Below are 57,671 nucleotides of genomic sequence, written 5' to 3'. Positions count from 1 at the left end.
TGCCCAAGCCCTTCGCCTTCAGCGAGCTGACGGCGCGGGTGCGCGCCCTGGGACGCCGCACCACGGTCGCGCTGCCGCCCGTGCTGGAGCGGGCCGGCATCAAGCTCGACCCCAACCGCCGCGAGGTCTTCCGGGACGAGCAGGAGATCCAGCTCGCCCCGAAGGAGTTCGCCGTCCTGGAGGTCCTGATGCGCAGCGAGGGCGCGGTCGTCTCGGCCGAGCAGCTGCTGGAGAAGGCGTGGGACGAGAACACCGACCCGTTCACCAACGTGGTGCGGGTGACGGTCATGACCCTGCGCCGCAAGCTCGGCGAGCCGCCCGTCATCGTCACCGTCCCCGGCTCCGGATACCGGATCTGAGGGCGTGATGGCAGCTTCACCGGCCCCCATGAAGGCACCCCCCAAGCCGACCTGGGAACCCAAGGCGCAGGAGTCCCCGTACCCCTGGCTCAGGCCGACCATCCGGATACGGCTCACGCTGCTGTACGGCGGCATGTTCCTGATCGCGGGCATCCTCCTGCTGTCGATCATCTACATGCTGGCGGCGCAGGCCCTGCACGACGCCGGCGGCCCGGCCTTCCAGGTCTCCGGCACCAACGTCCAGATCTCCAGCGACACCTGTCCGCAGCTCGGCTCGGCCCAGAACAACGGCCAGCTCAACGAGGCGATCAAGAACTGCACCGCGGCCCAGCGCCAGCACGCCCTCGACTCCCTGCTGAACAGGGCGCTGCTGGCCCTCGTGGGCCTCAGCATCATCGCCTTCGCCTTCGGCTACGCCATGGCAGGCCGTGTCCTGTCCCCGCTGGGCCGGATCACCCGCACCGCCCGCCGGGTGGCGGGGACGGACCTCTCCCGCCGGATCGAGCTGGACGGCCCCGACGACGAGCTGAAGGAGCTCGCGGACACCTTCGACGAGATGCTGGACCGTCTGGAGCGGGCCTTCACCGCCCAGCAGCGGTTCGTGGGGAACGCCTCGCACGAGCTGCGTACGCCCCTCGCGATCAACCGCACGCTCCTGGAGGTCCATCTCTCCGATCCGGAGGCATCAGCGGAGCTCCATCAGCTGGGCAAGACGCTCCTGGCCACCAACGAGCGCAGCGAACAACTGGTCGAAGGGCTGCTGCTGCTCGCCCGCAGCGACAACCAGATCGTCGAGCGCAAGCCCGTGGACCTGGCCGAGGTCGCCGACCGCGCCATCGACCAGACCAGGGCCGAAGCGGCGGCCAAGGGGGTCGAGGTCCGCGGCGAGCGGGCCCAGGCCGTCGTCCAGGGCAACGGTGTGCTCCTGGAACGGATCGCCCTGAACCTCGTGCAGAACGCCGTGCGCTACAACGTGGCGGAGGGCGGCTGGGTGGAGACCACCACCGAGCTCAGCCACGGACAGGCGCTCCTGACGGTCTCGAACACCGGACCCGTGGTGCCCGCCTACGAGATCGACAACCTCTTCGAGCCGTTCAGGCGGCTGCGCACCGAGCGCACGGGCAGCGACAAGGGGGTGGGGCTCGGCCTGTCGATCGCGCGATCCGTCGCGCGGGCGCACGGAGGCCGTATCATCGCGGAGCCCCGCGAGGGCGGCGGTCTCGTGATGCGCGTCACCCTGCCCGTCTGAGAGGCTTCACGGTGTGAACCCGCATTGGATCGCTCTGTTCGCTTTGGGCGGAATTTTCGGACCCTGTTTCCGCTCTGTCCCTGTGTGATCGATCACAGGGGCGCTTTCCGGCCCCTCTACTCTCCGTGACCACAACTATGTCCGAAAGCCTGGAAACGTCCGGGTTTCCGGGGGTCGGTATCACGGGAAGTACACGGGGTGGCGCCCGTGAACTGCAGCAATCGGACCGTGTACGGTCCCCATCGCCACCCAAGCTGATCGCTCACGAGGGATCCGGTTGGGTGTCGATTGAGTAACAGACCTTGATGTGAGGCAAAATCTCCGCCTCAGGTCGGGCACAAGTCCGGCCTCTCACGCGTTACGTGCGCTGAGACACCGCAGACACCCATGAGGGGGAGAGCGACATGGCAACGGATTACGACACCCCACGCAAGACCGACGACGACGTGGACCAGGACAGCCTCGAAGAGCTCAAGGCTCGTCGGAGCGACAAGACGGCATCCGCCGTCGACGTGGACGAGTTCGACGCGGCAGAGGGACTGGAGCTGCCCGGCGCAGACCTGTCCAACGAAGAGCTGGCCGTGCGGGTTCTGCCCAAGCAGGCCGATGAGTTCACCTGCATGAGCTGTTTCCTCGTGCACCACCGGAGCCAGCTGGCACGCGAGAAGAACGGCCAGCCCATCTGCCGCGACTGCGACTGAGGCCGGCCGGCCGTGGCAGGCGACACACCGTTCCGGAAGCGGCGCTTGCGGCGCACGAAGTCGTCGGAGGCACATCAGGGCGGCACAGGCCCGGCAGAGGGCGAGAACCCCGCTGCCGAGCACCAGGCCGCCCTGCCTGCCTCTCCCGGCACACCACCTGACGACGAGCGGGGCCGTCCGGCCTCGCTCGAAGCGGTAAGGGCGACGGAGCCGTCACCCGGGCCCGGGCAGGACGGACCGGGGGAGACCCCGAAGGGTTCCGGCCCCCTGCACACACTGAAACGAGGCGTTCGCAAGAGCCGGGAGAGCGCCACGGCAGCGGTCGGCATGGTGGCCGACCGCATCATCGACACGGCTCCCCGGGTCCCCGTGCGGGACCTCGCCACCCTGCGCAGACAGTTCCCGGGACTCGGTCCGGAACAGCTCGCCGACAAGCTCGTCGCGGGCGCCTGCAACGCGACGGCGACCGTCGGCGCGGGCATCGGGGCGGCGGCGATGATGCCCGTACCCCCCGCCATGCTCGCCGAACTGGCGGCGGAGATCACGGGCGTGGCCGCCATCGAGATGAAGCTGGTCGCCGAGCTCCACGAGGTCTACGGCCGGCGCCCGCCGGGCAATATCGGCCAGCGCAGCACCGCGTACCTGACGGCCTGGACGGAAGAGCGCGGCATCGACGTCTCACGCCCCACCACGCTCAACGCGGCGCTGGGCGGGCAGATGAAGCGCGAACTCCGCCAGCAGATCATGAAGCGCACCGTGCGCGACCTGCCGAACCTCATCCCGTTCATGATCGGCGCCGCCGTCGGCGCCCTGATGAACCGGCGGGACACCAGAAGGCTCGCCGACCGGGTCAGGAACGACCTGCGGCGCGGACAGATCCCCTGGGACCGTCTCCCGGAGCTCCCCCCGCTGGAACAGCCCGCGGAGCCCGCCCCGGAGCTGCCCGAGGGCCTGGACGACCCCGGACGCTGACCGCTCAGGCGGGTACGGGCGCGAGGGCCGTCACCAGCGCCTGCGGCTCCCGGGTCGACAGATAGAGATACGGCGTCGGGTCGTCCGGATCCGTGACCTTCACCCGCACCGCCGTCGGGACGTAGCTGCGCAGCAGCATGAACGCCCGGGGATCCGCCTTGTACGAGCGCCAGGCGCGCGCCTCGTCCCCGTCCAGCACCTCGGCGTCGCCGAGTGCTTCGAGGGGGATCCGGGCATCACCGGCGACGAGGGCGCCCGCCACGACCCGGATGCGCGCGGAACCGTACGAGCTCACGCCCACGCAGGCCGCGGCCGTGCCGGCGACCAGACCGCCGAGCATCGGCAGGACGCCGATGGGCAGGAGTACCAGCGCACAGGCGACGCCGATCCCGAAGGCGATGAGCCACCACGAACGGGGTGCGGTGAGACGTTCGTCGAAGGGGGGTGCGGAAGGCTGCATGAAAGCAAGCTTGGCACGGCGCGACCCGCGGCCGGCCGCGCGGGTAAGGTCTGCGGCTGTGAGTGGAACATCTGCACGTCTGACGCCCCCGGCCGGAGCGGTGAAGCCTGTCCGCCATCCCGATGCTCCCGAGCCCGGCGAGCTCCTCGGGTCCCACTACGAACACTGTTTCGGCTGTGGCGGCGGACAGCCGCACGGACTGCATCTCCAGGCGACGGCCGGAGAGGGCGTGAGCGTCACCGCCGAGTTCACCGTGAAGCCCGCCCATCAGGGCGCTCCGGGGCTGGCGCACGGCGGTGTCCTGGCCACGGCGATGGACGAGACGCTCGGCGCGCTGAGCTGGCTGCTGCGGGTCATCGCGGTGACCGGCCGGCTGGAGACCGACTACGTCCTGCCGGTGCCCGTCGGCACGGTGCTCTTCCTGGAGGCCGAAGTCACCGCGGTGCACGGCCGGAAGATCTACTGCCGCGCGACGGGTCGGACCGGCGGCCCCGAAGGGCCTGTCGCGGTCCGCGCGGAAGCCCTCTTCATCGAGGTGAAGGTGGACCACTTCATCGACAACGGGCGGCCGGAGGAGATCCAGGCCGCGATGTCCGATCCGAACCAGGTCAGGCGCGCCCGCGCCTTCGAGGTGAACCCCTGATGCGCCACCCCGTCGACGTACTCATCCGCAGGGTCGACCCGGACGTGCCGATTCCCGGCTACGGACACCCGGGTGACGCCGGTGCCGACCTGGTCACCACGGAGGCGGCCGAGCTCGCCCCGGGCGAGCGGGCGGTGCTCCCCACCGGGGTGTCGATCGCCCTGCCCGACGGCTACGCCGCCTTCGTCCACCCCCGCTCCGGCCTCGCCGCCCGCTGCGGAGTGGCCCTCGTGAACGCCCCAGGGACGGTCGATGCCGGGTACCGTGGAGAGATCAAGGTCATCGTGGTCAATCTCGACCCACGCGAGACCGTGAGGTTCGAACGGTTCGACCGGATTGCCCAACTGGTCGTCCAGCAGGTCGAGAAGGTGCGCTTCCACGAGGTGACGGAACTTCCCGGCTCGGCGCGGGCCGAGGGGGGCTTCGGATCCACCGGCGGTCACGCCGCCGTGGACGGCGTCACGGGCGGTAACACCCAGGGTGGGAACAGCTACGCTTCGGTCGTATCCGACCGGGAAGGACGTTGACGTGTTCGGACGTCGCAAGAACAGTGGTTCCGCCAAGGACACGGCGGACGAAGCGCGCGAGGCCGAGCAGGTCGCCGACGAGCTCGACGACACCGCTGACGGCGGTTCGCGCCGCACCAACCTTCCGCCGGCCCCCCGCCCCAACGGGCCGTGGGACATCTCCGAGGTCTCCCAGCCCGGCGAGGGCCGGGTGGACCTGGGCGGCATCTTCGTGCCCGGGGTCGAGGGCATGGAGCTCCGCGTGGAGGTCGCCGGTGACGCGATCGTCGCGGCGACCGTCGTGCTGCGCGACAGCGCGGTCCAGCTGCAGGCTTTCGCCGCTCCCAAGAAGGAGGGCATCTGGGGCGAGGTGCGCGAGGAGATCGCCTCGGGCATCACCCAGCAGGGCGGGGTCATCGACGAGGTCGAGGGCCCGCTGGGCTGGGAACTGCGCGCCCAGGTCCCCGTGCAGCTTCCGGACGGGAAGAACGGCGTACAGCTGGTGCGCTTCATCGGCGTCGACGGACCGCGCTGGTTCCTGCGCGGGGTGATCTCCGGCCAGGGCGCCGTCCAGCCGGAGGCCGCCGGGCTCCTGGAGACGATCTTCCAGGACACCGTCGTCGTGCGTGGTGACGGTCCGATGGCGCCGCGTGACCCGATCGTCCTGAAGCTTCCCAACGACGCCCAGATGGTGCCCGAGGGCGTGCAGCAGGAGGACCAGGAGAACTCGAAGTTCTCCGGCGGCATGGGACAGCTCCAGCGCGGCCCCGAGATCACCGAGGTGCGCTGACCGCACCCCAGTTCGTTCCGGCCGGTGGGCCGTGCCCCGGGGAGGGGGCGCGGCCCACCGGCCTTTCCATTGCCTCACCGGCTGCCTCATGCACATACTGGCGGCTGCCTGAGGAGAGCGGTACACACGGCGGCGTACGCACGGGGGAGAGCGATGACACGGAGCACCGACGGACGGACCGGCACGGCCCTGGCCGAGAGCCCGGCCGACGGCCCCATGGTGAGGGTCGAGGACCTGCACCGTTCGTACGGGAGCGGCGCTGCCGCCGTACACGCCCTGCGGGGGGTCTCCTTCGAGATCCCCCGCGGAGAGCTCGTCGCGCTCAAGGGCCGGTCGGGATCGGGCAAGACCACCCTGCTCAACCTCGTCGGCGGGCTCGACGCACCCGACAGCGGCCGCATCACCGTCGGAGGCACGGACCTCTCCGGGCTGGGCGAGGACGGGCTGCTGGAGCTCCGCCGGGACAGGATCGGCTTCATCTTCCAGTCGTTCGGCCTGATCCCGATCCTGACCGCTGCGGAGAACGTCGGCGTACCCATGCGCCTGCGCAGGACCGACCCGCACGAGCGCGAGGAGCGCGTGGCGCTGCTGCTGTCCCTGGTGGGACTCGGTGACCACGCCCAGCAGCGGCCCGGGGAGCTCTCCGGCGGCCAGCAGCAGCGTGTGGCGATCGCCCGCGCGCTCGCCAACCGGCCCGCCCTCCTGATCGCCGACGAGCCCACCGGGCAGCTCGACGCGGAGACAGGGCTCGCGGTCATGCAGCTGCTGCGGGCGGTCGTGCGCAGCGAGGGCGTCACCGTCCTGGTCGCCACGCACGATCCGCAGCTGCTCGGCTTCGCCGACCGGGTCCTGGAGATCGGTGACGGAGACATCATCGAGCACGTCTGACCTGCTGAGCCCCGTCAGAATCGCGTCAATACGGACCCCCGGCGCACCCCTGAGGGCCCTGGGCGGGAGATTCCCGGGGTAGCTTCGGATCCGGCTCCCCGTATCTGCGGTGGCCGGTTCAGGGAAGACAATGGGGCCATGGGACGCGGCAAGCTACGGATCTACCTGGGTGCGGCACCCGGCGTCGGCAAGACCTACGCGATGCTGTCCGAAGCCCACCGACGGGTGGAGCGGGGCACGGACTGCGTCGTCGCGTTCATCGAGCACCACGACCGTCCGCGCACCGAGGTGCTGCTGCACGGCCTGGAGCAGATCCGGCGCCGTGACATCGAATACCGCTCCGCGGTCTTCGCCGAGATGGACGTCGACGCGGTGCTGGAAAGGGCGCCGGCCGTCGCCCTCGTGGACGAGCTCGCCCACACCAACGTGCCCGGCTCCCGCAACGCCAAGCGCTGGCAGGACGTCGAGGAACTCCTCAAGGCCGGCATCGACGTGGTGTCCACCGTCAACATCCAGCACCTGGAGTCCCTCGGCGACGTCGTGGAGTCGATAACAGGGGTGCGGCAGCAGGAGACCATTCCCGACGAGGTCGCCCGGCGGGCCGATCAGATCGAGCTTGTCGACATGTCGCCCCAGGCGCTGCGCCGGCGCATGGCCCACGGCAACATCTACCAGTCGGACAAGGTCGACGCCGCCCTGTCCAACTACTTCCGCCCCGGCAACCTGACCGCCCTGCGCGAGCTGGCGCTCCTCTGGGTCGCCGACCGGGTCGACGAGTACCTTCAGCAGTACCGCGGCGAACACGACATCAGCGCCCCCTGGCAGGCCCGTGAGCGCATCGTCGTCGGACTGACCGGCGGACCGGAGGGCCGTACGCTCATCCGCCGCGCCTCCCGGATGGCCGCGAAGGGCTCCGGCAGCGAGATCCTCGCGGTGTACATCGCCCGCAGCGACGGGCTGACCTCCGCGTCGCCCAAGGAGCTCGCCGTCCAGCGCACCCTCGTGGAGGACCTCGGGGGCACCTTCCACCACGTCATAGGCGACGACATACCCTCGGCGCTCCTCGCGTTCGCCCGGGGCGTCAACGCCACCCAGATCGTCCTCGGCTCCAGCCGGCGCAAGACCTGGCAGTACATCTACGGCCCCGGGGTCGGCGCCACGGTCGCCCGCGAGTCGGGACCCGACCTCGACGTGCACATCGTCACGCACGAGGAGGTCGCCAAGGGGCGCGGGCTGCCGATCGCGCGCGGGGTCCGGCTCAGCCGCACCCGCATCCTCTCCGGCTGGCTCGTCGGCGTCGGCGGGCCGTCCCTCCTGACCCTGCTCCTGCACGGAATGGAGAACGGGCCGGGACTCGCCAACGACGTCCTGCTCTTCCTCTTCCTGACCGTCGCCGCCGCGCTGCTCGGGGGCCTGGCCCCCGCGCTCGCCTCCGCCGCGGCGGGCTCCCTGCTGCTGAACTACTGGTTCACACCGCCCACCCACACCCTGACCGTCCAGGACCCGGAGAACTTCGTCGCCATCGTGATCTTCTTCGCGGTGGCGGTGGCGGTCGCCTCGGTGGTCGACCTGGCGGCCCGGCGCACCCACCAGGCCGCACGGCTGCGCGCCGAGTCGGAGATCCTCTCCACCCTCGCCGGCAGCGTCCTGCGGGGCGAGACCGCCCTGGACGCCCTGCTCGACCGGGTCCGTGAGACCTTCGGCATGGAATCCGTCGCCCTCCTGGAGCGGCAGAACGACGTCGAGCCCTGGACCTGCGCCGGATCCGTCGGGCCCGCGCCGGTGGCCCGGCCCGACGACGCGGATGTGGACATGCCCGTCGGCGACCACATGGCGCTGGCGCTCTCCGGCCGCGTGCTGCCCGCGGAGGACCGCCGGGTCCTCGGCGCCTTCGCCGCGCAGGCCGCGGTGGTGCTCGACCGGCAGCGTCTGGTGGGGGAGGCGGAGGCCGCCAGACGGCTCGCCGAGGGCAACCGGATCAGGACCGCGCTGCTCGCCGCCGTCAGCCACGACCTGCGTACCCCGCTGGCCGCCATCAAGGCAGCCGTGAGCTCCCTGCGCTCCGACGACGTCGCCTGGTCCGACGCGGACGAGGCGGAGCTCCTCGCGGCCATCGAGGACGGCGCCGACCGCCTGGATCACCTGGTCGGCAATCTGCTCGACATGTCCCGCCTGCAGACCGGGACGGTGACTCCGCTGATCCGTGAGCTCGACCTCGACGAGGTCGTCCCGATGGCCCTCGGCGGAGTACCCGAGGGCAGCGTCGAGCTGGACATCCCCGAAACGCTGCCCATGGTCGCCGTGGATCCCGGACTCCTGGAGCGGGCGGTCGCCAACATCGTCGAGAACGCCGTCAAGTACAGCCCCGGCCGGGAGCGCGTCACCGTCGCCGCCAGCTCCCTGGGCGAACGCGTCGAGCTGCGGGTGGCCGACCGGGGCCGCGGAGTCCCGGACGAGGCCAAGGAACGCATATTCGAGCCGTTCCAGCGTTACGGTGACGCCCCGCGCGGCGCCGGGGTCGGCCTCGGGCTCGCCGTCGCCCGGGGCTTCGTGGAGTCCATGGGCGGCACGCTGGACGCCGAGGACACCCCGGGCGGCGGCCTCACCATGGTCCTCACGCTCACGGCCGCGCCGGGACAGGTGCGGGCCGGTCCCGTCCCGCCCGTGCGCGTCGCCTCGTGAGATCGCCGCGGCGCGCCCCCGTCCCGTACACGTTCCAAGGAAAGGCAGGTCCACGATGACCCGGGTGCTCGTGGTCGACGACGAGCCGCAGATCGTGCGCGCCCTCGTGATCAATCTGAAGGCGCGCAGGTACGAGGTGGACGCGGCGCCCGACGGGGCGACCGCCCTCCAGCTCGCGGCGGCACGCCACCCCGACGTCGTCGTCCTCGACCTCGGGCTGCCGGACATGGACGGCGTCGAGGTGATCAGGGGCCTGCGCGGCTGGACCCGCGTGCCGATCCTCGTCCTCTCCGCACGCCACACCTCCGACGAGAAGGTCGAGGCCCTGGACGCCGGTGCCGACGACTACGTCACCAAGCCGTTCGGCATGGACGAACTGCTGGCACGGCTGCGCGCCGCCGTGCGCCGGGCCGAACCCGTCGGCCAGGACGTCGGCGACGACCTGGTGATCGTCGAGACCGAGGGTTTCACCGTCGACCTGTCGGCCAAGAAGGTGCACCGTGAAGGCCGCGACGTGCGGCTCACGCCCACCGAGTGGCACCTCCTGGAGGTCCTCGTCCGCAACGCCGGGCGGCTCGTCAGCCAGAAGCAGCTGCTCCAGGAGGTCTGGGGCCCCTCGTACGGCACCGAGACCAACTATCTGCGGGTCTACATGGCGCAGCTGCGCCGCAAGCTGGAGGCCGATCCCTCGCACCCCAGGCACTTCGTGACCGAGCCCGGCATGGGCTACCGCTTCGAGCGGGGACGATCCGTCCCGGAGTGACCGGCCTCACTCGTTCGGGTGGCATCCGTACGGGCCCGCCCCTGCCACAGGAGACCGGTACCCTTCGGGTATGAGCGCTGTTCCCCGATCCGAGAAGTCAGGCGGGACCTCGAGGTCCGGCCGCTTCCGACGCATGCTCGACCGGCTGTCCAGCTCCCAGGAGGACCTGGAGTCCGAGGAGCTGCAGGAGGACACGCACGCTTCGGGCTGCACGCGCATCTCCGAGTGCTCGGACCGCCAGATCGTCAAGGTCACTGGTACCTTGCGGACGGTCACCCTGCGGCCGCGTGCCGGAGTGCCCGCCCTGGAGGCGGAGCTCTTCGACGGCACCGCGCCGCTCGACGTGGTCTGGCTGGGCCGGCGTTCCATCGTCGGCATCGAGCCGGGCCGCAAGCTCATCGCGTCGGGCCGCGTGGCCATGAGCCACGGTCGCCGGGTGCTGTTCAACCCCAAATACGAACTCCGACCGCTCGGCAAGGAGTAGCCGGTGACGTCTCTCGACAAGCCGACGTCCGAAACGGACCAGCCCCACCGCACCGACCAGCAGGACACCGACGCGAAGGCGGTCACGGAAGCCGCGCTCTTCGAGGCCTTCGGCGGCGTTCGCGGCATGGTGGAGACAGTCCTGCCCGGGCTGCTCTTCGTCACGATCTACACCGTCAACAAGGACCTGAAGGCCTCGGCCATCGCCGCCCTCGTGGTCTCCCTGGCCCTCGTCGCCGTGCGGCTGATCCGCAAGGACACCGTCAAGCACGCCTTCAGCGGCGTCTTCGGTGTGGGCTTCGGCGTCGTCTTCGCGATGATGACGGGCAATGCCAAGGACTTCTATCTGCCGGGCATGATCTACACGCTCGGACTCGCCCTCGCGTACCTCGTGACCACGGTCGCCGGGGTGCCGCTGATCGGGCTGATCCTCGGCCCGGTCTTCAAGGAGAACCTCTCCTGGCGCACCAGGAACCCCGGCCGCAAGAAGGCGTACGCCAAGGCCAGCTACGCCTGGGGGCTGATCCTGCTCGCCAAGTGCGCGATCCTCTTCCCGCTGTACTGGTGGGCCGACACCGCTCAGCTCGGATGGGTGCTGGTCGCGCTCAAGATCCCGCCGTTCCTGCTCGCGGTGTATCTGACCTGGGTCTTCCTCGCCAAGGCGCCGCCGCCCATCGACGTCTTCGCCGAGATGGAGGCGGAGGAGCAGGCTGAGAAGGACCGCAAGGCGGCCCGGGACGGCCTGGCCACGGGCATGGCCGGCACGGATCACGACGCCGGCCCCGCCAGGCACCGGCGTACGGACTGATCCGGCGGGCCCGGACTCGGTCCGCCGCACGGAAGGGGCCCGGACCGTACGTCGACGACGTACGGTCCGGGCCCCTTCCGTGCGGCGGAACGCTTGCTCCCGGCCCTGCCTCAGTCCTCGGCGGGCTCGCGGCGGACCGACAGCAGGTCCTCCAGCTGTTCCTCGCGGGCCTGGGCGGCCACGAACAGCAGCTCGTCACCGGCCTCCAGAGTCTCCTCGGGGCTCGGCGTCAGCACCCGGGTGCCGCGGATGATCGTGACGAGCGAGGTGTCCTCGGGCCAGGCCACAGCACTCACCCGGATGCCGGCCAGCGCCGACTCCGGGGGCAGTGTGAGCTCGACCAGGTTGGCGTCGCCGTGGCTGAAGCGCAGCAGCCGGACGAGATCGCCGACGCTCACCGCCTCCTCGACCAGGGCGGACATCAGGCGCGGAGTGGAAACCGCGACGTCGACACCCCAGGACTCGTTGAACAGCCACTCGTTCTTCGGGTTGTTCACACGGGCCACCACCCGCGGCACGCCGTACTCGGTCTTCGCGAGCAGCGAGACGACCAGGTTGACCTTGTCGTCACCCGTCGAGGCGATCACGACATTGCACCGCTGGAGCGCCGCCTCGTCGAGCGACGTGATCTCGCAGGCGTCCGCGAGGAGCCACTCGGCCATCGGGACGCGTTCCACCGAGATGGCGGTCGGCGCCTTGTCGATCAGCAGCACCTCGTGCCCGTTCTCCAGGAGCTCGGCCGCGATGGAACGGCCCACCGCACCGGCCCCGGCAATCGCGACGCGCATCAGTGACCGCCCTCCTCGGGACCTTCGGCAAAGGCCTCCTCGACCTTCGCGATCTCGTCCGTACGCATCATCACGTGGACGAGGTCGCCCTCCTGCAGAACCGTCTGCGACGTGGGCAGTATGGCCTCACCCAACCGGGTGAGGAAGGCGACGCGGACGCCCGTCTCCTCCTGCAGTGTGCTGATCTTGTGCCCGATCCAGGACGGCGTGGTGTGCACCTCCGCGAGCTGCACACCGCCGCTCGGGTCGCGCCACAGCGGCTCCGCGCCCGACGGCAGCAGCCGCCGCAGCATCTGGTCCGCCGTCCAGCGGACCGTGGCGACCGTGGGGATGCCCAACCGCTGATAGACCTCGGCACGCCGCGGGTCGTAGATGCGCGCCGCGACGTTCTCGATGCCGAACATCTCGCGGGCCACGCGGGCGGCGATGATGTTGGAGTTGTCGCCGCTGCTGACGGCCGCGAACGCCCCGGCCTCCTCGATACCCGCCTCACGCAGGGTGTCCTGGTCGAAACCGACCCCGCTGACCCGCCTGCCGCCGAAGCCGGAACCGAGCCGGCGGAACGACGTGGGGTCCTGGTCGATCACGGCGACCGTGTGCCCCTGCTGCTCCAGGGTCTGCGCGAGGGCGGCTCCGACGCGCCCGCAGCCCATGATGACGATGTGCACCTCGCGCCTACCTCGCCGTCCTGGTCGTCCGGATGACCTGCGAAAACACCCTGCTCACACTTCTCTCTCAGCTTGCGGGGCAAACAATCGGGCAACCACCTTCGGCGTTGCCCGTGGATGAGCTTATGCGGCGACGCCCGGACCGCCTCATCCGAGTGTGCGTATCGCACGGGCCGATGAGCAAAGCGAGGCGGGCCACCGGGCGGGAGGGGAGCCACCGAGGGCCGACGCCGGTCCGCACCGCAAGGATTTCGTTAAGGATTCCATGGACTTTTGCGGTGAGGGCGGGTAATTATGAAGGTTTTCCGGGCGCAGAGGGGGTGGTGCCTCGGCGGCGTGTCCCCGCAGCGCTTACGATCCTCACCGTGTCCAAACTGACCGACGTGCCCAAACGGATCCTGATCGGCCGGGCGCTGCGCAGCGACAAGCTGGGGGAAACGCTCCTCCCCAAGCGCATCGCGCTCCCCGTCTTCGCATCCGACCCGCTGTCCTCCGTTGCGTACGCACCCGGAGAAGTCCTCCTCGTGCTGTCCATCGCGGGCGTGTCGGCATACCACTTCAGCCCGTGGATCGCGGTCGCGGTCGTGGTCCTGATGTTCACCGTCGTCGCCTCGTACCGGCAGAACGTGCGCGCCTACCCGAGCGGGGGAGGCGACTACGAGGTCGCCAACACCAACCTCGGCCCCAAGGCCGGCCTGACCGTCGCCAGCGCCCTCCTCGTCGACTACGTCCTCACCGTCGCCGTGTCGATCTCCTCGGGCGTGGAGAACCTCGGCTCCGCCATCCCCTTCGTCGTCGAGCACAAGACGTTCTGCGCCATAGGCGCCATCGTGCTCCTGACGCTGATGAACCTCCGGGGTGTCAAGGAGTCCGGCAAGCTCTTCGCCATCCCGACCTACCTGTTCGTGGCCGGGGTCTTCGTGATGATCCTCTGGGGCGCGTTCCGGGGGCTGGCCCTCGGCGACACCATGCACGCGCCCACCTCGGACTACGAGATCAAGCCCGAGCACCAGGGGCTCGCCGGCTTCGCCCTCGTCTTCCTGCTCCTGCGCGCCTTCTCCTCCGGATGCGCGGCCCTCACCGGCGTCGAGGCGATCAGCAACGGCGTACCCGCCTTCCGCAAGCCGAAGAGCAAGAACGCCGCGACCACCCTCGCGGCGATGGGCCTGCTGGCCGTCACCATGTTCTGCGGCATCATCGGCCTGGCCATGGCCACCGACGTGAAGATGGCGGAGAACCCCGCGAAGGACCTGCTCCACAACGGTGTCGCGGTCGGTGCGGATTTCACCCAGGACCCGGTCATCTCCCAGGTCGCCGCGGCGGTCTTCGGTGACGGGACGTTCCTCTTCGTCTTCCTCGCGGCGGCCACCGCCCTCGTGCTCTTCCTCGCGGCGAACACCGCGTACAACGGTTTCCCGCTGCTCGGCTCGATCCTCGCCCAGGACCGCTACCTGCCCCGCCAGCTGCACACCCGCGGTGACCGGCTCGCCTTCTCCAACGGCATCGTGCTCCTCGCCGGGGCCGCGATCCTGCTCGTCTGGATCTACGGGGCCGACTCGACCCGGCTGATCCAGCTCTACATCGTCGGAGTCTTCGTCTCCTTCACGCTCAGCCAGACCGGCATGGTGCGGCACTGGAACCGCCATCTGCGTACCGAGAAGGACCCGGCCGCGCGCCGGCACATGATCCGCTCCCGGGCGATCAACACCTTCGGCGCGTTCTTCACCGGACTGGTCCTGGTCGTCGTCCTGGCCACCAAGTTCACCCACGGCGCCTGGGTCGCGCTGCTCGGCATGGTGATCTTCTTCGGCACGATGACCGCGATCCGCAAGCACTACGACCGGGTCGCCGAGGAGATCGCCGCGTCCGACACCCCGTCCGACGACACCGTGAGGCCCTCGCGGGTCCACTCGATCGTCCTGGTCTCCAAGCTCCACCGGCCCACGCTGCGCGCACTCGCGTACGCCAAGCTGGTGCGCTCGGACCAGCTGGAGGCGCTGTCCATCAGCGTCGACCCGGAGGAGACCAAGGCGCTCAGGAACGACTGGGAGCGGCGCGGCATCGACATCCCGCTGAAGATCCTCGACTCGCCCTACCGCGAGGTGACCCGGCCGGTCATCGACTACGTCAAGAGCCTGCGCAAGGACCGCCCGCGCGACGTGATCAGCGTCTACATCCCCGAGTACGTGGTCGGCCACTGGTACGAGCACCTGCTGCACAACCAGAGCGCGCTGCGGCTCAAGGGCAGGCTCCTCTTCACACCCGGCGTGATGGTGACCTCGGTGCCCTACCAGCTGGAGTCCTCCGAGGCCGCGAAGGTGCGGGCCAGGAGGCGTGCGGACTGGATCGCCCCCGGGTCGGTACGCCGCGGCCCCGTGGAGCGGCGTCACAAGGATCCGAGCCAGAAGGGCTGACTCCGCGCTCCGCCTGTGGTAAGCGGCCGGCTTCCGTCCACGTAGACTGGTGGGCTGTTGTCCGGCCGTTTCGCCGTTTTCCCTCTTCCTGACCTCTGGAGCCACCCCCTCATGCAGAACGAATCCACGTCGCCGCAGACCGGGGAGTCGCAGGCCAAGGAGTCGCAGGTCAAGGAGTCGCAGACCGGGGAGGACCTGGTCGGCCGGGAGTACGAGGTCGAGGTGGGCCCCGTCGCCCACGGCGGCCACTGCATCGCCCGTACGTCCGAGGGCCAGGTGCTCTTCGTTCGCCACACCCTGCCCGGCGAGAAGGTCGTCGCCCGGGTCACCGAGGGCGGGAGCGATTCCCGTTTCCTGCGCGCCGACGCGGTCACGGTCGTCGAGGCGTCCAAGGACCGGGTCGAGGCACCCTGCCCGTACGCCGGGCCCGGTAAGTGCGGCGGCTGCGACTGGCAGCACGCCAAGCCCGGCGCCCAGCGCCGCCTCAAGGGCGAAGTGATCGCCGAGCAGCTCCAGCGCCTCGCGGGCCTCACGCCCGAGGAGGCCGGCTGGGACGGCACGGTCATGCCGGCGGAGGGCGACAAGCTCCCGCCGGGCGAGGTCCCCGCGTGGCGCACCCGTGTCCAGTACGCCGTCGACGCGGACGGCCTGGTCGGACTGCGCAAGCACCGTTCGCACGAGGTCCAGCCCATCGACCACTGCCTGATCGCCGCTCCCGGCGTCTCGGAGCTCGGCATCGAGAAGCAGGACTGGCCGCAGATGGCCACGGTGGAGGCGATCTCCGCCACGGGCTCCCACGACCGCCAGGTCATCCTGACCCCCCGCGAGGGCGGCCGCCTCCCGCTCGTCGAGCTCGACAAGCCCGTCTCCGTGCTCCGCGTCGACGAGAAGGACGGCGGCGTCCACCGGGTCCACGGCCGCGCCTTCGTCCGCGAGCGCGCTGACGACCGTACGTACCGCGTCGGCTCGGGCGGCTTCTGGCAGGTGCACCCGCAGGCGGCCGACACACTGGTCCGCGCCGTCATGCAGGGTCTGCTGCCGCGCAAGAACGACACGGCGCTGGACCTCTACTGCGGCGTCGGCCTGTTCGCCGGCGCCATCGGCCAGCGCATCGGCGAGAAGGGCGCGGTGCTGGGCATCGAGTCCGGCAAGCGCGCCGTCGAGGACGCCCGGCACAACCTGAAGGACCTCGACCGGGTCCGCATCGAACACGGCAAGGTAGACCAGGTGCTGCCGCGCACCGGCATCACGGAATGCGACCTGATCGTCCTGGACCCGCCGCGCGCGGGCGCGGGCAAGGCCACGGTCAAGCACCTGGCGTCGCTGGGCGCTCGCAAGATCGCGTACGTGGCGTGCGACCCGGCGGCGCTGGCACGGGACATCGCGTACTTCCGGGACGGGGGGTACCGGGTGCGGACGCTGCGGGCGTTCGACCTGTTCCCGATGACGCACCATGTGGAATGCGTGGCGATCCTGGAGCCTGCGGACAAGGGTGCCTGACCTGCCGCTTTGTGGTTCGGGTGGTTTGTTCGACCTGTTTCCCCCGGTACACGACGAGGAGTGCGTGCCATTCCGGGCAGACTGCTCTGACCTGCGGTTTCACCCACGACCGCAAGGGATGAGCCAGCTGCGGTGACTTTCTCCGGGGACTGTGCGCGACGGGCTGACGCTCACTTGGCGCCCGTTCTGAATGCGCGTCAGCCAAGGCTCGAGTTCACCGAGCCGCACAGGGCGTCGCGTCCTTGCTGAGGGTGCGATTCGTGGCCTCCTCGTGCCATCCGACTGCGGAGAGCCGCTAGCGATCACGATGCTCTGCGTCCGAGAAATAGACGACCGCGACGGCCAGAGCTGTTGTGGTGTCAGAGATGACTGGCTTACGTTTACTTCGGCGCAGCTGCCTCTGGGTATCACCGATGAGATCGAACCTCCAGGCCCTGCTGTCTCTGCAGGAGGTGAAGCCGCATCGGATGGAAGGGACGGCCTGATCGCGCAAGCGTGTCAGGAGTGACCGAGGGATCGCGCTGGGCGGAGCTGTTCTCGTCGCCCCGTCCACTGTTGATTACGGGTCACCTCCGCCATGCTCCAGAGCGTTGGGCTCGCCGGACGGGGCGGCTGAGTCCCCCTAGGATCTCCTGCTCAAGGGTGGCTCAGCCGTCCGGTGTGTTCATGAAGCGGGCAAACGCATGAGGGGTTCGAGGAACGGGCTCGGACGGCCGTGCCAGAAGATGGCGAGGCTGTCCCGCGAACGGGTGGCCGCGACGAAGAGCAGCGAGCGGGCCCGCTGGAGCTCACGCCGGTAGCGGACGGCATCGTCGCTCCGCAGGCGGGTGACCGCCTCCCGGGGTACGAGTCCGTCCCGAACGCCTGCGATGACCATGCGCTGGTACTCAAGTCCCTTGAAGCGGAACATGGTGCCGATGTGGACGCCTTCGTCTCCACGGGGGCCTTCGGGGCCGATCTCGACGGCCTTGATTCCCTTGTGGGCGAGCAGGGTGTAAGCAAGCTCGCTCGCCATGGCGTTGGTCGGAACGCAGACGGCGATCTGCCCGGGGGGTGTCGGCAGGGCGATCCAGTCGGCGAGGAGTGCGGCGATCGACTCCTGCTCGGACTCCCAGTCCTCGCAACCGTGCAACTGCGGAAGGCTTCCGGTCAGGACGGACCTGTACCCGGCCAGATCCTCGGTACTGCCGTCCAGGTCGTCGAAGCCCTCACCGCTGAGCACCCCGAGAGCGGAGCCGAGGATCTGCCGCGTCGTCCGGTAGCTCAACGTCAGCTTGGCCGAGCGGCCGCGGATATGGACCCCGAGGCTGCCCAGGGTGACCTGGTTGCCGTAGATGCGCTGGTGCGTGTCACCCACGAGGAAGATGTCGTTGGCGGCACGCGGCACCATCGCCCGCAGCAGTTTCCAGTGCGCGGCCCGCAGGTCCTGTGCCTCGTCGACGACGATGTGCTGGAAGCGGTGGTGCAGCCAGCCCGCGGAGCCGGCCTGAAGATGGATGTTGTCGAGACCACCCGCCTCCTCCCGCTGACGTTCGACGGCCTGGATCCGCCGCTCGCGGTCCATCTCCAGCCGCGCCGCGCGCTCCGCGACCTGTTCCCAGGTCTGCCGCCCGAGGCGGTCGAGCCGCTGGGTGAAACGCTCTGCGAGCTGCCAGATCTCGGCGCGCTCGGCCCGTGCGATGTTCTTGCCCCGGCCGGCTCGCCGCGCACGGAAGTATTCGGTGCGGGAGACGACGGCCTGGCCCAGGATGACCTGCGACCACTCGTCGTGCAGGAACTGGGCGTCCCACCCGGTTTCGCCCAGCTCGTCGAGCATGGCACGCCACTCCCGGAGAGCCTGGCTCTCGTCGAGCGTCTGCTTGGCGCTTCCGGGCTCGGCCTCGCGTACGACGCGCAGCGCGAGCTGATCGACGTGGCTGATCTCCACGCGAGCCAGCAGCTCCTCGCCGCCCAGCTGGAGCAGCCGTGACCTGAGGTCGGCGGCAAGATTCTTGTTGTACGTGGTGAGGAGGACGGGCTTGTTGCGGCCGGGAGGGAGCCGGTCCACCAGGTGCTTGACCCGGTGCAGGGCCACGATGGTCTTGCCGGTGCCCGGTCCGCCCCCCACCCGGGCGGGGCCCGAGTACTCGCGCTCGACGAGGCGGGACTGGGTCGGGTGGAGGAATACCTTCCACCGGCCGAAGTCGCCGCCTTCCAGGGCTTCGCGCAGCGCCTCGTCCGTCGTCGTGACCATGGTGGCCGGCCGCTCGGCGGCGGCCCGGAAGTCGTCGGTGTCGACGGGGTCCGGTGCGGAGACGGGACTGGTGATCTGCTCCAGCACCGCGTCGTACGACGCGCCGTCGTGAAGTGCGAGCAGGACTTCGGAAGTGAGCTGCGGGGCGTACTCCGCCAGGCCGAGGAGCTGATCCTCTGTGGTCAGGGTCCGGACGACCGGTACGAGCGGTCCCGCGACGCCGAGGTCGGTGAGCTGCTCGTCGGAGAACGCGGCGAACAGTGGGACGGGAGCGGGCGCCGGGGCAGGCTCGATGGGGGCGGTGGCGGCGGGCGCGGGAGTCGCCGCTCGACGGAGGACGCTCTCCTCGACGATCTCGAGGTCGACGTACTCGATGCCGCCGGTGATCCGGTTGATTCCGTACGAGAGCCGGTCGAGCTTCTCGTACACGTCTTTGCGGTGTTTGACGGAGACGATGAGCCAGTCGGTCTCCGCCAGGCGCAGCAGCAAGGCCCGGTACTCGTCATTGACACGGGCCGACCAGAGCCGGTCGTGGCCCTCCAGCTGCTTCAGCCGAAGGCCCCGGAGCTGCGGGTTCTCCTTGAACTTGTGCTGGAAGTCGTAGATCGCGCCCTTGACCGCACGAGGCAGCCTCAGGATCTCCTTGTCCGCTTTGTCGAGCAGACGCAGGGTCACGCCCGTGGTCGTCATCGCTGCTGGTCTCCGTCGTTCGTGTCCGTGTCTTCGCCCTCTGCCGCGGCAAGGAGGTCCTTGATGTCCCGGGGCGTGCAGGAGACGGCTGTGCTGATCCACCAGCCTGCCGCGGCGAAGGCCTTGTCCCGGTCCTCCGCGTCGTGATCGCGCTCCCCGTCGGCCGGCCGGTGGGCCGTCACCACGGCGATCCGGGCGGAGGGCCACGCGAGTTCGGCCATCCAGCCGTGCTCGTCCAGCTCGTAGCCGGCTTCCGGCGGCACCACGTCCAGCGCGCGCAGCCCTTGGCTGAGGGGGAGCAGACCGGGTTCATCGGGGTCGAGGAACTCCAGCACCTGCTCCCAGCCCGTGTCATGGGCCGTGTCGGAGTGCTGTGCCGGCCGAGAGACGAGGACGACCGGGGCGGGCTCTTCCACGAGGTCTGCGGCGGGGGGCGCCGTGACGGCGGCGGCCGGCCTCTCGGCCCGCTGGGATTCGAGCCAGCCCGAGCCTCCGGCGACGGCGAGGCCGTGGACGGTGAATCCGTCCAGCAGACTGGTCGTCAACTGGACACTGTCACCGCCTCCGTGCTCCAGGAACTGCAGCACATTGCTCCAGTAGAGCCAGCCCTGCCAGCGCCGCTTGTGCCCGGCCTCGTCCGACACAGCCCGGTCGCTGTCGTCGAGCAGGGTCAGCCCGGTCCACATCGGCGGCCGGTGGCGACCGTCCGCGGCGGCGGTGACCACACATCCTGCGGCGTCGACCGCGGTCAGCAGCTGCACCGGTCCCGTGGGCCCCTGCGGGGCGCCGCCCCGCAGCGCGGCGAGGAGCTGTTCGCCGACGGCTTGAGGGTGCAGTGCGGCGATCCGGGCCCCGGCACCCAGCAGCCCCGCGACGGCGGCCTCGGCGCGCTGCTGCCACAAGGAAGCGTCCGGGGCACGCAGATGAGCGATCAGAAGGTCCGCCGGATTCACCCAGAGGTTCGCGGACAGCTCGCCCGGCAGGCCGCCGTGCACGCCCGCGTAGTAGTCACGGGCACGCTTCTGGCCCTGCTCGCCGTACGGAACCCAGACCGGGTTCTCCGGCCCCGTGCTCGCGTACCCCGTGTCACGGACCCGGGTCCGCCAGTCCTTCACGTCGTAGTAGGTGAGCTGGAAGACCCGTATTCCGTCGGCGCGCAGCCTGGTGCGCTTGACGGCGTCGTCGGCGAGCCTGTCCTTGTGCTTCGGCCCGGCGTGGAACTCGTATCCGTCGAGGTAGAGCGCGATCCGCGGACCGGGTGCATCGGTACGTTCGAAGAGGACGTCGGGGCGGGTGCCGTCGAGGACCCGCTGCTGGGAGACCCGCCAGCTGACGGTGGCCCCGTCCACGCCGGTCAGCCGCAGGTCCAGTGAGTACGTCCCGGCCGTGGTCGTGTAGGCGTCCGCACTGGCCTTGGCCGAGGGCTGCTTCGCCCATTCGCCCAGGGTCTCCAGGAACATGACCTCAAGATCGCTCTCGGCCTGCCGCTCCAGAGGGATCTGGTGGGTGGCCGCGACCGGTGAGGTGGCCCAGTCGCCGCCGTCGGCACCCAGCAGCTCGTCGAACATCTGCCGGACCTCGTTGCGGCTGACCTTGTCGTAGTCGCCGGCCGGTACGCGGCGCAGCAGACAGCGGTGGCAGCCGTCGAGGCCCTTCGCGATGCACGGGCAGCTGTCGATCACCTCGCGGGCCCTCAGCAGCACTTCGCGGAAGCCGTCGGAGGTGGCGAGCCGGTGCAGGTAGCCGGTGCCGCCCGGCAGACGGTCGTAGACGACGAGGAAACGACGTGGCCATTCCGGGTCGTTGCCGTCGGGCATGGACGCGGCGGTGATGTCGATGTGGTCCGGGTCGCCGCCGTAGCGTGCGGCGATGCCCACGAACAGTGCGGCGGTGAAGGACGCGAGGCGTTCCCTGACGCGGGCGACCGACGCGGGAAGCAGGATACGGACGGCCTCGGTGGTCAGCTCGTGGGCCAGGAGCAGGGGGACGTCCTCTCCCTTCCCCTGACCTTCCGGCGTGCTCGTACGGACCTTGCGGCGCGGGCACCACAGCTGGTGGTGGGCGCTGGCCCTGGTCGCCGCGGCAAGGGATTCGGTGAGCGCGTCCTGATGGTGGTCCACGACCGGACGCCCCTCGGAGGTGGCGCCGCCGCAGCTTGTGCAGACGTAGAACGGGTTGATCCGTACGTCGGCCCCGGCGAGGGGCACGGTGCTGCTGCCGTCCTGGCGGTCGAGGCCCAGATTCAGAGTGCGCACCACGGCCTGGCGGGTGAAGTCGACGCCGAAGACGGCGGTGTCGTGGCGCCAGGAGCCCGTGGCCAGGTGCAGTGGGTCGACGTCCACGGTGGTCAGGACGGCGTACCTCCTGCTGTCACGCTCGTCCTTGTCGTCGCGGACCCGGGCGTCGTCCCGCTTGTCGCGCGACATGACCCGCTTCGGTTCGAGAACGCGCTGGACACAGCCCGCGTCGGCGATCTCCCGGCCGCCGCACCGGGGACAGGGTGAGGCATCGGCCTGGGCGTTCTCCGTACGGACGTAGCCGCAGGCGGGGCACATGCGCCACACCGACCAGGCACGGCGCTCCGGACTGCCGATGTCCAGGGCCCGGACGACGTGCTTGTAGCCGTTGACGTAGAAGCTGTTTCCCGGCGCCAGTTCGGACAGCGCGGACCGACGGGAGCGCTCGTAGTCCCGGACCTCGCTGTGGTAGGTCTTCTTGGCCCCTTCGGTCTCGGGCTGCTCGGTCCAGGAGAGGGTGGCCTCCAGCTGCGTGGTGGTGTCCGAGAGGGTGTAGTTGGGCAGGAGACCGAGCTCGACGAGAGCGCCGTGGGCACTGGTCTGGTTCAGGTCGCGCAGCAGGTTGCCCGTCGCGTAGCGCTCGGCGCGCAACTCGCGCCATTCGCGCTCCTGCTCGGGATCGCTGCGCACGAGCTGGTCCATCGCCGTGTCGATGGCGTGGAGCCGGCGCCTGAGTTCCTCACCGCGGCCGGTCCATTCCTCCTCGGCTTCCTGGAGCGCGCGCACGATGCCACCGCACGCGTACGCGCGGAGTTCGTCCGCGGCCTGGCCGGAGACCCCGGTGTCCGGCCGGCCCGGGAGTGAGGGGAAGAGGGCCAGGAACGATTCGACGAGCACGGCGCCATGGGCGAGGGCCGCGTCCGCGAGCTCCTGGCACCAGGCGGTGCTGCCGAACAGCGCCGACACCAGGCGAGGCGCGGGTTGCAGTGGCTCACCGTCGCTCGTCGTGAGCCGGCCACGCGCCGCGAGGTCCAGAAGGTGCGCCGTGTACTGGCGGCGCAGGATCTCCACCGCGGAGAGGTAGCAGCCGGGCGGCACGATGTCCCCGGCAATCATCTCCCGAGGCTCGTCGAGGTAGTACAGATCGCGGGCCCGGCGACCACCGAAGGCCACCACCAGGGCGTTGCCCGTCCTGCGGCCCGCACGGCCCGCTCGCTGCACGTAGTTGGCAGGGCCCTTCGGAAGCGAACCCAGCAGGACCGCGGACAGGTCTCCGATGTCGATGCCGAGCTCCAGGGTCGGAGTGCACGACAGCACGTTCGGGTCGGTGTAGTGGGTGCCGTCGCGGAAGGCCCGCTCCACGCGCTCCCGCTGCGGCCGGGTGAGCATGCCGGTGTGCTCGGCCGTGACCACCCGGAAGGTGCCACCCGTCCGGTAGAGGTGCCGGTAGTAGTCATCGCGGTAGTCGCGCGGCCGGGGGCCGCCGAAGCTGGTGGAACCGGAGGACAGCACCGTGGCCTGGCCCGGTTGCGGCGCGGTGATCTGTCCCCGGCACCGGTACCGGGGACAGGGATGGCCGTACCAGCGGGTCCGCCGGGAGGGATGGACCACCTGCTCCCAGCCGCACGCCTCACAGGTGACGAAGGCCTTGTTGACGATGTCGTCCTCAAGGAGCCGCACCTCGACGTGGCCGGGCTGCAGACCGTAGACCTTCGTCGTCCGGTCCTGTGCCGTCCGCACCGCGAGGAGACCCTCGTCGACGAGGACCGGCAGCAGCCTGCGCAGATACTCCGCAGCCCCGGGGGCGTCGAGGCCCAGGCACCGGCGCGCCCAGTCCTGGTACCAGCCGGTGCGGGCTGTCGTCGAGTCGAAGTCGGACCTGCCCTTGTCACCGTCGAGCAGGAAGCGCGGCGCGCCCACACCGTCGGGGAACGCCGGCATGCCGTCGGGCCTGCCGCCCCAGATCTTGAACCGGGTCACCCCGGCGTCCTTCACCCACGGCTCCAGCCACCGGTGCCGGACCCCGCCGCGCAGCCGGACCCGCTCCAGCAGCCCGCGGACGAAGGCCAGATAGCGCTCGGCCGTCGGCAGGCCGGTGCCGAGAAGCTGACCGGGCAGGGCCATGTGCAGGTCGCGGGCGAGCATGGTGATCCGGTGCTGGTCCCCGATGACGACCTCGGCGGCCGCCGTCCGGGTCAGCTCCAGGGTGCGGCCCTGCCGGGAACGGAGCCCGAACTCCATGACGGTGGCGAAGGCGAGCCGCTCTCCGATGAGCTTCCAGGTCCGCAGATCGCCCGTGCCCCGCCCGGAGAGCAGCCGGTCCACGCCCGGCTCGTCGTACAGATCGGGCGGGACGACAGCCGCGAGGGCCTGCGGATCCTCGACGGAGTCGAGCACGTTCCCGATCAGGTCGTTGAGAGCCGACGGCTTGCCGGACTCGTCCAGATTGCGCGCCAGGAGTGAGCGCAGCGAGAACGTGAACGACCGGTTCGCCACGTACCCCGCACGGTGGGCGGCGTCCTGGGTCGAGTCGTTGAACAGGAGGGTCTTGCGCTCCTCCGCTTCGAGCGCGACCTCCTGACCGGTGAACAGCTGGGTGACCGTCGCGGCCGCCAGGGCGGCCGGCCGAGTGCCGAGGAAACGCATCGCGTTGTCGGTGTCGCAGGCGGGGCAGCGCTGATCGACGGCGGCCCGGTCGGCGGACTTCTTCTCGGTGATCGCCAGGACGAAGCAGGCGTCCTGAAGGCTCCCGGCGTCCTGGGCGACCGGTAGCCGGTAGGCCCCCTGAGCACCGTCCAGGATCAGTGCCGGCGGCTGTCCGCCTCCCGTTGCGGGGCGGGACTGGCTGACCGCCGCCAGCGTGTCCTCCTGCTCCGCGGGCGTGGCGGCGATGAAATAGCGGACCCGCCGCTTCTCCCGCCCCACGCTGGCGCGCCAGATCTTGTCGTGAGCCATCACGAGCTGCTGGGGGTCGGCTTCCGGGGAGACGGCAGCCCAGCCGGAGCGGCCGCAGTTGCGGCAGTACACGGCGGGCAGCCTTATGCTCGCCTGCCGTACGGCGGTGTCCGCGCCGATCGCCGACTGCGCGCGATGAGAACGCGCCACGTGCCCGATCTGGCCGGCTTCGGCTTCCTCGTCGCCCTCAGGAGGCGTCGCGAGCAGGGCGGAGCGCCGAGCGCGATCGTCCTCGTACCAGTGGAACTCGGGCTTGCCCGGGCCGACTCCGCGCACGATCCGGCCGACCGGCCGGACCCACAGGTGGGTCTCGACGTGCAGCAGGGGGCGCGGACGGCGCTCGTCCGACTCCGGATCGCGGGCGGCCGACAGCAGGGCGACGAAGCGCGCGAGCGCGGCGAGGGCGAGGCGGGGGTTCTCCTGGGCGGTCCGGCCCCAGGTGTACCCGAACCGGCCGAGGCGGTCACGGAGTTCCCATTCGCTCAGTGGGGCCCCGTCGAGAAGGGACAGCACCCCCTGAGTGAAATCGTGCTGCTTGAGCAGCCGCCCGATCTCGAAGGCGGACAGGCCCTGCTGTCCGAGCATCCGTGCCGCCAGGGCATTGAGATCGAGCGTGTCCGGACGCGACACCACATCGGGGCCGCCCGAGCAGGCGATGACCTCCTCGGGTGAAGGCGGTTCGGGCAGACCGTAGTTCACCGGCCCGGTGAACTGCTCGGGCGTCATCCGCTCCTCGCCCACCAGCGCGTCCGGGGAGAACGGCATGCCGAAGACCTGAGCGGCCACCTCCAGGATGGAGCCCGGGCCGGTCCCGGGCTCGCTCTCACCGAGGGTCGCCGAGGTCGCCACCGGGCAGATCGAACCGAGGGGACGCCCGGGCTCGCTCCGGCCCGTGGCCATCGCCAGCCGGCGCAGCAGCATGGCGACGTCCGTGCCCTGCGCCCCGTCGTAGGTGTGGAACTCGTCCAGCACCACGTACTGGATCCCGGCGTCCTGCCACAGCGCGCGGTCCTCGGTCCGCTGGAGCAGCAGATCGAGCATCTTGTAGTTCGTGACGAGCAGGTCGGGCGGCGACTGCCGCATCTCCTCACGCCGCGTCATCACACGGCGGAAGTCGGTGTCCGGCCGGTCGCCGATGTAGAGCCCCGCGGTCACCTGGGCCAATTCCGGCTGCGCGAGGTACTCACCGATGCGGCCGGCCTGATCGGTGGCGAGCGCGTTCATCGGATAGAGCAGCACGGCCTTGACCCCGCGCCGGCCGAGGGCCTTCTCGCGGCGGCAGTGGTCGAGGACGGGCACGAGGAACGACTCGGTCTTCCCGGAACCCGTCCCCGTCGTGACCAGCGTCGGCAGAGCGGGCCCGTGGAGCGTGCTCAGCCGCTCGTACGCCTTCGCCTGGTGCCGGTACGGGGTGAATCCCGGGTTCCACTCCAGGTGCTTCTCCCAGCCGGCATCGGCCTTGTGGAAGGGGGTCCTGATTCGCAGATAGGGGCCACGGAACATCCCGGTCTCGGGATGTTCGAGGAACCGCTCCAGCGCCCGACGGGTGTCCTCGTCGGTGAGCGCGTACGTCGTCGTGAGGTACTGGGTGAGACTGCCCCGCAGCTGCGCGGCGGCCAGCGTGGGCCTCACGACGTTCTCCTTCGCTTCGTGCCAGGGCGGTGAGCTGCGTCAACGGTATAGGTCGCCTCGGACAGACGGTTCCGCAGTCCGGTGGACGAAGACCGGGACATGGCCGAATAGGAACCGATCCGAGTCTCGAACCTTTCCATTCCGCTGTGGAAGCCAGGGCTTTCACGTAATGGGCGGTCCTGGGCCCTCCGCAAGATCTACCATTCCCGAGCCGATAAGGGGGAGTTTTGGGCTGGCGCGAGGAGATCGCCACGGCGGTCGACGAATGGATCGCCGTGGAAGGGGGAGCAGGTCAGCGCCCGCGGTGGCGAAGGATCGGCCGAGCGGCCCGGGCCGGCGAGCCGGGTCGCTATGCGGTGGATCTGCGAGGCACCGAACTCAACCCCGACCAGCTCGAAAGCCTGCGCCTCGCCGGGCCCGAGGAATCGGGTGTGGAAGCCGGCTTCACCGTCACCGAAACCATGCAGAGCGGTTCGGCGCTGACCGTCGGAGTCGCCGAGTTCGCGGACCCGGTCGACCCCTTCCTCTGGGTTCTGCAACAGCCCCCCACCTTCCTGCTGGAAACCCTGAGAGACGGTATCGCCGGGTTGGGGGACACGCCGCTCGGCAGCCTGCTCGCTTCCGGCAGCCCCGCCGGAGAGCCTGCCCGGACCGAGGTACCGGCCGGCCTCTTCCCCGAGCAGCAGGAGGCGTACCGGGCCTGCCTCGGAACCGGCGTACGCCTCGTGTGGGGGCCACCCGGCACAGGGAAGACGATGGTGCTCACCCTGGCCATCGGCGATCTGATCGCCGCAGGCAAGAGGGTCCTGCTCGTCTCCGCGACCAACATCGCCGTGGACAACGCCCTGAAGGGGGTCCTGAGGGGACACCGCCACAACAGCGGAGACATCGTCCGCGTGGGACCGCCCCAGCTGAAGGAGATCGCCGACGACCCGCACGTGTCCCTGCCTCTCATGGTCCGGGCCCGACTGGCCGACGTCGAGGGCCGGCGAGCCCAGGTGTCGGCGGACTTGCTGGGGATTCGCAGCCGCGCGGAGGATCTGGCGGAGCTGGAAGCGGGCCTCGTACGGTTCGATGCGGAGGCTTACATACAGGCCAGGGGCTTGGTGACCGAGCCGTTCGGCGATGCGGCGTCGCGCGATGTACGGGTGGCGGAACTGAAGAAGGCCGCCCGGGAGGTCGGCCAGAGCCTGGCGGCAGCCGAGCAGGACCTGAACGGGGCGCTGAAGGACCGGGACGACGCCGAGGACTCCCGCCACCTCTGGAAACAGGTCGATGCCCTCCTCGACGAGGCCGACGGGGTGGAACACGCTGCCACGGCAGCCGAGTCCGCCGCTCTTCAGAGCCAGGAGCGGCTGCGCGAGACGCAGCGCGCCCTGCGCGAGGTCGAGAACCGGACAGGGCTCGCCAAGTTGCGCTCACGAGCTGAGCGAACCGACGCCCAGGCCGCGTGCGGTGAGGCGGGAGACCAGTTCCGAGAGGCACACGGCCATGCCCTCAAGGCCCGCGACATCGCGGACCGCCGCCGGGCCCAGATCGGGGTCCAGGCCGAGGAGATGACTAGGGCGATTCCCTTCTCCGACACGGAGATCGACCGACGTGACAAGGCGGCGCGCGCCGCGGCCGCCCGCCACCGCACCCTGACCCGGTCGCTGGGCGAACTTCGCACGGCTCTCGCCACGGCCGAGGACGAAGCCGGGCGAGCGCACCTCGCCGAGACGCTCATCGCCGCCGCCGAGGAACAGGGCTGGCCGGCCCGGCACGGGAAGGCCGAGGCTCTGCGTCCCGTCGTCGCCTCCGAAGCGGCTCGGAAGGGCCCGCTGGAGGAGCGGTACAAGCAGATCCAGGAGGAGTACGAGCGCCTCGCCCGCGACGCACAGGGAGAGATCATCAAGAACGCCCGTCTCGTCGCCACGACCCTGGCCCGCTTCCGCACCAACCGGCATGTCTTCTCCGGTCACTACGACGTGGTTCTCATCGACGAGGTCGGCGCCGCCTCCCTGCCCGAGGTCCTGCTCGCCGTCTCCCACGCCCAGCAGGCGGCCGTGCTCCTCGGTGACTTCATGCAGCTGGGCCCCGTCGTCCCCCGAGCGCTGAAGGACAAGAGGCGCCCTGACATCCAGCGCTGGCTGGTTCCGGACGTGTTCCAGCACTGCGGAATCACCGACCCGGCGGCAGCGCGGACACACCCGGCTTGTACGACTCTGGTGACCCAGAACCGGTTCGGCCGTGCCGTGATGGGCCTCGTGAACGGCCTGGCCTACGGCGGTGTGCTCCAGGCCGGCCCCGTCGTACCGACTTCCAGGAGCTCCGAGGACCCGGAGATCGTCCTCATCGACACCGACGGGCTCCACGAACTCGCCCATGTCCACCTCACGGGCCCGAGCAAGGGCTGGTGGCCCGCGGGCCCACTCATCTCCCGGGCCCTGATCGATCTGCATGGCGGGGACGGCGAGACCACGGGCGTCGTGACCCCGTACGGAGACCAGGCCGAGGCCACGCTGGAGGCGCTTCGCGACATCGAACGGGGTGGTGGTCCGAGCGCCGAGGTCGGCACCGCGCACCGGTTCCAGGGCCGGGAGTTCCCCATCGTCGTCTTCGACACCGTCGAGGGCGAACACAGCAGGCCGCTGTGGATGGCGAAGGCTTCGCGGGCACCGGAGGCGAGCGACTGGATGCGCAGCGGGATCCGGCTGTTCAACGTGGCCATGACCCGTGTCCAGACTCGCGTGTACGTCATCGCGAGCGGCACGCGCATCCAGGAAGTGGCACGGAAGGCACCGGACTCCCCGTTCGGACATCTGCACGCCCTCATCGGCTCGTCAGGAGTGCGGATTCTCCCCGCCAAGTCCCTGATCACGCCGCCCGAGCTGAACGTGCCACGCGGGGAGTTCGGCGACCGTCTGGCGGAGGTCCTCTCACGGCACGTGGAGGTCAGTGACGTCGACGACGAGACGACGTTCTACGCGTCCTTCGTCGCCGCCATCCGAAGCGCGCGGACATCCCTGTGGCTGTGGACCCCCTGGGTGGCCAGGCGCGTCCGGATGATCCTCCCGGAGCTGCGCGCGGCGGTCGACCGGGGTGTACGGGTGACCGTTTTCGTCCGCGACCCCAGTGACCAGCTTCAGAAGAAGCCGGCGAATCTGTCTCTCGTCGAGGACCTGCGTGCGGTCGTCCATACGGTCGTCCCGATGCATGTCATGCACCAGAAGATCGTGGTCGTGGATGAAAAAACCGTGATGCTCGGCAGTCTCAACGCCCTGTCGCAGAGCTGGACCCGCGAGGTGATGGTCACCATGCGCGGTGCCTACTTCGCCCGCAAGATCCTCACTCACGAGCATGCCGAGGTCTTCGCCCGCCCGCCGAAGTGCCCCCGGTGCGGGCAGGACGACATCGAAATCAGGCGCGGTGCGAAGGAGAACTGGTACTGGCGCTGCTACAGCAGTCAATGCCCGACGGGTGGCGGCAACAAGGCATGGAAGAAGGACATCGACCTCTGGCGCCGCCCGGGCAGCGCACAGCGGTAGCTCACCGCGAGCTGCGCGGGACACCCTCCTCCAGGCGCTTCCGGCCGATGTAGCCGATACGTACGCGGCCCTCCTCGGTGACCACCCGTAGGTGGATGCGGCCGGGCCTCGGTCGGAACCGGGTGTGGAGGCTGAACAGCCGCTTCTCCCCGTCCGTGTCGGTGAAGTTGCACAGCCCGAGTCTGATCCGGGTGTCGCTCTCGGGGACCACCTTGATGGGCCAGACAGGTTCCGAGTCGCCGGGCTTCCATGCCTCGGCCGCCGCATTGAGCGAGAGAAGCGCCGCCCGGACCGAGGAGACGGAGATTCCTGGCAGGTTGGTCAGATTGTCCTCCACCCCAGGGGCGAACTGGAGCGAGGCGAAGAGACTCTCGCGTTCCTCCCACAGCTGCGTGCCGGAGGTGACGGCGTTCGCGGCGCTCTCGCGTATCCAGTCGGCGTGTTCCGCGACGTGCTCGGGTGCCGAGGCGTGCCGGACCTCCCCGCTGTCCTCCTGGACGTCGTCCTCGTCGACGAGTACGTACTCGACGCTCAGCCAGGAGGCGTCCCAGGGCCGGGCGGTGGGGAGGCTGACGGCCAGCGTGTCCATGAGATGGGCGGCGGCGAGCCCGAGAACCCGGTCGCCGTCGTGACGGTACTCGACCTCCTGATCCTCGGGAGGGGCCGGCAGCACCGAGGAGTGCGGGGCCTTGCGGTTGAGCAGCCGCATGAACCGCCAGTGGTCCCGGTTCCGGCTCTCGTTCCGCCACTGGGCGAGGTAGTAGCCGGGAGCGATCTCCAGGTCCTCCAGCCGGACCTCGCTGACGAGACTCGCTCCGTTGTCCACCCGTCTGACTGCCTGGCAGACCTTCACAAATTCGCGCATGGCCTGCCCGGCCTCGTCCTGCGAGCAGTCGGAGACGCAGGATCTCTCGTTGAAGAACATGAGCACTATGAAGCGCCCCCCTTGTGGCTTCCGGAACTGACAGGCGGGCGGTCAGCCCAGCAGCTGGTCGAGCGTGTTCTCCGACTCGTCGAAGAAGCCCTCCGGCCATTCGGAGAGCGATCCGTCCTCGGCGACCGTCGGAGAGATGATCTCCGCCCCGGCCCCGTTGCCACGGAAGAAGTGGACCGCGGTGTCCGAGGCCGCAAGCCGCCCCTGCTTGACCGCGAGCCGGGTTCCGTCGAGTACGTGGTCGCTGTGGGTCTCGACGACGAGCTGTGCACCGGCGGACGCTGCGGCGGCGATGAGGGAGGCCATACGGGACTGCCCGCGCGGGTGGAGGTGCGCCTCGGGGTTCTCCAGCAGGATGAGGCTGCCGGGCCCGGCGGTGAGGCAGGCCACGACGATGGGGAGGGCGTACGTGAGACCGAAGCCGACGTTCGTCGGGCGTCGGCGGCGGGTGGAGTTCAGGCCTGCGGTGCCGCCGAACCCGAAGCTGAGACGTACCGAGTCGATCCCGGGAATCTCCGAGGTTTCGAGGTTGACCCCCGGGCAGAGCTCCTGCATCCATGCGACGACATGGTCGAGCAGGGTGTGTCCGCCGGCTCCCGGGTGTCGGAGCGGGTCCCCTTCCGGCACAACGTATTGGGCGTGATGCCGGAGAAAGTTGACGGCATGTTCGCCACGGGATCCGAGAAAGCCACGGCCGATCGCCTGATGGTGGGAACGGGGATAAGTCGTGGCGGGCACAATCCTGTCGGCCTTGAGGTACTGGAAGTGCCGAGAGAAGAGGGGGACGTCACCCCAGTCCGCCTTCCGCGTGGAAATTTCCAGCGGCAGTACGTCCTGTTCGGGCGCGTACCGAGCAGACCAGGTGTACGTCTTCTTGTCGGCAGTCTCGAAGGCGATGGAGATTGCCGGGTCCCTGCCCGGCTGCTCCGTGGTGAAGTCTTCGTGCAGCAGGTCCTGCCCGGTTCCCAGTTCCACGAGGTCACCGTCGAGGAGAAGGCCCCCGTGGATATCGGTGTCCCCGTCGGTGGACATGAGGATGCCCGAGTCGTACGACTGGCGCAGCAACGCCAGGGACTGCAGGACCGTGCTCTTGCCCGAGGAATTGAGTCCGGTGAGGAGAGTGACCGGGGCCAGCCGGATGTCGGCGGACTGGAACGCTTTGAAGTTGGTCAGTGACAATTGTTCGATCACTGGTTGGTGCCCCCGAGGTTCTCCAGGACGGTGCGGAAGAGTTCGCGCACCTTGGCGAAGCGGTCGACCACCTTGACCCGGTCGCCGGTTCCCACGGACACGGCCCGCTCGAAGTTCCGGTCGGTCATGAGCTGCTGGAAGCCCTCGACCACCTGTTCACGGCACGCTACCAAGGCAGACCGTTCACGGTCGGAGAGAGCGGCCAGATTCACGGAAACCGTCTCGAAGATGGCCTTGTTGACCGGGTAGCGCCGGGTCTGGCCGGGGAACAGTTTGCGGAAGGCATGGCCTTCGAAGATCTTCTCGGCCGTGACCATGGCCCGTCGGAAGCCGTGGGCGTGAGCCTCCCGCTCGTCATCGGTGAGCCGGTTGACCTGGCGCATGGTGAGAGCGAGGAACTGGTCGAAGTCCTGACTTCTGAACAGGTTGGGGTCGGTGAGCCGGAAGGCGAGATAGCGCAGCACCATTTCGCGGTCAGCCATCCGCTCGCTGTAGACGCCATAGCTGGTGGCCGAGGCGAACTCCTGCGACTCGGCGAGCGAGGACAGGAGCGTGCGAGCCGGTCCCGGAACGAGTGCGTGCCGGATCTCCTGGCGGGTCAGCGGGAGGCCACCGGTGTTGATACGCGCAAAAATGTTGAACTTGACCTCGTCCGGAGTCCCCGGACGGATGAGGTGAACGACGACCTGGCTCTCGTTGAGACGGATCTGCATGCGCCCCGACAGATCGTCGTACCCCTTGCCCTCGAAGTCCTTCTTGAGGTACTCCAGGCCGCGCAGCTTGAGCGGCCCGGACTTCACCCCCGCCTCCGCCAGTGCTTCGGGTGCGATGAACCGCGCAATCGCGGTGAGGCGCTGGATGCCGTCGACGATCGCCCAGGAACTGTCCTGGGCCCATGAACTGTCGGTCAGTTCGGAGGCGTAGAAGGAGGGGATGGGGATACGCAGGAGCAGGGACTCGATCAGCCGACTCTGCTGCTCGTCCGACCAGATGCCCGCCTTGCGCTGAAAGTCCGGGGCGAGGTCGATCATCCCGTTGACCAGCCGGGAGATCAGCAGGTTGATCGTCGGGTTGAGGGTCTGAATCTCGATCTTGGACGGGTCGTACGGCGCCGTGATCCGCTCGTCCGCGCTGTCCGGCTCCTCGCCGGGCTGCTCCAGCTCGACATCGGTGCTCCGGCCGCCGGCCCCGATCTCCACCAGGAAGCCCCCGCTGTCCTCGGCGGACGCCTCGTCCAGGTAGCGGCCGTACAGGGACAGCTGGTCCTTCGGCTGGGGTGCGCGGTTGCTGCCGCTGTCCTCCGGAGACATGTCTTCGCGTCCGTTCCCTCGTAGGAGTGGCTTCCTACCACCGTGACCGTCACATCGTAGGTCGCTGTACCTTCGGAGCCCGGTGAGAGGGGGAGCTGGTGCTGGGGAAACGCTACGACCAGCGTGTGCTGGTACTCGTCGAGGTACGCGGGGACCAACGCGACTGGGACGAGGCGGAGCGGGTGTTCGACCAGCGGGGCTGGCCGGTCGTGACTGCGTTCGCCCGTGGTGAGGGCCCGTCGCGGGGTGTGCTGTGCGAGGCCGCCTCGGCACGCTTGTACTCCGTCGAGGTGCGCTTCTTCGGAGCCCGTAACCGGCGTACCGAGCGGGCGGCAGCCTGGCGGGTGGAGAAGTTGGCAAGGGTGGCCGGGCTGGAGATGTACGCCCGGCGCTGCGAGCTGGTCGACCGGGACCGGGAGCAGCTGACCGGTTGGCGGGTGCATACCGTGGATCACGGACCACCTCGCGCACCCGCCCCGAGGCCCCTGACACGCATGGCGAGACTGCGCCGCGCGGCCGCAGTGTCCCGTGCGCGCATTTCGGAGAGGTGCGGCTACCACGACACCGGCATGGTGGTCACAGGCACGGCGTCGGAAGCCCGTCGGCTCTCAAGAATAAACCTGCCCGGAGGTGCCGCTCCCACGGCTGCCGTCGATGTACGGCCGTTCCACGGCGGCCGGGAGCGAAGCCATATCGTTCCACGCCGAGAGGAGGACGGGTGGCAACGTGCGTTCCGCACAGTGGCATGGCTGCTCGCGATGGTCTTCTGCGCGGCGGTCGCCCGGCAGCACAGCGGTGTGCGGACATGGGTGTGGGCCGGCATCGCGGTGCTGTGCTTCGTCGGGGGAGCCCGGGTTGCTTATCGCCTGTTCGCTGTCGGCGGCCGCGTGGTGAGTCTCCTCGTGTGCGGTGTGACGGCGGTGCTCCTCCTCGCCCTCTCCTCCGGCGTGGGCACGGAGGACGGCAGGGCCTGGACTCCGGCGCAGATGCTGTCGGCCTTCGCCGTCACGGCGACGGTGGCAGGGATCTGGCTGCTCGTCCGCCAGTGGACGTGGGGCGAATGGCTCGCCTGGGTGGCGCCCCTCGTCTTCGCGGTTGTCGTGTCATGTGTGGTGGCCTCCGGATCGGTGCTGCACGCGCTGTACGCGGACAGTCTCGGCGTGGCACCCGATGACCTCGACGTCCCCGGGCTCTGGCAGGCCACGTCGGCGGTGAAGCTGTTGAGCCTGCTCAGCTACGCGCTGTTCGTCCCGGCGCTCTGGGGCATCGCGAAACATGTGCACGCATCGTTCGTCAGCCCCGTCGAGCGGCTGGGGGTTCCGCTGTACGTGTGTATTCAGTTGACCGTGGTGGCGGTGTGTGGGTTGGAGGCGCTGGACTCGGCTCAGGAGGCGGTGGAGGACTTCCGTACGGCTGCGGTCCGGAAGACGGCGCCACCTTCGTACTTCGGGGTGGAACCGGAGTGGATGTGCGTCGAGCCGACCGTTCCCGCAGCGAAACTCGGCAGCCGGGGTGGCGTTCTGAAACCCGAGCATCCGTACCTGTCGTTCGGGGAGGCCGGAGGAACGGTGTCGCTCTGGGACGAGCCGGCCGGCACGGCGATACAGATGGCCGCCGAACAGGTACGCCTCGTTCCTGCGGCCGACGGCCGGGTCCGGTGCACCTTCTCGTACGGGACTCTGCCGAAGGACGGCTGACCTCTGTCAGCCCGGGTGGCCCTCGTCGGGTTCGAAGAACGACATCTGGTCCCCGAGCAGTGCCGGCTTCGACTTGCCGACCTTCGAGAGAGTGGCGGGGGCACGCTTCTTGGCCTGGCGTTTACCGGCCTTACGGGAGTGGGCGCGCCGTTGTCGCTCCCGTACCGTCTCCCCGGGGTGGCGACCGTCCCCGAGTTCCGCCGCGATGGTGACGGAGTACCCCTCCAAGGCGCGCTCCGACCCCAGGGCGAGTAGTTCCTCCCGGGACGTGCCCACGGTCCCGGCCAGGCCGTGCTTGACGAGCTCGACGAACTGGCTGTTGATCAAGTGCCGGTCGGCGTAGGAGTAGCCGAGGCGTCTGCCGCCGTTCGGTCCCAGGGTGCAGTCGTCCTGGAGGAGCAGGCGTACGTAGGACAACGGTAGGTACATGCCCGCTGCGGGACCACCGGGGTCGGCTTGGCTGTCCTCCGGCCAGTAGGCGAGCTTGAGGAAGCAGGGATCGCTGCCCAGCCGCCAGTCGTGAGGAGCGTGGGGCCGCCGACTGGCCTGCGCCACGGCCTCCAGCCGGTCGAGCTGGTCGCGCAGGCGGTCGTCCACGTACACCCAGCGCTCGGCGGAGGGGAGGCGTTTGTACTGGACCATCACGAAGCTTCCGGTGGCCTCGTGGTAATAGATCAGGTCGCTGCCCAGCCGCCCCTCAACTGGAGTGGCGTTGACGTTGGCGACTTCGATGTACCGCCCTTCGTGTTCGAAGACGTGGATGTCGCAGCGGAAGTCCGGGCCGTCCCAGGGCCGCAGGAGCCGCGGGCCGGGAATGGAGTGGGCGGCATCGTGCTCGATCAGACTCTGTTCGGTGGGTTCGGGGATCAGCCCGGCGAGGTACGTGTCGTGGCGACTCGAAGGACGGAGCCACGCGCTGAGAGGAGCGAGAGGGAACTCGCCGATGGTGAGCGCAAGGCGCGCGGAGTCGTATTGCTCCTGCCAGGAGCGGTCCTCTACGCGGGAACTGTCGAAGGGGGCCTGATTCGCGACGCTGGTCAGACGGTCGAGGAGCTCGGCGAACCGCGGTCCTTGCTCGCGTAGTGCGGCTACGAGGCGCTGACCGAGCTCCTCGGGGAGTACAGCAACTTCGCTGGAGAGCACGGAGGCGAGTTCTGCGGCATCCTCCCGGCACAGCGACGATGTCACTGCGGTCAGCTCCACCCGCGCGGGACTGCGCCACAGCGGTTCCACTCTGATCAGGGCGTCCCTGGTGGCGATCTTTCTGCCCTTGGGGTGTTTCACCACGCCGAGCCAGCGCAGCTGGTAGGCGGGGCCCGCGGTGCCTGACGCGGGGCGGGTACGCGCGAACACGAGCGTGACCTGGGGAGACAGGTCTCGTGGCCGCATGGACGAACCCATGGTCTTGCCCATGAACTGGTCCAGCTGCAACTGCCAGTCGATGTCGTCGAGTTCTGCCGCGGAGAGGGAGATTGCGTAGACCACGGTGAGCAGCGTATGGGATCAGCGGTCCGGCGGGGTGCTGATCTCCGCCCAGACGGTCTTGCCGGGAGCGGCGGTGCGGGGTGTGGTGCCCCAGCGGGTCGCGAGGGCTGCCACGAGGAGCAGGCCGCGGCCGGCTTCGGCGTCCGGCATGGGGGAGGCGAGGACGGGAATCCGCTCGGTGCGGGTGTCGGTGACCTCGATACGGATGGTTGTGGAGCCGGAGTCGGCGTCCGCGTCGATGGTCAGGCGGAGGTGGAAGTCCCGGCCGGGGACATGACCGTGGCGTACGGCGTTCGCGGCGAGCTCGGCGGCGATGAGGGTGACGGTGTCGTTGGCGGTCGTGTCGTACGGGTGGCCCCACTCGTGGAGCCGGTGCGAGACGAGGCGCCGGGCGAGCCGGGCGCCGCGTGGGGTGGATGTGAAACGCATGTCGAACTCCTGGCCGGAAGCGTGGAGTTCGCGCGAGGGCTGGGTGGGGTGAGTTGTGGATTTCATGCCGCCAACGGTGGCGCTGCGTGAGTACCGTTGACCAGGAGTGACGCGCGGACGGGTGCGGGCTGTATGCGTCGGTGCGGAGGGTGTGGGCGGTACGGAGCGTGACCGGTGGGACAGCCGGGGCGTTGGGCGTGGGAGGCACGGATCATGGACGATCGGGAAGTGGAAGCCGGGCACGAGGCCGAGCAGGGGGCTTCGGGCATCCTTCAGGTGTTCGGGCGGCAGCTGAAGCGGTTCCGGGAGTGGGCGGGGCTGGACCGGGCGGAGTTCGGGGCGGGTACGGGGTACTCGGCGTCGACCATCGCGGCGTACGAGCAGGGCAAGCGGATCCCGCCGGGGAAGTTCATCGACCAGGCGGATGAGTTGCTGGGTGCGCGCGGCATCTTGAAGGAGATGAAGGAGGAGGTGGCGCGGGCGCAGTACCCGGCGTTCTTCCGGGGCGCGGCGAAGCTGGAGAAGGAGGCCGTGGAACTGCACGTGTACGCGGTGCAGGCGATTCCTGGGCTGTTGCAGACGGAGGAGTACGCGCGGGCGGTGTTCGGTATGTGGATGCCCCTGCTGAGCGAGGCGGCCATGGAGGAAGGAGTCTCGGCCCGACTGGCCCGCCAGGTGATCCTTTCCCGGACACCCATGCCCACCATCAGCTTCGTGATCGAGGAGTCCGTACTCAGGCGTCCCATTGGTGGGGCAGGAGTGATGTGTGGACAGCTGGAGCAGATCCTGCTCGTCGGCCAGCGGCGCAATGTTGCGGTCCAGGTCATGCCGATTGAGCGTGAGGAACATGCAGGGCTGGCCGGGCCCTTCACCTTGATGGAAACCAAGGATGGGCGGAGGATCTCCTACACCGAGGTGCAAGGTGACAGCCACGTTCACACTGAGCGTGGCAAGGTGCGGGAGCTGGAAGCGGCGTACGGCATCATCCGAGCACAGGCTCTCACCCCGAGGGAGTCGCAAGCACTGATCGAGAAGCTGCTGGGAGAGAGATGAGCAAGGTAGTCGCTGGCCGGGTGGCTCAGGACTTGGACTGGTTCACGAGCAGTTACAGCGCGGGGAACGGCGGCGAGTGCGTGGAGGTGGCGAGCGCCGTTGGTTCGGTACACGTCCGCGACTCGAAGAACAAGGCTGGGGCTGTGCTGAGCTTCGACGCGGAGCAGTGGGCTACGTTCGTTGCCTTCGCGTCGCACTGACCTGTACGACAACGCGGGCCGCGCCAACCTCGGTTGGCGTGGCCCGTTCGTCTTCCTAGGCGTCGGCCTTCGCGGGCGGTGTCCACCTGCCGGCAGCGATCTCCGCGTCGAGGCGAGCGGAGAAGTGCGCGTGCGCGGCCCGCATCTCGGTCTCACGGTCGGCCTTGTAGAAGGGTGCGGTGTAGCCCTCGGGCGGTGGGGTGGTGGCTGGGTTGTCCATGTGATCGAGGAGCGCCGAGTACGTCTCCTTCTTCTGGCCGCGTCCATATACGTAAGGATCCGCTGCGATCCTGCGGCCGTTGGCGTCAAAGTACATCGCATCCTCCCGGTCGGACAGGATGGGGTATCGAGACTTGTAGATTGCCGCGAACTGGTCATTCGTAATACCCAGCCAGACGTCTACGAGTGCATCAATCTCCACCAAAGCGGCGCGGCGCTCGTATTCTGTCCGCAGTGGTGTTTTCACCTCCCATGAGGACGTCAAGTGTGAAGTAAGGGGAGCGGTGTTCGGCCAGTTCACTGCCCAATCTTCGTAATGAGGCCAGGTTGCGTGGAATAGTTCATCCCAGGCGGCTGCGTAGGCGTCTGTGAGGCAGTTCAGGCGAAGAGTGCGGATCAGGAGAGGAGTAGCCAAGGGGTGGTCCGGCACTGCATATGGCATCTTGTGGGCCTCGGCTGCGCGAAGGTGTGAGCGCCCGGTGATCCGCAGCAGATAGTCCAGTGAGATGGAATTCCAGAAGCCCGCATTCAAGAAGGTGAGTCGATTGTTTGAGAGTGCCAGAGATCCGACTGCGTCAACATGTGCTGGCCCCGGGGGGATTACGGCAGAGAAGAGACTGCGCTCATTACTTGGTGGAATCATGACGCGCCAAGCGAGTCGAAAATAGTCGCTGTAGGGGCGGTCGCCCCAATGGTCTTGGGCCGCAATGTATCGGTCGTGATCGCAGGCGCGAGTGTAGTTAGTGGTTGGAACCGCATCTTCGGCGAGGCTCGGCAGGTCCCAGTGGGTGTAGTCCAGGTTGCTGCGACAGGGAATGTTCGGTTGCTTACTCAGAGGGGTTGCAATGCTGAAATGTGGCCCTTGAAGGATTACTTCTGCCAGGCTTTTAGGCGTGCTGGTGGACCAGCGGATAAGGCCTTCCTGCTTGGCTGTTGTCTCGTTATAGCCGACGCTGATTCGGGGCGAATGCGGGCCCAGGCGACCTGTTGTTGAAGCCAGGGCAGAGATGGCGCCTTGCTCGTCAGTGGAAATGGGGTACAGCAGCGCAGCCTGGCTCGGGGGGGACGCGTCTTCCGTGCCTGCGAGACGGTGCCACTGAGTCAGTGTGTCGATGTCAACCTGGATGATCCGTGCGCGATGGGGACGCGCATCCCAGTCATCGTTGAAGCGAGTACCAGGTGCGGCCCCTTGGCCTTCGTGGCTCATAGACTCGGTCAGGGTTGTGGGCTCTACTAGCCAACTGAGATGTGAGAAGGCGGGTTCGCGGGCAGTTCCGTAGATGTGCATTCCAAAATGCTTGTTTCGGTGAACAGGTGGAGGGAAGAAGCGATTTCCCCTATTTACGAAGTCGGCATGTACCCGCAGGTGCCTGTAGGCTGCGCCGCGCAAGGCCTTCTCCTTGACCCCGCCGAAATGTGTATCAGGATGGATCATTCCCGCGGTTCCTGACGATCCGAGATTTACCCAAACTCGACACATGAATGCTCTATACAGATCAGGTCGAGTGCCCAGCAGCAACGGATTGGTTGCGGTGGAACTCAGCATCGCGACCATGCCAGTGTTTGCAGTCATCTCTCCCAGGAAGTAATGAAGTGCGCGGTCGGTAAGGATTTCGCCTTTACGGATCCGCCATTCGCTTACGCTGGGTTTGTCTTCCAGGGTGAACCATGGTTCAAGTTCAGCCAGGACTACGTCCTCCTGCCAATCTGGCCGCACCCACGGCGGGTTCCCCACCTGCAAGTCATACCCGCCCCGCTCAAAGACCTGCGCGTACTCCAACTCCCAATGAAAGAAACCCTGCTGGGTAGCGATGTCCTTCGCCCGAGCCGCCCAAGGGAACCGGGACTCCAGCCAGTAGGACCGGTCCATCCCCATCAAGTCCGGCAGCGCATCCTCATACGGCGTCAGCTCCGTAAGCGACTCGAACTCCGCGATCAGCGACTCCGCCGGCACATCCTGCGTCCCCAGCAGAGACTCCGCGAAGTCCAGCCAGTCGTCCAAGTTCGTCAGCGGGATCACCTCGCGGCGCCGCTCAGTGATTGACTCCTTGCGGCGGCCCATCCGGCGCTTGGCCACGGACTCCTGGGTCAAGGACAGCTGCTTGGCCTCCGTGCCGAAACCGGGGAGCGCCTCCTCCTCCCAGGACATCAGGACACCGGCGCTCTCGTCCTCGTCCTCCGCCCCCGAGACCGCCACCTCATACACGGCCGACTGCTCCGCCAGCTCCGCCGCCTGCCGGTAACGGGGATTCGTGCCATCCAGCAGCGACGCCTCCCGGACCGGCCAGAACCACAGCGCGGACCACGCGTCCATCAGCGTCTTCAGCCGCCAGTACGGCGTGTCCACCGCCTCAAGGTCCGCCAGGACCTCTTCTCGCTGCACTGCCTCCACCGGCTGCCGCAGCCACTCCGGCTCCGCACCCCAGACGTCGATCCTGCGGCTGATGTCCCGCTCGGAGATCTCCAGACGACGCACCACCAGCTGCCACAGGTACTCCGCCCGACGCGCGAGCCCCTGAAGCCGGGCCGTCTGCTTCGCGCTCGGCGACTTCGTGATCGCCTTGCGCCAGGCGCCCAGGGCCTTCGCCTCCTCCGGGGCCAGGGCCTTCGCCTCCTTCTCGGCGGCGACCGCGCCCCACTCCTTCGCCGGGAGCAGGAAGTGGTGGACCGAGCCGGTCGGCAGGCCCGCCGAAGCCTCCGTGAGCGGGAAGCGTTCCGGCGTGGCGCCCAGCCAGCCGCCCTTCTTCAGGCGGTCCGGACCGTAGATCTCCCGCCGGCCGCCGATCAGGGAGTTGCCCCGCCGCAGGTGGAGGCCGAACCACGGCGCCTCCATGCCCGGGTGCATCGTGTTCAGCCACAACGAGACCTCGGCCAGCTCGACCGCCGTCGAGTTGAGGTCCACGCCGTACGAGTTGTGCAGCGCGATGTACGCCTTGGCCTTCTGGAGCTCCACCGGGTACTGCTCGGTGTCGATGGCCCGGCCGGTCTCGTCCTGCCGGCGGCGCAGGTACTCGGCCGCGACCTGGTTGATGGCCTCGTTGAGGAACGCGCCCGAGCCGAGGGCCGGTTCGCAGATCTTCCAGTCCAGGAGTTCCCGGGCCGCCGTGACCGTGTCGTCCTGGTCGAGGCGGTGCTGCAAGGCCAGCTGGACCGTGACCTTCGTCAGGGATTCCGGCGTGTAGTACGAGGCCGAGGTCTGGCGGTCGCGGCCCGAGAGCCGGTAGACGAACGAGCCCGGTCGGTACCGGACCCGGACATCCGCGCCCGTCTCCTCGTCCCGGCGGCGTACGAAGACCGAATCCGCGTACTCGTCGGCCTTCGAGGACGGGATCAGCCAGGAGCCGTCCTTCGGGTCGCCGTTCTTCGCGACCTCGTACAGTTCCTCGCCCGCGATGAAGCCCGCGTACGACATCAGCCCCTCGTACACCGCGCCCAGCTGGTTGATGCCGAGCTGCGCGTACGAGATGAAGCCGCCGCGCTCGCCCTTCCTGCCCCGGGTGAGCATCAGTTTCCGCAGGACCTTGTACAGGGTCGCGTTGCGGAGGCGGGTGTCCAGGTAGCGCGGGCCGTCGTCCGAGTCGTCGTCGTGGCGGGGGTCCTTGACCGACTCGGCGCCGATCAGGCGGATGGACTCCGGTTCGAAGAGCTTCGAGTGCAGGGGCTCGAAGCGGAGGCCGACGTCTTCGGAGTCCTTGGCGCCCACCCCGTGCGTGCGGCGCGGCCGGTAGCCCTCCTGGACCTTGCTGAAGAGCAGGTCCAGGGACTCGTACAGGTAGACACCCTCGCGGGCCTTCTCGCCCACCAGGTCCCGCTCCGCGACGAGTTCGCCGAGGCGGCCGAGGCCGTACCCCTGGTGGTACTCCGGGTAGTCGGACGGCAGGATGCCCAGCTCCGGGCGGGCCTCCGCGTACAGGAGGAACAGGATGCGGTACAGGTAGCGGAGCGACTCGCGGGTGAGCTGCCGGGCGAGTTCCGGGAGTTCCTTCACGTCCTCCAGACGGACGCCTTCATGGCCGGCGATCCGTGCCAGTACCTCGTTCGCGATGAGTTCCACCGACTCGCGCAGGCCGTCACGGAGTTCGGACGAGACGCCCACGGCATGCTTCGTGGACTTGTCGACGAGCCCGGCGAGCGGGTTCTCGCCGCCCTCCTCCGGAGTGCGCAGCGAGTCCGCGCCGAACAGGGCGGCCAGGGTGTCGAGTTCCTGGCCGTCCTTGGTGTTGTTGCGGTCCAGGGCCGTGTCCAGGGAGGCCGCCAGGTAGCGACCCTCGCCCCATGCCGCCCGGTCCGCGAGGACGATCACGCCGCCGGCGAGCAGCAGCACGTACCGCGGCGCGTCCTCGCTCGCGAAGAGGAACGAGGCGAGCTTCGAGCCCGTACGGAGAGAGGCGGACGCGTCCAGCTGTACGGGGGTGAGGAGGCGGCCGGAGCCGTCCGGGTCCAGGGCCGCGTCCGGCTCGGCGGCCCAGCCGCAGTCCACCGCCACCAGACCCGGTTCGGAGTGCGCGACCGGGATCTCGTACGTGTGGTCCGCACGGGACACCGTCAGGGTCCGGGGCTTGGCGTCATAACCGAGGGCGCGGAGGACGGACGCGTTGAGAGTGGTCGCGCGCTCGCGCCACTCGGGGGCGTCGTAGGTCGTCGCGTCGTCGTGCGTGACCGCCGCCTCCGCGAAGAAGGCGCGGGTGCGGAAGTAGGGGCGGCGCAGGGTGCGCAGCCCCAGACGAGGGGTGACCGGGAGGGCTTCCGGGGCCGGTTCCTGATCCACGGACTCAGAGGACTTCGCCTCCTCCTCGCGGGTCTTCCAGGCGGCGAGGAGACCGGACTTGAGGTCCTTCGGGAAGACCTCGGCCAGGTAGTGCGCGGAGAAGTAGTCACCGCGGTTGACCAGGGAGTCGTACGTCATGGGGATTCTCCTAGGCGTGCGCGGCGGAGCCGTGGGCGGAATCGAGGACGGCCAGGACGCGCAGCATGGGCCGCCCCGTCGTCAGCAGGGAGTCGGCGAGGCGGGACAGGTCGTCCTTGGTCTCCTCGCCCGCGAGGGTGGGTTGTTCCCACTGGCCAAGGCGTTGCCGGTACTCCTCGATCGGGGCGAGGAGCGCCTTGTCCCACTCTGCGCTGTGGCGCGAGAGGAAGGCCTCCGCTGCCTCCAGGGCGGCCGGGATGCCGGCCTGCAGGCTGTCCACGGCGTGGGGCCGCAAGGGGTTGGCCATGGTCGGGCCGATGCCTGCCTCGCGCAGTGTCCCCACCATGTCGTCCGTGACGTGGTCGCCGGTGACAGCCATCCATTTCACGACCGTGGGGCGGCCGAGGGCATTGGAGTAGATGCCCTGCACGAGGTACACGGGGGCATCGACGTCGGCCGTGACGACCGGAGCCTCTTGGCGGCCCAGTTTCACCAGGACCTTGTCGGTCAGCCACTCCACCACCGGGTGGAGGTCGGTGAGCAGGGAGATCTCCGGCCAGCTGGAGGTGCCCGACTCGCGGGCCCGTACGAGGGCGCGGTCGGCCAGCTTGCGGTTGAGGGTGACAAGCAGCCGCTCGCTCAGGCGCTGCTCGCGGCGGTAGTCGGGCGGCAGCGCCTTCAGCCGGTGCACCAGGTCGGCCGGGGGCTTGAAGGAGATCAGGCCGTTCTCGGGGTCGCGGTCCATCCCGAGGGACTGCTGGGCGTCCGGGAAGACCTCCCGTACCGCCTCGTCGACGAACTCGCGGGTGGTCGTGAAGAGACGGGGCACGTGGGCCTTCGGCGGGGCGGCCGAGGGTTCGTCCGATGCGGGAGCCGCGACGGCGGGCTCGGCGGACACGTCGTCTACCTGGGCGAAGAAGCCGGCCAGGAAATCGTCCGCGCCGCCCGCCTCGTCCGCGGTGTGCTGGAGCGACTCGTCGACTGTCCGGCCCTTGAGCAGGTCCTGGATCAGCGACTTCTCCTCGGCCTCCGCGCGGTACAGGCCGGAGACCGCCTCCGCCGTGCCGAGCGAGCGGTGTGCCTCGTCCTCCCGTTCGAGGAGACGCTCGGCGACCGTGCGGTCGTCCTTCGCGCCGCCCACCTCGCTGGTCAGGATCAGGGCGCGGAACTGAGGCTTGTGGACCTGCCCGTAACGGTCGATACGGCCGTTGCGCTGCTCGATGCGGATCAGCGACCACGGAACGTCGTAGTGGATGAGCTGATGGCACTGCCGGTGGAGGTTGACACCCTCGGATGCCACATCACCGGTGAAGAGGATGCGTACGGGTGCGTCGGCGAGGCCGAAGTCCTCGATGCACTGCATCTGCTGCTCGTCGGACAGGCCGCCGTGCATCACGCGGGCCGCTTCCTCCAGGGCCTTGCCCTTGAACCCGAGCGCGGCCGGTACGGCGGACCGCAGCCACTCCAGGGTCTGGACGCGCTCGGAGAAGACCACGACACGTGTCTCGCTGCGCGGTCCGACGCCGATCGCCTTCAACTGCTCGACGAGAGCGGTGAACTTGCCGGAATCCTGCGCGGTCAGATCAGCCGTCAGCTCCCGCAGATACTGGAGGGCGGCCAGTTCGGCGCCCGTCGCGTCAGGGTCGTTCTTCTTCTCCAGCGTCTTGATGCGGGTGTCGACCGTGGAGCTCAGGGCGGCGTGCGAGGAGAGGAAGGATTTGAGCAGGATGTACGGGAAGAGCGGGACGTCGCTCACCGAGCGCCCCTCGGCGGGCAGCCATACCTGAGCCAGCTCGTCGAAGATCTTCTCCTCGGCCGGGGTCGCCGGGCAGTGCACCGACTCGGAAGGGCCTCGGTCGGCCCACTGGCCGGACATCTTCTCCCGTACCTCGGCGCTGACCTTGGTGCGGCGGATGAACAGGTGCTTGATGTCCTCGGCCGAGTAACGCTCCGGGTCACGGATCGCCGCCGGGTCGAGCAGCGCGATCAGCTCGGCGAACGAGCGGGCGTTGCCGTTGTGCGGGGTGGCGCTGGCGAGGATGAGGGCGTCCGTCTGCGGGGCGAGGAGCTGCGCGAGCTGGTTGCGCAGCGAACCGCGGTTGATCAGGTTGTGCGACTCGTCGATGACGACGGCGTCCCACCGGATGTGCTCCAGATGGTGCTTGTACTGATCGGTGTTCTTGAGGGTGTCGATCGAGACGATCACGCGCTTGAAGAACGTGAAGGGGTTGCGGCCGGCCGGGATCTCCCGCTGGATCCGCTCGATGCCCGCTGAGTCGAGGCGGATCAGCGGGATGGCGAACCGTGTCCACAGCTCGTGTTGGAACTGCTCCAGAACGTGCTGCGGGGTCACGACGAGGATCCGCTCGCCGCGGCCGCGGCGGATCAGCTCCGCGAGGGTGAGTCCGATCTCCAGGGTCTTGCCCAGGCCGACTACATCCGCGATCAACATGCGGGGGCGCAGGTTCCGGCCCGAGAGCGCGAGCTGCGCGGGCCGCTGCTGATAGGGGAGCGGGTCGAGGAGGAAGCTGTCGGCGAGGGCCAGGCCGCGCTCGGACTGGGGCAGCGGGGTCTTGCGCAGGATCGCTTCGAGGAAGAGCCGGCTGCGGCGGAAGTTCGGTGAGTCGTCGCTGATCAGAGTGGTCTTGGCGGGGTCCATCAACTCGATACCGGGCGCGCCGTCGCGGGTGCGCTCCAGGCCGGTGAAGAAGACGGCCTCCTGATCGCGGACGAACTCGGAGATCCCGACGGCCTCGATGCGGTCGCCGTCGTGATCGGTCCGGGTGACGTTCTTGACCAGCCATTCCTCGTCGCGTACGACGATCTGGGCGCCGGGCGGGAGACTCGTACCGGTGCTCGGGGCGGGCTGCCCACCGGAATGCCGACTGGACTGCTGGGCGGTCACCCGCGGTACCTCCTGATAGCTGCTGAACTGTGTAGATCTTCGTGCGGGCCACGGCTCCGGACAAGGGGCGGGGGTCACCTCGGTCCTGCGCGCCCCGGAGCCTCGCGGCGTGCCGTCCCGCTCAGAACGACGCCGTCGACGCGTACGTCTCCCGCAACTGCGCCGCGATCCGGAGCGCGGCGGCGGAACGGCGGGGGCCGGGACGCAGCGCGGGTGTGGGCTGCGGTGCGGCTTCGGGCGCGGGCTCGGTGTCCGGGGTGGCCACCGCTACCGTCGGGGTGTAGCCCGGCGGGTGGGCGGGGGTGGCGGACGGCTGCGGCAGTGGGATGGTCGGCGCCGTGGCCGCCGGGTTCGGGGCCAGGAGAGTCGACACCTCAGCGAGGGCCTCGGCGTCCGTCGACGGTGACGCAGGAGCCGGTACGGGGGAGGGTTCCGGCGGTTCGTACGCGACCTTGGCCAGGGAGGCCAGTTGCCGCCGGGCCTGGGCCACGGTCGCCCCGTGCGCCTTGATGACCGCAACGCACTCGGTGACGACCTCGTCCATCGTCGGACGGTCGTGTTGCGCGTACCGGAGCATGGACGAGAGGAGACCGACCAGTTCCTCGGGGGCTCCCGACAGATCGGGGGCCTTCTCGGGGTTGACGATGTGGCTGAACAGCACCTGCACGTGGTCGGCCTGGTACGGATAGTGGCCCGTGCTCATGAAGAGCAGCACCGCCCCGAGCGCGTACACGTCCACCGGGGCCGTCAGCGGTTTCTCCCCGTTCGCCTGCTCCGGAGACATGCAGGCGGGAGTGCCCATCACCATGTTCGGCGCGGTGAGGGAGGCGCTGGACTCGGCGAAGACGGCGAGGCCGAAGTCGATGATCTTGGGGCCGTTGGGGCCGAGCAGGATGTTTGCCGGCTTGAGGTCCCTGTGCAGCAGCCCTTGGCTGTGGACTCCGGCCAGAGCCTCGGCAAGCGTCGCTCCGAGCGAAGCGGCTGCCAGGGGCGACAGAACACCCCGGGTGTCGAGAAGCCGACGCAGGTCGGGTCCCTCCACGTACTCGGTCGCGAGCCACGGCCGCTCCGACTCCGTGTCGGCCTTCACGAATGCGGCGACGCGCGGTCCCCAGACCGTCTTGAGGACCTCGATCTCTTGGGCGAACCGCTGCCGGGTCTCCGAATCGACGACCGTGGGTTTGATCACCTTCACCGCGACGGCCTCACCGGCAGCGGACTCGCCGAGGTAGACCTGGCCCATGCCGCCGTGGCCGATCCGACCCAGCAGCGTGAACCCGCCCAGCTCGGCCGGATCGTCCGGGCTCAGCGGCGTTGCGTTCACTCTGGTCCCCACCTCGAAGGTCTGCCGAAGGCTGTGCGATGGCCGCGCGCGTACGGTCGGACGGTCGCGCGCCTACAGCCAAGGGTATCGGCGGTATCCGACAGCAGGTCCCGTTCGGGGCAGGTCACCCTTGCCCCGAACGGATACAGCCCGCGGGCGGTCGGGAGACGCCCTTCTCCGGCTTCGTCCTGACATCCTGAACCGGTCAGAACGGGGTGAATCGGCCGGATATTTCGGTCTCTTTCCGAGGTTGCCGCGCCTCAGGGACAATGGCGGCGATGACTGTCACCGCCCCCAGCGCTTCCGCCGGCCGCCTTCCCGAGCCGTCGGGCTTCGGCCCCTTCGCTCATCTCACGGTGCCGAACACCCCGCTCTACCGCCACGTGATGCGGACGTTCCTGACGGCCAAGGAGCGGTTCGCGGTTCACCTGCGGCCCGAGGACGTGCACACCGCGCTGCCGGCGGATGTCCGTCCCGCCGAGCCGGACGCCGTCGTCGGCGCGCTCGACAGGCTCGTCGGCTGGGGCAATCTGAGGGCGGATCCCGATACCGCCCGGGTGACCGCGGTCGAGGACTTCTACCGGAAGCGGTTCATCTACCAGCTCACGAGGGAGGGGGAGGCCGCCGAGGAGGCGCTGTCCGCCTATGACGAGGCGCTCGGGCGGCGCGGTGCCCTCCAGGCCGTGGCCCTGCACGACATCGTCACCCAGCTGCGCGCCCTTCTCGTGCTGGCTGCCGAGGAGCAGCCGGATCCGGCCAAAGCGCATCTGGCGCTCGACGCGCTGGCCAGCCGGTTCGCCGCGCTCGCCGACAACGCCCGGGCCTTCATGGGATCGCTCCAGCAGACCATCGACCTGCACGATGTCGAAGAGGAGGTCTTCCTGGCGTACAAGGACCGGCTCATCCAGTACCTGGAGCGGTTCATCCAGGACCTGATCACGCTGGGCGGACGGATCGCGCGGCTGATCCTGGAGCTGGAAGAGGACGGGAGGGTCGAGCCCCTGCTTCGCGCAGCCGCCGGACGGGAAGCTGTCGACGCCTCGCCGGAGGATGCCGCGAACGCGGAACGGGAGATGTACGAGCGGTGGGCCGCCCGCTGGTCGGGGCTCGGCGCGTGGTTCATCAGCAGGGACGGGCGCGAATCGCAGGCCAGGCTCCTGCGCGGCCGGGCACTCGGCGCGATTCCCCAGCTCCTCGCCGTCGTACGAGCGCTGAACGAGCGCCGGGCCGGCCGCTCCGACCGGTCGGCCGACTTCCGTACGCTGGCGCGCTGGTTTGCCGAGGCGCCCGACGACGATGCCCGGCACCGGCTGTGGCGGGCCGCTTTCGGCCTCTATCCGGCCCGGCACCTCACCGTCGACGCCGACACCCTCGCCGCCCGGGCGGCGAGGCCCGTCCCGGCCGCCACCCCGTGGGCCGAGGCCGAGCCGTTGCGTATCAGCCCGCAGCTGCGCCGCACCGGCAGCTACGAGCGGCGCGGCAAGCCCCGCAAGGTCGAGGACCGGGAGGAGCTGCGGCGCTCGCTCGCCGAGACCGCCGCCAAGCAGGCCGCCGAAACGGCCGCCGCCCGCGCCCGGCTCGTCACCGAAGGCGTCACGCGCCTGTCCGCCCTCGGCGACCTCGACCCGGCCTCCTTCGGGCTGTTCCTCCAGCTGCTCGGGGACGCCCTGGCCACATGGCGGCCCGGCATGCGGCACACCACAGCCACCAGCAACGACGGCTCCATGGAGATCAGACTCACCGCACTCGCCGACGGTACGACCGCCGAGGTCCGCACCCCCGGCGGAGTCTTCAGCGGCCCGGACCACCTCATCGAAATCCTCGACCTGACGGACGGAGACGGCCTGGTGGGCGGAGACCGTCCGACGGACGGAGAACCCCGACGATGACCACACCACTCGCCGAGGTCCTGGACGGCCAGCACGCCGCCGAGCTGCGCAAGGCCGCCCGCGCCCTGCTCAAGCAGCCACTTCTGCTCGCGCGCGGCCGGTACGCAGACGAGTTCCGCCTCGCCCGCCGGCACGCGTCGGAGCTACGGGAGTGGTTCGACCGCAACACCGGCTGGGCGCTCCAGGCGGACACGGAAGCCGCGCGGCTGCGCAAGAGTCCCGGTGTCCTGACCGACCCCACCCACCCCGCACGGGACACGACCCACGGTGCTGCCCCCTTCACCCGACGCCGCTACGTCCTGCTCTGCCTCGCGCTCGCCGCCCTCGAACGCGGCGAGGCCCAGATCGCCCTGGGGCGCCTCGCCGACCAGATCGTCCTCGACGCCGCCGACCCCCGACTCGCCGCGACGGGGATCGAGTTCGCCCTGGAGCGCCGAGACGAGCGCCTCGATCTCGCCGCCGTCGTAAGGCTGCTGCTCGGCCTCGGCGTGCTGAGGCGGGTCGCGGGCGAGGAAGAGGCCTACGTCAGCGGGGCGGGCGATGTCCTGTACGACGTCGAACGCCGGGTCCTCGCCGGGCTTCTGGCGTCCCGCCGCGGGCCCTCCACCGTCCACGCCGAAGTCTTCGACGACCGGCTCGCCGAACTCGTCGCCGAAACGGCCATGGACAGCGACGAGCTGCGCTTCCGCGCGATGCGCCGCTCGCTCACCCGCAGGCTCCTCGACGATCCGGTGCTCTACTACGACGACCTGAACGACGCCGAACTCGGCTACCTCACCCGGCAGCGCGGCTTCCTCACCGCCCGGATCACCGAGCTGACCGGACTGGTCGCCGAGGTGCGGGCCGAGGGGATCGCCATGGTCGACCCCGAAGACGACCTCACTGACCTCCGCATGCCCGAACAGGGCACCTACGGCCATGTCACCCTGCTGCTCGCCGAGCACCTGGCCGCCGCCGACGGCCCCGTCGATCTCGACGAGCTTGCCCTCCGAGTCCGTGAACTCGCCTCCCAGCACGGCGGATTCTGGTCGAAGTCCGCCCGGGAGCCAGGCATGGAGACCGAGCTCGTCGAACAGGCCGTCGCCCGGCTGGCCGCGCTCGGCCTGGTCTCCCGTACTCCCTACGCGGTCGTGGTGCGACCCGCCCTCGCCCGGTACGCGGTCGGCGAGACCGTCATCCGCGAACCCGGTTCCGCCCCCGTGCCTCCGCAGCGAAAGGCCACCCCGTGACCCGCCTCCCCACCCCGCGGCGTTCCCGCTGGCAACCCCTGCGCATCGGGCTCGTCGACCTGTTCCACTACGACGTGGAGGAGTTCCGCTTCCGGGACGGGCGCCTGCTGCTGCGAGGCAACAACGGCACCGGTAAGTCCAAGGTGCTCGCCCTGACCCTGCCGTTCCTGCTCGACGGCGACCTCAGTCCGCGTCGTGTCGAACCCGACGGCGACCCGGGCAAGCGGATGGAATGGAACCTGCTCCTCGGTGGCGAGCACCCGCACACCGAACGGCTCGGCTACACCTGGATCGAGTTCGGCAGGCTCGACGACGCGACCGGCGAGCAGCACTTCCGCACGCTCCTGTGCGGGCTCAAGGCCGTCAGCGGGCGGGGCATCGCCCGACACTGGTACGCCGTCACCCGCCAGCGCGTCGACCACGGCTCCACCGAACGAACGGAGGAGAGCTTCCGGCTCCTCGACGCCACCGGCACGGCCCTGTCCAGGGACCGTCTCGCCGAGGCCGTCGCCGGGCACGGCATGGTGTACGACCAGGCCAAGGCGTACCGCAGGGCCGTCGACGAAGCGCTCTTCGGCCTCGGAGAGCAGCGCTACGCGGCCCTGGTCGACCTGCTCATCCAGCTGCGCCAGCCCCAGCTCTCCAAGCGGCCCAACGAAGCCGCTCTCTCCCGCGCCCTCACCGAGGCGCTGCCGCCCGTGGACCAGGCCGTCATCGCCGACGTGGCCGAGGCGTTCCGCTCCCTGGACGAGGAGAAGGACGAGCTGACCGCCGCGTCCGCTGCCGAGCGGGCCGCCTCCGCCTTCCTGGAGCACTACCGGCGGTACGCCCGGATCGCCACCCGGCGCCGCGCCCGGCTCCCTCGCACCGAGCACTCCCGCTACGAGCGCGTGCAGCGAGATCTGGCCGAGGCCCAGGAGCGCCGAACCCGGGCCGAGGAGAAGCGAGCGGCGGCCGAAGAGGAGATCAGCTCCCTGGCCGAGACCGGTGAACGTCTGCGGGCCCAGGAGGCAGCCCTGCGCGAGGCGCCCGAGATGCGCGACGCCCGAGAGCTGGAGCACGCCGCCCAGGCCGTGACGCGAACCGGGCAGGCGGCGAACCGGGCGCGGGAGGATCAGCAGCAGGCGGACGCCCTTTACACCAAGGCCCTCGGGCGGCTCGGCACCGCCGACAACCGGCTGCGTGCGGCGCGGGGCCGCGCTGAAGAGACCTGTGCCCACGTGCGGGAGCAGGCAGCCGCCGCGCACGTCGCCCTGCCTGCGGACGACTTGCTGCCCAAGCCCGAATCGCGGCGGGCCGTCGAGGAAGCCACGGACCGCGCCCAGCGGGCGCTCGGCCACATCGAGGGCCGCCTCGAAGTGTCCGAGCAGTCCGCCGCCGAGCACCGCCGGGCGTCGGGCCGTCTCGACGAGGCGGAGACCGACCTCGCGCTGGCCGCCGAGACGCACGGCGAGGCGGAGGAGAACGCGGCGCGGGAGGGCCGGGCCCTCCTGGACGACGTACGCGAACGCGCCCGCGCCTGGAAGGAGCTGTCCTACGCCGACGCGACGGGCCTCCTGGACGAACTCCAGGAGTGGACCCGCCACCTCGACGGCCCCTACCCGGCGCGGGTCTCGGCCACCCGGGCGCACACCGCCCGCTCGGTGGACCTCGCCGACCAGGCGGCCGAAGCCGCCCGCGCGACCACGGAGCTGGCAGAGCGCACCGCCGAGGCCCGCCGCGAGCTCACCGCACTGGAAGCCGGCGCCGGACGCGAACCCCGGCCCCCGGCGACGCGCACCCCCGGCCTGCGCGAAACGCTGCCGGGCGCGCCGCTCTGGCGCCTGGTCGACTTCCGTGACGAACTGCCCGAAGCCGACCGTGCCGGGCTCGAAGCGGCGCTCGAAGCCTCCGGCCTCCTCGACGCCTGGGTGCTGCCCGACGGCTCCGCCCTCGCCGTGGACGGACACGATGTCCTTCTCTCCCCGTCGAACGGACCGGTGAGCGGGCCCTCACTGGCAGACGTTCTGGGCCCCGCCGTGGACTACGGCGATGGACGGGCCGCTGTCCTGGACGAGAGGACGGTGACCCGACTGCTGGCCGCCATCGGCCTCGACGGCGGGGAAGGAGCCACGACATGGGCTGCACCCGACGGGCGCTTTCGGGTCGGTGCGCTCACCGGTACGTGGGCCAAGCCCGCCGCCACGTACATCGGCGAGGGCGCACGCGAAGCAGCGCGCCGGGCCCGGGTCGCGGCGCTCGGTATCGAACTCGCCTCTCTGCGCGAGGAGTCGGAGAATCTCGCGGCTCGCTCCGCGGCGATCGCGGCACGCCGGCGCACGCTCGACGCCGAGCTCGCGGACGTCCCCGACGAGTCGCCGCTCACCAGGGCACACGCGCTCGTCAGCGCCGCCGCCGAGACCGTGCGCAAGGCCCGTGCCCGGTACGAAGGGCGTGCCACCGAGGTTGTCGAGGCGGCTGAACTCGCCGAGCGGGCTGCCGCCGAGCTCACCGAGGCTGCCGCTGATCTGGGGCTGCCCGCCGAACGGGCCGGACTCACCGCCGTGCGTCACGCCCTCGGCTCCCTCGCCACCGCGCTGGCGGCTCTGTGGCCCGCGCTGCGCGAACAAGGGGAGGCCGCACGGCAGGTGGACGACGAGCGTGCCGAGGCGGCCGAGGCGGAGCAGCGGGTCGTCGACCTCGCCCAGCGGGCGGAAGAGGCGGCGCGCGAGGCGGCGGCGGCCGATGAGCGGCACCGGACTCTGCGCTCCACCGTCGGCGCCGCCGTCGCCGAACTCCAACGGCGCCTCGCCGAGACCGTCGAGGCACAGCGGATCTGTGAGACCGACCGGAAGAACGCCGGGCAGCGTCACGCTCAGGCGGACCGGGAGGCGAGCCGGGCCGAGGGACGGATCGAGCAGCTGGAGAAGGACCTCGCAGAAGTCGTTGACGCACGTGCGGAGGCCATCGCCGCGCTCCAGCGCTTCACGGCCACCGGCCTGGTCGCGGTCGCGCTGCCGGAGGTCACCGTCCCCGCCTCGGACGACGGCCACTGGGCCGCGACCCCGGCCATCGCGTTCGCCCGGGCCATCGACTCCGGCCTGTCGTCCACCGACGACACGGACGCGGCCTGGGAACGCGTCCAGCGCCGACTCAGCGAGGAACTCAAGGCCCTTCAGGACACCCTGTCCCGGCACGGACACAGCGCGTCCGCCCGTATGGTCGAGGACGGCATGGTCGTCGACATCGTCTACCAGGGCCGTGAGCGCGCCGTGCCCGAACTCGCCGACGCACTCGCCACGGAGGTCGGCGAGCTCACCCGCATCCTGTCCGCGCACGAACGCGAGATCCTCGAAACCCACCTGATCACCGAGGTCGCCGGCACCCTCCAGGAACTCATCGGTGCCGCCGAACGACAGGTGCGGGACATGAACACCGAACTGGAGGACCGCCCCACCTCCACCGGGATGAGGCTCCGGCTGGTGTGGCGGGCCTCGCGCAAGGCCCCGTCCGGACTGGCCCAAGCCCGCGAGAGGCTGCGCCAGTCCGCGGACGCCTGGACGTCGGAGGATCGCGCGGCGGTGGGCGAGTTCCTCCAGGCCCAGATCGCCCGCCAGCAGTCCGACGACGGCCCGGGCAGCTGGCTCGAGCACCTCACCGCAGCGCTCGACTACCGCTCCTGGCACGAATTCGGCGTCGAACGCCACCAGCACGGGCGCTGGGTACCCGCCACCGGACCCGCCTCCGGCGGTGAACGCGTCCTCGCCGTGTCCGTACCGCTGTTCGCCGCCGCCTCCTCTCACTACGCCAGCGCGGGCAGCCCGCACGCGCCCCGCCTGGTCACCCTGGACGAGGCGTTCGCCGGCGTGGACGACGACTCCCGGGCCAAGTGCCTCGGCCTCCTGAGCGCCTTTGACCTCGATGTGGTCATGACCAGCGAACGGGAGTGGGCCTGCTACCCGCAGGTGCCCGGCATCGCCATCGCCCAGCTGTCCCGGATCGACGAGGTGGCGGCGGTCCTCGTCACCCGGTGGGAATGGGACGGCACGCGACGGCAGCGCCGCGAGGACCCCGTACGGGACGCCCTCCAGGACGCGCCCCGCGTTGAGGAGACCGAGTCGCTGTGGGGCTGACCCACGGGCCCGAGCCCGGCACCGAAGCAGTCGACAGCCCGCGGCTGGCCAGGCTGCTCGGCACGCCGGACCTCTCCTGGCTCGTCGAACGAGCACGCCGACGACTGGTGGCCGGGCAGCCCATGACTGGTTCCGTGTCCCTGGCCGATCCCACTCCGGCCCAGCGAGCAGCGGCCGAACGACTTCTCGCCCGGGCCCCCGGTGGCGGCAGGTCTCTGACCGTACGGCTGGAAGCGGTCGACGCTGTACTGCGCCGTTCGGGCGCCAGCCCGAACGGCCTCGCCGCCGCGGTCGCGGCGCTCACCGGGCCTGTCACATCGCTCGTCCGAGCCCGCCAAGAGGAGGAGGAAGCCTGGGGGAGGGCGCACACGCCGCTCGACGAGCTCGCCGCTACGGTCCCCGCGCTTGCGGAGTGGGCGGCCCGGATACGCGCCGACGGTCTGGCGCGGCGTCTGGGGCGCACACCAGACGTCACGTTCGGCCTGCTCACCGGTGTGTGTACCGCCCTGCACGCACTCCCCGCCGTCCCGGTCGTCTCGCTGCCCGCCTTCGCTGCCCGGGTCCTCGGCCGGGCTCACGCCCTTGACGACGGCACAGCGCTGGCCACCCTCACTCTGTCCGGGGCCCGTGCGCTGACCGGTTTCCACGATGGCCAGGGCGCCGAATGGCGACGTGAGGCCTGGGCCTCGGTGGGGCTGTTGCGGGACGAGCTGTCCTCGACCGTCCTGACCCTGAACCTGCGCGGCACCCCGGCCCTGGACCGCCTGGCCGAAGACGGCGAACCCTGTGTGCTCACCCTTCGCCAGCTCACCCGCAGGCCTCCGGCCGTCGCCGATCCCGTGGTGAGGATCTGCGAGAACCCGACCGTCCTCGCGGCGGCGGCCGACATGCTCGGCCCTGCCTGCCCGCCCCTGGTCTGCCTCCAAGGCCAGCCTTCCGCCGCCGCCCTCACACTGCTCCGGGGGTTGCACGACCACGGAGCGACCCTGTACTACCACGGGGACTTCGACTGGGGAGGGCTTCGGATCGCCGGCGTCCTTCGCCGCCGCGTCCCCTGGCTGCCCTGGCGCTACACGGCCGCGGACTACCGCGCCGCCGTGCTCCGCTGTGCCCAACCTCCGTTGTCACCGCTCGTCAGCACCCCGACGGAGACCCCCTGGGAGCCCGCACTCGCTACGGCCGTCGCCGAACTCGGTGTTCGTGTCGAGGAGGAGAGAGAGCTGGAGCTGCTGTTGTCCGATCTCACGTGAGGGTCGTGAACGTCCGTCTGGACAGGGGCAGTTGAGAGTGAACCGTTCCGGGTTCGGCGGAGACATCAGCAGGGACGGTGATGGGGTTCTCCCGGTGCGGCGCGAAGTCGTCGGCGTCCGAGACCGAGGAGTTCCTCCGCCCGGGGGCGGGGTGTTGCCGGCCGGCGGGCCTGGCCCATGATGTTGGTCGGAAAGAGGGTGCGGGGCACGACAGGTGAGCTGGCCTCCGGAGGTGGGGGTGGGCCCGATGGGTGACATGGCTTCGGCGGCCTGTTCACCGGCTGTCGGCCATGACGCTCGTTTGACGCTCCAGGCCGCCACACGCAGGACGGCGAGCTGAGAAATGGTCTCTGACCTGGGCTTTTCCATCACGTGCTCAGGTCGACATCTTTCGATGACGCATCATGTGGAATGCGTGGCGATCCTGGAGCCGGTGGGCAAGAGTGCCTGACCTGCGGTTTTGTGGTTCAGGTGGGGCACTCGACCTGGGCGTCCCAGCCTCACCCCTGGCAGCTCGCGCCGCAGCCGTCCTCGGCGAGATCGCACCGGTCGAACTGCCGGAGGGCTGAGGCGCCGTCGCTCGCCGGTGCCGCGACCGCCGACCGCTGTGGCCGGGTGCCTCAGTCCCGCGTGCCCGTGAGCTCGGCGAGCGCACGGTCCATGTCGATGTGAAGGCTCTCGGTTCCCGGGGGCACGAGCGCTTCGGTCCGCCTCAGGAAAGCGGCGACCACGGAGGCCGCGATGTCGATCAGCGCCGTGCCGGCGGCCGATCTCAGGACGATGCGCACGGAGTCGGAACGGCAGCGCGGCAGAGGGATCACCACCACGTCCCCGGTACCGGTGGGCCGGTGCAGACCTACCGCGAGCAATGAGCGGGCGAACACCCAGTCGACGGGGCTCGTCGCAGGCACTCCGATGGACAGCCGCACGGCGTAGGGGTCGGTGATGTCGTAGTGCAGCTCTGCGGGCAGCGGGGCGGGCATCTCGTCGGGGACGCTGACGTGCGCCACGGCCGTGTAGATGACCACGGGAACAGGCTGGATCATTTCACCCTCAACAATGGCTACGGGAACAGGCTTCTCTTCCGACCCTAGAAGCGGACGCGAGCCGTAGTTTGTCGATGGATGCATCGGACGTGTTCCGAGAAAGCACCGGGAGCCGTTCTCAGACGCCTATCAGCCGCGTGGCGGACGAGTTGTCCGACACCGAGGCCTGGGCATCGCGCCATTCGCGCGGTGAGATCCCGTAGGCGGACCGGAACACCCGGCTGAAATGCGCCGCACTGGTGAAGCCGCACCGGTGTGCCACAGCGGCGATGGCAGGGCAGTGGGGGCGCGCGAGTTCGCGGCGGCACGCCTCCAGGCGGCGCCGCTGTATCCATCGGCCCACGGTGGCGTCCTCGGTCTCGAAGAGCTTGTGCAGGTAGCGCAACGAGATGTGGTGCGCCTGGGCGATCACGTGCGGCGTGAGGTCGGGGTCCGCGAGGTGACGGTCGATGAACGCCTGGATCTGGAGAAGGAGCGCCCTGTTCCCTGCGGAGGTGTCCCTGCTCGCCCGGTCGAGCTGCTCGTCGGTCAGGACCCCGATCAG

Annotated in this window: 37 protein-coding genes (2 of these 37 cut by a window edge); 22 read left to right on the top strand and 15 right to left on the bottom strand. The window is 69.7% G+C overall.

The features are described from left to right. From ACZ32T_RS30335 to ACZ32T_RS30320, 4 genes are all read left to right on the top strand, one after another. Positions 1 to 359, top strand: partial view of a response regulator transcription factor gene (locus ACZ32T_RS30335; protein WP_031089418.1) — the 3' portion only. The gene continues 295 nt to the left of window position 1, outside the view; only the last 359 of its 654 coding nucleotides appear in the window; its start codon lies off the left edge, out of view; it ends in the stop codon at positions 357 to 359. Positions 360 to 366: 7 nt separating this feature from the next. Continuing rightward, the gene (locus tag ACZ32T_RS30330) at positions 367 to 1,608 is read left to right on the top strand and encodes a sensor histidine kinase (protein WP_467270339.1); all 1,242 of its coding nucleotides are present in this window, start codon (positions 367 to 369) and stop codon (positions 1,606 to 1,608) included. Between the two features lie 404 nt (positions 1,609 to 2,012). Beyond that, positions 2,013 to 2,309, top strand: coding sequence for a DUF4193 domain-containing protein (locus ACZ32T_RS30325; RefSeq protein WP_003965732.1), 297 nt, complete (start codon positions 2,013 to 2,015; stop codon positions 2,307 to 2,309). A 12-nt stretch (positions 2,310 to 2,321) separates the two neighbouring features. Next, positions 2,322 to 3,281, top strand: coding sequence for a hypothetical protein (locus ACZ32T_RS30320; RefSeq protein ID WP_467270337.1), 960 nt, complete (start codon positions 2,322 to 2,324; stop codon positions 3,279 to 3,281). 4 nt (positions 3,282 to 3,285) lie between these two features. On the opposite strand, the gene ACZ32T_RS30315 is transcribed toward ACZ32T_RS30320, so the two are convergent. After that, on the bottom strand, positions 3,286 to 3,741 hold the full coding sequence (locus tag ACZ32T_RS30315) for a DUF3093 domain-containing protein (protein WP_467270335.1): 456 nt from the start codon (positions 3,739 to 3,741) through the stop codon (positions 3,286 to 3,288). 58 nt (positions 3,742 to 3,799) lie between these two features. Here ACZ32T_RS30315 and ACZ32T_RS30310 point away from each other — a divergent pair, with 58 nt between their 5' ends. The 8 genes from ACZ32T_RS30310 (at position 3,800) to ACZ32T_RS30275 (ending at position 11,304) form a co-directional block, all read left to right on the top strand. Further along, positions 3,800 to 4,384, top strand: a complete 585-nt coding sequence (locus ACZ32T_RS30310; RefSeq protein ID WP_356710287.1) for a PaaI family thioesterase — start codon at positions 3,800 to 3,802, stop codon at positions 4,382 to 4,384. Further along, positions 4,384 to 4,911: a dUTP diphosphatase gene (gene dut, locus ACZ32T_RS30305; RefSeq protein ID WP_014153608.1), complete on the top strand. Its 528-nt coding sequence runs from the start codon at positions 4,384 to 4,386 to the stop codon at positions 4,909 to 4,911. Before ACZ32T_RS30310 ends, dut begins: the two co-directional genes overlap by 1 nt. A gap of 1 nt (position 4,912) precedes the next feature. Beyond that, positions 4,913 to 5,680, top strand: coding sequence for a DUF3710 domain-containing protein (locus ACZ32T_RS30300; RefSeq protein ID WP_467270332.1), 768 nt, complete (start codon positions 4,913 to 4,915; stop codon positions 5,678 to 5,680). Between the two features lie 153 nt (positions 5,681 to 5,833). Further along, on the top strand, positions 5,834 to 6,568 hold the full coding sequence (locus tag ACZ32T_RS30295; RefSeq protein ID WP_467270330.1) for an ABC transporter ATP-binding protein: 735 nt from the start codon (positions 5,834 to 5,836) through the stop codon (positions 6,566 to 6,568). A 138-nt stretch (positions 6,569 to 6,706) separates the two neighbouring features. After that, positions 6,707 to 9,250: a DUF4118 domain-containing protein gene (locus ACZ32T_RS30290; RefSeq protein WP_467270328.1), complete on the top strand. Its 2,544-nt coding sequence runs from the start codon at positions 6,707 to 6,709 to the stop codon at positions 9,248 to 9,250. A gap of 55 nt (positions 9,251 to 9,305) precedes the next feature. Beyond that, entirely contained in the window at positions 9,306 to 10,013 is a 708-nt protein-coding gene (locus ACZ32T_RS30285) for a response regulator (protein WP_356710295.1), read from the top strand. A 70-nt stretch (positions 10,014 to 10,083) separates the two neighbouring features. Beyond that, positions 10,084 to 10,497: an OB-fold nucleic acid binding domain-containing protein gene (locus ACZ32T_RS30280; protein ID WP_356710297.1), complete on the top strand. Its 414-nt coding sequence runs from the start codon at positions 10,084 to 10,086 to the stop codon at positions 10,495 to 10,497. Positions 10,498 to 10,500: 3 nt separating this feature from the next. Further along, entirely contained in the window at positions 10,501 to 11,304 is an 804-nt protein-coding gene (locus tag ACZ32T_RS30275) for a DUF3159 domain-containing protein (protein WP_467370206.1), read from the top strand. 110 nt (positions 11,305 to 11,414) lie between these two features. On the opposite strand, the gene ACZ32T_RS30270 is transcribed toward ACZ32T_RS30275, so the two are convergent. Beyond that, the gene (locus ACZ32T_RS30270; protein WP_322983383.1) at positions 11,415 to 12,092 is read right to left on the bottom strand and encodes a potassium channel family protein; all 678 of its coding nucleotides are present in this window, start codon (positions 12,090 to 12,092) and stop codon (positions 11,415 to 11,417) included. Beyond that, positions 12,092 to 12,760, bottom strand: a complete 669-nt coding sequence (locus ACZ32T_RS30265; RefSeq protein WP_356710301.1) for a potassium channel family protein — start codon at positions 12,758 to 12,760, stop codon at positions 12,092 to 12,094. Before ACZ32T_RS30265 ends, ACZ32T_RS30270 begins: the two co-directional genes overlap by 1 nt. A gap of 365 nt (positions 12,761 to 13,125) precedes the next feature. Between ACZ32T_RS30265 and ACZ32T_RS30260 the strand changes: the two genes are divergently transcribed. Continuing rightward, positions 13,126 to 15,174 carry an APC family permease gene (locus ACZ32T_RS30260; protein ID WP_467273476.1) on the top strand — a complete coding sequence of 683 codons (2,049 nt, stop codon included), beginning with the start codon at positions 13,126 to 13,128 and terminating at the stop codon, positions 15,172 to 15,174. Positions 15,175 to 15,285: 111 nt separating this feature from the next. Further along, the gene (locus ACZ32T_RS30255) at positions 15,286 to 16,674 is read left to right on the top strand and encodes a class I SAM-dependent RNA methyltransferase (RefSeq protein WP_467370203.1); all 1,389 of its coding nucleotides are present in this window, start codon (positions 15,286 to 15,288) and stop codon (positions 16,672 to 16,674) included. 664 nt (positions 16,675 to 17,338) lie between these two features. On the opposite strand, the gene ACZ32T_RS30250 is transcribed toward ACZ32T_RS30255, so the two are convergent. Beyond that, entirely contained in the window at positions 17,339 to 19,597 is a 2,259-nt protein-coding gene (locus ACZ32T_RS30250; protein ID WP_467370200.1) for a UvrD-helicase domain-containing protein, read from the bottom strand. Further along, the gene (locus ACZ32T_RS30245; protein WP_467370197.1) at positions 19,594 to 26,421 is read right to left on the bottom strand and encodes a DEAD/DEAH box helicase; all 6,828 of its coding nucleotides are present in this window, start codon (positions 26,419 to 26,421) and stop codon (positions 19,594 to 19,596) included. The genes ACZ32T_RS30250 and ACZ32T_RS30245 overlap by 4 nt, the downstream gene beginning before the upstream one ends. Before the next feature lie 227 nt (positions 26,422 to 26,648). Between ACZ32T_RS30245 and ACZ32T_RS30240 the strand changes: the two genes are divergently transcribed. After that, complete coding sequence (locus ACZ32T_RS30240) at positions 26,649 to 29,948, top strand: AAA domain-containing protein (RefSeq protein ID WP_467370194.1); 3,300 nt, start codon at positions 26,649 to 26,651, stop codon at positions 29,946 to 29,948. Between the two features lies 1 nt (position 29,949). Here ACZ32T_RS30240 and ACZ32T_RS30235 read toward each other — a convergent pair whose 3' ends face one another. The 3 genes from ACZ32T_RS30235 to ACZ32T_RS30225 are packed head-to-tail and all read right to left on the bottom strand — an operon-like array spanning position 29,950 to position 33,383. After that, entirely contained in the window at positions 29,950 to 30,873 is a 924-nt protein-coding gene (locus tag ACZ32T_RS30235; protein ID WP_467370191.1) for a hypothetical protein, read from the bottom strand. A gap of 51 nt (positions 30,874 to 30,924) precedes the next feature. Beyond that, a complete protein-coding gene (locus ACZ32T_RS30230) occupies positions 30,925 to 32,061 on the bottom strand; it encodes an AAA family ATPase (RefSeq protein WP_467370188.1) in 1,137 nt (378 codons plus the stop codon). A gap of 8 nt (positions 32,062 to 32,069) precedes the next feature. After that, a complete protein-coding gene (locus tag ACZ32T_RS30225) occupies positions 32,070 to 33,383 on the bottom strand; it encodes a GmrSD restriction endonuclease domain-containing protein (protein ID WP_467370185.1) in 1,314 nt (437 codons plus the stop codon). Positions 33,384 to 33,481: 98 nt separating this feature from the next. Here ACZ32T_RS30225 and ACZ32T_RS30220 point away from each other — a divergent pair, with 98 nt between their 5' ends. Beyond that, positions 33,482 to 35,080, top strand: coding sequence for an NnrS multi-domain protein (locus ACZ32T_RS30220; RefSeq protein WP_467370182.1), 1,599 nt, complete (start codon positions 33,482 to 33,484; stop codon positions 35,078 to 35,080). 6 nt (positions 35,081 to 35,086) lie between these two features. On the opposite strand, the gene ACZ32T_RS30215 is transcribed toward ACZ32T_RS30220, so the two are convergent. Beyond that, entirely contained in the window at positions 35,087 to 36,565 is a 1,479-nt protein-coding gene (locus ACZ32T_RS30215) for a hypothetical protein (protein WP_467370179.1), read from the bottom strand. Between the two features lie 18 nt (positions 36,566 to 36,583). Next, on the bottom strand, positions 36,584 to 37,060 hold the full coding sequence (locus ACZ32T_RS30210; protein ID WP_467370177.1) for an ATP-binding protein: 477 nt from the start codon (positions 37,058 to 37,060) through the stop codon (positions 36,584 to 36,586). Between the two features lie 147 nt (positions 37,061 to 37,207). Between ACZ32T_RS30210 and ACZ32T_RS30205 the strand changes: the two genes are divergently transcribed. Both ACZ32T_RS30205 and ACZ32T_RS30200 read left to right on the top strand, forming a co-directional pair. Beyond that, the gene (locus ACZ32T_RS30205; protein ID WP_467370173.1) at positions 37,208 to 38,047 is read left to right on the top strand and encodes a helix-turn-helix domain-containing protein; all 840 of its coding nucleotides are present in this window, start codon (positions 37,208 to 37,210) and stop codon (positions 38,045 to 38,047) included. Next, positions 38,044 to 38,247: a DUF397 domain-containing protein gene (locus tag ACZ32T_RS30200; RefSeq protein ID WP_467370171.1), complete on the top strand. Its 204-nt coding sequence runs from the start codon at positions 38,044 to 38,046 to the stop codon at positions 38,245 to 38,247. Before ACZ32T_RS30205 ends, ACZ32T_RS30200 begins: the two co-directional genes overlap by 4 nt. A 55-nt stretch (positions 38,248 to 38,302) precedes the next feature. Here the strand turns inward: ACZ32T_RS30200 and ACZ32T_RS30195 are convergent, their stop codons facing one another. The 3 genes from ACZ32T_RS30195 to ACZ32T_RS30185 all read right to left on the bottom strand — a co-directional run bounded on the left by ACZ32T_RS30195 (position 38,303) and on the right by ACZ32T_RS30185 (position 47,601). Then, positions 38,303 to 43,372 (bottom strand): class I SAM-dependent DNA methyltransferase, encoded by a 5,070-nt coding sequence (locus tag ACZ32T_RS30195; RefSeq protein WP_467370169.1) that lies wholly within the window; start codon positions 43,370 to 43,372, stop codon positions 38,303 to 38,305. Between the two features lie 10 nt (positions 43,373 to 43,382). Beyond that, on the bottom strand, positions 43,383 to 46,277 hold the full coding sequence (locus ACZ32T_RS30190; RefSeq protein ID WP_467370168.1) for an SNF2-related protein: 2,895 nt from the start codon (positions 46,275 to 46,277) through the stop codon (positions 43,383 to 43,385). A gap of 121 nt (positions 46,278 to 46,398) precedes the next feature. After that, positions 46,399 to 47,601: a serine/threonine-protein kinase gene (locus tag ACZ32T_RS30185; RefSeq protein ID WP_467370164.1), complete on the bottom strand. Its 1,203-nt coding sequence runs from the start codon at positions 47,599 to 47,601 to the stop codon at positions 46,399 to 46,401. A gap of 278 nt (positions 47,602 to 47,879) precedes the next feature. Here ACZ32T_RS30185 and ACZ32T_RS30180 point away from each other — a divergent pair, with 278 nt between their 5' ends. From ACZ32T_RS30180 to ACZ32T_RS30165, 4 genes are read left to right on the top strand one after another with little or no spacing between them, the layout of a single operon-like run. Then, on the top strand, positions 47,880 to 49,490 hold the full coding sequence (locus ACZ32T_RS30180) for a TIGR02677 family protein (protein ID WP_467370161.1): 1,611 nt from the start codon (positions 47,880 to 47,882) through the stop codon (positions 49,488 to 49,490). Continuing rightward, positions 49,487 to 50,719, top strand: coding sequence for a TIGR02678 family protein (locus ACZ32T_RS30175; protein ID WP_467370159.1), 1,233 nt, complete (start codon positions 49,487 to 49,489; stop codon positions 50,717 to 50,719). Before ACZ32T_RS30180 ends, ACZ32T_RS30175 begins: the two co-directional genes overlap by 4 nt. Beyond that, on the top strand, positions 50,716 to 54,831 hold the full coding sequence (locus tag ACZ32T_RS30170; RefSeq protein WP_467370157.1) for a TIGR02680 family protein: 4,116 nt from the start codon (positions 50,716 to 50,718) through the stop codon (positions 54,829 to 54,831). The genes ACZ32T_RS30175 and ACZ32T_RS30170 overlap by 4 nt, the downstream gene beginning before the upstream one ends. Then, positions 54,822 to 56,081 (top strand): TIGR02679 family protein, encoded by a 1,260-nt coding sequence (locus ACZ32T_RS30165; protein WP_467370153.1) that lies wholly within the window; start codon positions 54,822 to 54,824, stop codon positions 56,079 to 56,081. The genes ACZ32T_RS30170 and ACZ32T_RS30165 overlap by 10 nt, the downstream gene beginning before the upstream one ends. A gap of 620 nt (positions 56,082 to 56,701) precedes the next feature. On the opposite strand, the gene ACZ32T_RS30160 is transcribed toward ACZ32T_RS30165, so the two are convergent. Together ACZ32T_RS30160 and ACZ32T_RS30155 are read right to left on the bottom strand one after the other, a co-directional pair. Next, positions 56,702 to 57,127 (bottom strand): SsgA family sporulation/cell division regulator, encoded by a 426-nt coding sequence (locus tag ACZ32T_RS30160; protein ID WP_467273474.1) that lies wholly within the window; start codon positions 57,125 to 57,127, stop codon positions 56,702 to 56,704. A 118-nt stretch (positions 57,128 to 57,245) separates the two neighbouring features. Next, positions 57,246 to 57,671, bottom strand: the final stretch of a protein-coding gene (locus ACZ32T_RS30155; protein ID WP_467370150.1) for an AraC-like ligand-binding domain-containing protein. Its footprint extends 600 nt past the window's final position; the window shows 426 of its 1,026 coding nt (coding positions 601-1,026); the start codon falls outside the window, past its right edge; its stop codon occupies positions 57,246 to 57,248.

It is taken from the genome of Streptomyces sp. NPDC023573 (assembly GCF_055559735.1).
The sequence above is the reverse complement of the archived record's forward strand: the minus strand, read 5'-3'. Positions and strand labels throughout refer to the sequence as shown.

Excerpts from the sequence above, each read along its gene's own strand:
- ACZ32T_RS30175 (WP_467370159.1), top strand. The coding sequence starts at position 49,487 with ATGACCACACCACTCGCCGAGGTCCTGGACGGCCAGCACGCCGCCGAG.
- ACZ32T_RS30285 (WP_356710295.1), top strand. The coding sequence starts at position 9,306 with ATGACCCGGGTGCTCGTGGTCGACGACGAGCCGCAGATCGTGCGCGCC.
- ACZ32T_RS30210 (WP_467370177.1), bottom strand. The coding sequence starts at position 37,060 with ATGAAATCCACAACTCACCCCACCCAGCCCTCGCGCGAACTCCACGCT.
- ACZ32T_RS30225 (WP_467370185.1), bottom strand. The coding sequence starts at position 33,383 with ATGTCTCCGGAGGACAGCGGCAGCAACCGCGCACCCCAGCCGAAGGAC.
- ACZ32T_RS30180 (WP_467370161.1), top strand. The coding sequence starts at position 47,880 with ATGACTGTCACCGCCCCCAGCGCTTCCGCCGGCCGCCTTCCCGAGCCG.
- ACZ32T_RS30295 (WP_467270330.1), top strand. The coding sequence starts at position 5,834 with ATGACACGGAGCACCGACGGACGGACCGGCACGGCCCTGGCCGAGAGC.
- ACZ32T_RS30270 (WP_322983383.1), bottom strand. The coding sequence starts at position 12,092 with ATGCGCGTCGCGATTGCCGGGGCCGGTGCGGTGGGCCGTTCCATCGCG.
- ACZ32T_RS30315 (WP_467270335.1), bottom strand. The coding sequence starts at position 3,741 with ATGCAGCCTTCCGCACCCCCCTTCGACGAACGTCTCACCGCACCCCGT.
- ACZ32T_RS30160 (WP_467273474.1), bottom strand. The coding sequence starts at position 57,127 with ATGATCCAGCCTGTTCCCGTGGTCATCTACACGGCCGTGGCGCACGTC.
- ACZ32T_RS30205 (WP_467370173.1), top strand. The coding sequence starts at position 37,208 with ATGGACGATCGGGAAGTGGAAGCCGGGCACGAGGCCGAGCAGGGGGCT.
- ACZ32T_RS30235 (WP_467370191.1), bottom strand. The coding sequence starts at position 30,873 with ATGTTCTTCAACGAGAGATCCTGCGTCTCCGACTGCTCGCAGGACGAG.
- ACZ32T_RS30255 (WP_467370203.1), top strand. The coding sequence starts at position 15,286 with ATGCAGAACGAATCCACGTCGCCGCAGACCGGGGAGTCGCAGGCCAAG.
- ACZ32T_RS30325 (WP_003965732.1), top strand. The coding sequence starts at position 2,013 with ATGGCAACGGATTACGACACCCCACGCAAGACCGACGACGACGTGGAC.
- ACZ32T_RS30280 (WP_356710297.1), top strand. The coding sequence starts at position 10,084 with ATGAGCGCTGTTCCCCGATCCGAGAAGTCAGGCGGGACCTCGAGGTCC.
- ACZ32T_RS30200 (WP_467370171.1), top strand. The coding sequence starts at position 38,044 with ATGAGCAAGGTAGTCGCTGGCCGGGTGGCTCAGGACTTGGACTGGTTC.
- ACZ32T_RS30330 (WP_467270339.1), top strand. The coding sequence starts at position 367 with ATGGCAGCTTCACCGGCCCCCATGAAGGCACCCCCCAAGCCGACCTGG.
- ACZ32T_RS30250 (WP_467370200.1), bottom strand. The coding sequence starts at position 19,597 with ATGACGACCACGGGCGTGACCCTGCGTCTGCTCGACAAAGCGGACAAG.
- ACZ32T_RS30290 (WP_467270328.1), top strand. The coding sequence starts at position 6,707 with ATGGGACGCGGCAAGCTACGGATCTACCTGGGTGCGGCACCCGGCGTC.
- ACZ32T_RS30195 (WP_467370169.1), bottom strand. The coding sequence starts at position 43,372 with ATGACGTACGACTCCCTGGTCAACCGCGGTGACTACTTCTCCGCGCAC.
- dut (WP_014153608.1), top strand. The coding sequence starts at position 4,384 with ATGCGCCACCCCGTCGACGTACTCATCCGCAGGGTCGACCCGGACGTG.